Genomic DNA, 56,544 nt, shown 5'->3' on the forward strand with positions numbered 1-56,544 from the left:
AGCCCGATGACCGAGCTTTCCCCGCCCCCGGTGCTGCCCCGCGCGGCCCGCGTCGCCACCTGGATCGTGTTCGCCCTGTGCGGCTTCGCGGTCGGCATGTGGGTGGTGCACATCCCGGTGATCGAGCGCGCGACCGGCGTCTCGCACACCGCGCTCGGGGCGTTGCTGCTGGTGCTCGGCGGTTCGGCGCTGATCGGGATGCAGGTCACCGGGCCGCTCGCGGACCGGTTCGGGCATCCCCGGGTGGTGTCCGTCGCGGGGGTGCTGGTCGGGGTCGCGGTCGTGTTGCCGGGGCTCGCGGCGAACTGGTGGACGCTCGGGCTGGCGCTCGCGGCGTTCGGGTTTTTCAACGGGTCCCTCGACGTCGCGATGAACGCGCACGCGGTGGTCGTCGAACGCGCTTATCCGCGGCCGATCATGGCGGCATTTCACGCGATGTGGTCGATCGGCGGGGCGATCGCGGCGGTCGTCGGAGCGGCGGTGCTCGGTGCGGGCGTGCCGACGCTCGTGTCGCTCGGCGGCACCGGGGCGCTGTGCATCGTGGTTTCGCTGCTGGTCCGCCGGTACCTGCTCGACTCGTCCCACGAAGCTGCCAAGGCAACTGAGGAGGAAGCCAAACCGACTCGTACGCCGACGCGCGTGGTGTGGCTCCTGGGTCTGCTGGCGTTCGCGCTGATGCTGTCCGAAGGCGTCGCGAACGACTGGGCCGCGCTGTATCTCCGAGACGGGCTGGGGACGTCCGAAAGCACCGCCGCTTTGGCGTACGGCTCGTTCGCGGTGGCAATGACGGTCGGTCGATTCGCGACCGACCGGGTAGCCGCGCTGGCCGGTCCGGTCGCCGTGGTGCGTTACGGCAGCGGGTTGGCGGCGCTGGGGCTGGCGATCGCGTCGCTGGCGCCGTGGGTGCCGTTGTCGTTGTGCGGCTGGGCGTTGTTCGGGCTCGGGCTGTCCGGTGGCGTCCCGCAGTTGTTCACCGCGGCGGGCAACCTGGACAAACGCGCGTCGGGGGCGTTGATGGCGCGGGTGGTCGGCGTCGGGTACGTCGGGCTGCTGGCCGGTCCGGCGATCATCGGCGGCCTGGCGCACTGGGTGCCGTTGAACGTCGCGTTCCTGCTGCCGCTCGCGTTGTGCGTGGTGGCGGTGGTGTTCGCGCCCGCGATGAAGCCCCGCGGCTGAGTCAGCGGCCGCAAGCCTGGGGCCGCAACGTCTGGCCTCCGCCGGAAAGCGTGACCGTCCCGGACGCCCCGCCGCCGCCTGCCGCGATCACCGTGCAGACGATCTGCGAGACGGCATTGGGAGACAATTCCCGGACGTTGAACCCGATCGCCGCGTCGCTCACCCCGATCGCGATCGGTTCGAACGACGGCGGAAGCTCCGTCGTGTAACCGCCGGCCCGTTCGTCCTCGTCCGGTCCCTGCTCCAGCACCCGGACCCGATCCGCGGCCACGTCGCCGACCCCGCTGCGCGCCACCGGCACGACATTTCCGTTCAGCACGAAGTACACCGTCGCCGGGTAGCCGCTGTTTCCGTTCGGCGGCCCGCTCGGCGCGTTCTCGCCGGGGATCACGCCGCTGGGCCGCACCCCGCAACCGCTCGCCAGCACCAAGACCGCGACCAGCGTCAGCAACCGTTTCACTGCTGCACCTCCCGCGGCAGCCACAACGTGAACGCCGCACCGCCTCCGGGCCGGTTGCCCGCGGTCAGCTCCCCGTGATGCAACCGCGCGTTCTCCCACGCGATCGCGAGCCCGAGCCCGCTTCCTTCCGACCGGCTGCGAGCGGTGTCCGCCTTGTAGAACCGGGAAAACACGTGCGGAAGCACCTCATCGTCCAGCCCGAGGCCGGAGTCTTCGACGGAAAGCGTGATCCCCGCCTGGTCGCCCCGCAACCGGACCGTTACCGGCTCCGCGCCGTGCCGCAAGGCGTTCCCCACCAGGTTGGCCACGATCACGTCAAGCCGGCGCGGATCGAGGCGCGCCCGGATCCCGTCCGGCAGATCGGTCTCCACCTCGAATCCCCGCGCCCGCAGAGTCGCGCGAACCGCCTCGGCCACGTCGACGTCGTCCACCGCGAGCGACGCGGTGCCGGAGTCGAACCGGGTGACCTCGATCAGGTCGTTGACCAGCCGCGCCAGGTTGTGCGTCTCCTGGCTGACCAGCCGCACCGCCTCGCCCGCCGCGTCCGGCAGCCGCTTCGCCTCCGCGTCGAGCATGTCGGTGACGGCGGTCATCGCGGCGAGCGGCGTGCGCAGTTCGTGCGACACGTCAGCGACGAATCGCCGTGCGTCGGCTTCCATCCGGCGCAGCTCGCCGACGTGCCGTTGCAGCGAGTCGGCGGTCGAGTTGAACGTCTCGGCGACGCTGGCCAGCTCGTCGCTGCCGCGCACGGCGATCCGGGCGTCGAGGTCGCCCGCGCCGAGCCTGCGGGCCGCGCGCTGCAGCTCGCCGACCGGCCGCAACACGCTGCCGGCGGCCAGCACCGCGAGTATCAGGGCCACCACCAGCGCGGCCCCGCCGGCGAGCCACGCGTCCCGGGCGAGCCGGTTCACCGCCTCGATTTCCGCGTCGAGATTGCGCAGTTCGTAGACCTCGATGCCGGAGGGGATCGTCGGATTCCGCCGGTCGCCGGTCGAGATCAGCAACGGCGAGCCCAGCGCCAGCTGCGTCACGCCGCCGACGTCCACCCGCTGCCACGCGACGCGGCCGGATTGCACGACCCCCCGCAGTTCCGGCGTGATCACCGAGGCGGGCATGTTGCCCGCGCTGTGCCCGCCGCTCGTCACCAGCGCGGAGTTCTTCCGGCCGTTCAGCCGGTCGGCGGCCGACTGCAGCGCGCTCGTGTCCACCGGCCGCCGGGGGAGCGGGTACAGCTGCTTGAGCTGGTTCGTCATCTCGACGGCGGCGTTGTCCTGGGTGCGCTGCAGGATCCCGTCGCGGGCTTGCACGTACCCGATCCCGGCGACGGCCATCGCGGTGAACACGCTCAGCAGCGCGAACGCCACCAGCAGCCGGGTGCGCAGCCCCCGGAACAGCCAGCCGGTCACAGCGGCCCGAAGCGATAGCCGAAACCGCGCAGGGTCTGGACGTACACCGGTTTCGCGGCGTCGTCCTCGATCTTGGAACGCAACCGCTGCACACACGCGTCGACGAGCCGCGAATCGCCGAGATACCCCTGATCCCACACGGATTCGAGCAGCTGCTGGCGGCTGAGCACCCGGCCGGGCGACGCGGACAGCTCCAGCAGCAGCCGCAGTTCGGTCGGCGCGAGCCCGATCACCGTGCCGTGCTTGCTGACCACGAGACCCTCGCGGTCGATCGTCAGGTCGCCGTGCCGTTCCGGACCCGGTTTCGCGCCCGGACTGCGCGGCTCGCCGCCGGTGCGCCGCAGGACCGCGCGGATGCGCGCCTCCAGCACCCGGGCCTGTGCGGGCTTCACGACGTAGTCGTCGGCCCCGGCTTCGAGCCCGGCCACCACGTCGATGTCGTCGTTGCGCGCGGTGAGCATGATGATCGGCAGGTCGCCGGACGCGCGGATGCGCCGGCACACCTCGAAGCCGTCCATCCCGGGCAGCATGAGGTCGAGGACGACGACGTCGGCCGGGTCTCCGGCAAGCCGGGCGAGGCCTTCCTCGCCGGTCTCCACCGCGTCGACCGTGTGGCCCTGATACGTCAGGGCCAGCCGCAGGCCGTCGCGCACGGCCTGGTCGTCTTCGATCAGCAGCACCCTCGGCATGTCTCCCACTATCGCAGCCCGCCCGTCCGGCCGCCCGGACAGTCCACAGCGGACAATCGGGGCCCAGCCTGCCCGGCGCGGATCGCCGCCCGGTGCGTGCCGTGTCATCGTTCGGTAACAGCGCCGTCGCGGGGAACTGTTACAAAGCTGTCAAACTCCGTGCGCAGTGCGCGCACACTGGGGCCCGAAAGTGAACCTCATGATCGAGTCGCTTCGCCGGCCCCGGGTCCTCGCGGCCGTCACCCGCCTCCTGGCGGTGGCCCTGCTCCCGGCGGCGTCCCTGCGTTCGCCCGGCCGCGGCCGGTACCTGGCCTGCCAGTGGGCGCTCGCGATGCGATACCCGGCCGAGGACCTCGAGGGTCTCAGCGAACCGGCCCGCGCCGCCTTCACCGCGGCGCGCACCGAGGCGTTCTGGCAGCACCGCCAGCTCATCGGACTCACCTCCGGCCACCGCGACGCGGCGCATCAGCATCGGTTGTTCGCCGAAGAGGTGCATCGCACCGGCTCGGTCACCGCGGCTCGGCGCCGGGTGCTTCCGCCGCACGAGTCGGCGCACGTTCGCGGCACGGCGCTGGACGTGCGCCCGAGCGAGGGCGCGGCGTGGCTGGAGCGCCATGGGGCGGAGTATCGGCTGTATCGCCGTTATGACAACGAATGGTGGCACTTCGAGTACCACGCGCACACCGTGCCGATGCGGTTGCCGGACCCGGATGCGTTGCGTCCGGCGCGGATGGCCCGGATCGCCAGCTAGGGTGTTTTCCTTGGTGCGGCGCGGGATTAGAGATCCGGGCTTGCCCGCTAGGTCGAGCAGGTGTGCGTGCACGGTGTCGATGCGGTTGCCTTGCGTCCGTCGCGGATGGCGCGGGTCTAGGGTGATTTCTTTGGCGCGGCACGGGATTCTAGGTACTGCCGTTCGGGCACATTGAGTGTTTTCTGCGCTGCTGAACGGTAATAGGCCCGAGCTTGCTCGGCCTCGCCCGCAAGATCGAGCAGGTGCGCACGCACGACGTCGACGCGATGGTGCTCGTCCAGCCCGCCGATCTCGTCCAGCTGCCGCAACCCTTCTCGCGCGCCGTGGACCATCGCGACCGGAACGATCCGGTTCAGCGCCGCGACCGGACTCGGCGCGACGGCGAGCAGAAGGTCGTAGAGGGCGAGAATCTGCGGCCAGTCGGTGTCCTCGGCGCGGGCCGCCTCGTCGTGCACAGCGGCGATCGCGGCCTCGATCTGGTACGGCCCGAGTTGGGCGGTGTCCAGGGTCTTCTCGAGCAGGCCGACCCCTTCGGCGATCGCCGCCGAATCCCAGCGGGTCCGGTCCTGTTCGGCCAGCGGAACGGCGGTGCCGTCCGGCCGGGTCCGAGCGGGCCGACGGGCGTCGCTGAGCAGCATGAGCGCCAGCAATCCGGCGACCTCGCCGTCGTCAGGGACCTGCGCGTGCAGCTGCCGGGTGAGCCGGATGGCCTCGGCGGTCAGTTCGATTCGGTTGACGGCGGTCCCGGAGCTGGCGGTGTGCCCTTCGGTGAAGATCAGGTACAGCACCTGCCGCACCGCGGCCATCCGCTCGGCCCGCTCCTCCGGCGGCGGCATCCGGAACCGCGCGCCGCTGAGCCGTTTCTTCGCCCGGTTGATCCGCTGGCTCACGGTTTTCTCCGGCACCAGCAACGCCCGGCCGATTTCCGCGGTGGTCAGGCCGCCGACCGCTCGCAGCGTCAACGCGAGCTGGGACGAGTCGCCGAGTTCGGGGTGACAGCACAGCATCAGCAGGGTCAGCGTGTCGTCGTCGGCCGGTGCCAGTTCCGGCTGCGGCACCGCGAGTCCGGCGGCCGTGTGCTCGCGCTGCCGACGGGCGGATTCGCTGCGTTCGATGTCGATGCGCCTGCGCGCGGCGGCGGTGATCAGCCAGCTCTTGGGGTTGTCCGGCAGGCCCTGCTCCGGCCATTTCAGCGCGGCGGACAGCAGTGCTTCCTGCACCGCGTCCTCGCAGAGCGAGAAGTCGCCGAACCGGCGGCAGACGGCGTTGAGCACCTGCGGCGCGAGGTCGCGCAGGAGCTGCTCGAAACCGAGTGGGGGAGTCAGAGATTCAGCTCTTTCACGTTGCGGATCGGCCGTACCTCGATCTTGCCGTACAGCGCGTCCGGCACCCGGGCGGCGTGCTCCAGCGCCCGTTCCATGCTCTCGCATTCGACCAGGTAGAAGCCGACCAGATGCTCCTTGACCTCGGCGAACGGCCCGTCGCTCGCCACCGCCTTGCCGTCCCGCACGGTGACGCACTTGGCTTCGGCGGGATCGGCCAGCCCGTCGCTGAGCACCAGCTCGCCGGACTCTTCGAGCGCCCGGTTGAGCGCGAGGTGGCTGCGGCCGAACTCGGCTTTCTTCTCGTCCGGCAGCTCCTCCCAGAGCGCGCGGAATCGCGGGTTGCTGTGGATCATGATCAGGTACCGCACGACGGCCCCTTCCGAAATTTCTCCGCCGCCGGTGTCGCCTTCCGGATTCCGGCTCCGACGTCCCCGGTGAAAGTCGGCTGAGGAAGGAGCATAGTAGTGCGGAAGATCGCGGCGGGACTGTCGGTTTCGCTGGACGGGGTGAGCGAGTCGCCGCCGGACTGGATGATGCTGAACCACGAGGCGGACGAGGTGATCCGGGCCGGCATCGCCGAGTCCGACGCCGTCCTGCTCGGCCGGAACACCTACGCGGAGTTCGCCCGGATGTGGCCGGGGCTCGGGGATTCGTCGCCGATGGCCGCGTTCCTGAACAACACCCCGAAGTACGTCGTGTCGAGCACGCTCGCCGAACTGGGCTGGAGCGGCTCGACGCTGCTCGGCGGCGACCTGGCGGCCGAGCTGAGCGCGCTCAAGAGCAAGCCCGGCAAGAACATCCACCTTCCCGGCAGCCCTCGATTGGTACGGTCGTTGCTGCTGGCGGGTCTGCTGGACGAGCTGAATCTGCTGATCCACCCGATCGTGCTCGGTTCGGGTACGCGGCTGTTCGAGAACCCCTCCGACCGAGTCGACCTCGTACTCGCCGCTTCCCGGGCCTTCGGGAACGGCGTCCTTTCGGTGACGTACCGCCCGAAGCGGCATTGACAATTCTCAAGGAGCAAAAATGTTCGACACCAGCAAGGCATTCAGCGGTTTCTCCGTGGACGACATCCCGGTCGCGCGGAAGTTCTACGCCGAGACGCTCGGCATCGAGGTCACCGAAAACTGGGGCATGCTGCGCCTGCACCTCGCCGAAGGCCGCGAAGTGCTCGTCTACCCCAAGGGCGACAAGCACGTTCCGGCCGACTACACGATTCTCAACTTCCCGGTCGACGACATCGACCGGGCGGTCGCGGATCTCGGCGCGGCCGGGGTTTCTTTCGAACCGTTCGACGGGGTGGACGAGAAGGGCGTCTTCCGGCTGGGCGGTCCGCTGATCGCGTGGTTCAAGGATCCGGCGGGGAATATTCTTTCGGTCCTGCAGGAAAACTGAAGCGCAAGAGTGAAGATGCCGGAGCGGGCGCCGGGATGAGAAGTTGGAGGCATGACGACAGTTTCGGCGCCGGCTCGGACGAGCTGGCGGGGATTGCTCGCGCTGGCGGCGGCGGCAGTGGTGGTCGCGTCGGCGGTGGGCTTCTTCCGGGCTTTCCAGATGCCCGGAACGGACCCGGCGGACGCGATGGGTCCGATGGGTGCGACGGCCGACCGGCGGCTGCACGGCATGGCGCTGGCCGACATGCCGGAAATGTTCGTCGCCGGAGCGGCATTGCTGCTCGCGCTGGGAGCCGCGCTGGTGCTCGGCCGGACGCGGCGCAGTGTTGCCCAGGTTGCCCTGCCGCAGCCGAAAGTCCGGGGAAGGCGGACGATCGCGGCGGTCGCCACCGCCGCGTTGACGATCGACATCAGCAAGACGTCGACGCTGGGATTCGTCATGCCCGGCCTGCGCGCGGAATACGGCATCGACGCCTCGACCGCGTCGCTGCTGGCGGTGAGCGGGCTGTCCGGCACCGCGTTGGGCGCGTTGCTGTGCAGCCAGCTGGCCGAGCGCATCGGAAGGCGGGCCTGCTATCTGCTCGCCACGCTCGGGTTCACCGCGACGAGCATGTGCGGCACCATGCCGAATTTCGGCGGCAACGTCGTGATGTGCTTCCTGATGGGCATCGCCGTCGGCGGGCTCGCGCCGATGCTGATCACGGTGCTGAGCGACCTTTTCCCGGGACGCGGCAGGGGAGCGGTGGTGACCGGGCTGTCGATCGTCGCGACCGCGATCGGCTACCTCGTCGCGTCCGGTTCGGCGCTGTGGCTGGAGCCGGTGTTCGGATGGCGGGTGCTGTGGCTCGTCGGCGCGCCGACCGGGCTGCTGCTGGCTGCCGCCGCGGCGGTCATCCCGGATCAGCGAAGCGCCCCCGCACAACCCGCGCCGGAGACGAACTGGTTGGCCCGGAACACGCTCACGACCCGGCTGCAATGGGTGTTCGCGTTTTCGATCGGGCTGACCACGTTCGGCCTGACGACCTGGGTGCCGACACTGTCCCGCGTCGGCGGGCTTTCGCTGACCACGGCGAACGCCCTGCTCACCGGGTCCGCGGTGGCGATGGTGCTGTGCGCGGGACTGCTGGTGCTCGGCTACCGCCGTTTCGGCCCGACCGGCGTGACGGTGCGATTGGCCGTATGCACCGCGGTATTGCTGCTCGCGCTCGCGGTGTCCGGGTGGGCGGTCGCCGCGCCGTGGCTGTCGGCCGCCGTGCTGACGGTCGCCTTGCTGGGCGTCAACACGATGGCCGCGGTGTTCCTGCCGGTCGCCGCCGACGTCGCCGCCGACGGTCAGCGCGGAAGGGTCGCCGGATCGGTGTCGTTCTTCAACCGGCTCGGCGGATTGGCCGGGCCGCTGGTGCTGTCGCTGCTGGTCACGTCGGTGACGGACGTGCTGACGGCGGTCGCGATCCTCGCGCTGCTGTGCGGTTCGGTCGCCGCCTACACGAGCCGACGACAACGGGTGCTGCGGAAAGCCGTTGCGGAGGTGGGGTGACTGCGGGGTCTGTCGACAGTGGTCGCGTTGCTGGGCGTCGGCACGATGGCGGCGGTGTTCCTGCCGGTTGCCGCTGATGCGGCCGACGACGGCCAGCGCCGCCGATCGCCGGACCGGCCCGGTTCGCTGGTCCGCAGGAGCTTTCGCTGCTGGTGATCCTCCGGTCGCCGCTGACGTGACTGACGAAGGTCAGCGTGGGAGGGTCGCCGGATCGGTGTCGTCCTTCAAGCGGCTCGGCGGCCGACTGGCCCGCAGGTGCTTTCGCTGCTGGTCACGTCCGTGCCCGGAGACGCCGACCTCGGTGGCCGCCGGGCCCTGCCCAGGTCTGTCCACAGTGGTCAGAACCGCCGGGCGAACGGCAACGGACGGCGCATCCGCACCAGCAGCAGCAACGGAATCAGCACGTAGGGCAGGTTGAACGCGAGGAACTTGCCCGGGTTGCCGGTGCGGGTCACCGGGTCGCCGAAGAACTCGACGCCGAACACGACGATCCCGGTGAGCGTGCCGATCATCGTCGCGTAGATCACCGCGAACAGCTGGATCCCGTTGCGGCCCGTGACGAGACACCAGACCAGCACGACGTAGAAAGGCAGGTAGACGAACGCGGACAGCCCGGTGACGATCCGCATCCAGTCCGGCGGATGCATGAAAAGCGGGTCGGCGTCGTGGGCGTACCAGTAGTTGGAGTCGACGAAGAAGTTGCCGGTCGGCCGCGAGAAATCGACGCCGATCGTCGGCAGCAGATCGCTGATCAGCGACGTCACCGTGAAAACGGAGAAGATCACCGCGAAGAAAATGTCGATCTTGCGCTCGCGCAGGGGCAGGTTCGCCGTCGTGGTGCCCATCGGCGGATCCTACGGCGTCGCGGCGACGATTCCGGCAGTAAAGTCGCGGTCATGAACGCGTTCCAGGTGTGCCTCTGGGTTTTCGCGGGCGGGTGCGCCGGCTGCTGGCTGCTGTCGGTGCTCACCAGGGAGTACTCCTGGGTGGACCGGATCTGGTCGGTCGTCCCGGTGGTCTACACCGGGATCTTCGCCGGTCACGCGGGGTTCTCGGACGCCAGGCTGAACCTGCTGTTCGCGCTCGTGTTCCTGTGGGGCGCGCGGCTGACGTTCAACTACGGCCGCAAGGGCGGCTACGCGCCCGGCGGCGAGGACTACCGCTGGGCCGTGCTGCGCGGCCGGATGGCTCCGTGGCAGTTCCAGCTGTTCAACCTCTTCTTCATCACGCTCTACCAGAACGTGATCCTGCTGCTCATCACGCTGCCGGCGTGGACCGCGCTGGACCACCAGACGCCGCTGGGCGCTGTCGACATCGTGCTGGCCGTCGCGTTCGTGGCCTGCCTCGCCGGAGAAACGATCGCCGATCAGCAGCAATGGAACTTCCACCAGTGGAAGAAGCGCGAGACGGCCGCCGGGCGCACCCCCGACCCGCGGTTCGCGCAGACCGGGCTCTTCCGGTTTTCCCGCCACCCCAACTTCTTTTTCGAGCAAGCGCAGTGGTGGCTGGTGTTCCTGCTCGGCGTGTCCGCGGCGGGTGCGGTCACCTGGACGATCGCCGGCGCGGTCCTGCTGACAGCGCTGTTCGTCGGCTCGACGGTCTTCACCGAGAGCATCACCCTCGGCCGCTATCCGGAGTACGCGGACTACCAGCGGCGCGTTTCGCCGATCGTGCCGTGGTTTCCGCGCCGCGCGGCTCCCGCGTCCGCGCACGAGGGGTAGCCGGTTCGTCCGGAATGTGGCAGCGGTCACGTAGCTGCCGTGAACCGACATCGTGTCCGATGAGTCGGAAGGATACCGTTCGCTCAGCAGAGTGACGGTTCATACGACTGGGGGTGGACTCATGATCGGCTTCGAAACCGACGTGAAGGATCTGCGGAAGGCGAGCGGGTTCGTCGAGGACGCCGCGCACGCGGCGGAAACCGCGCGCCGCGGCGTGGACGGGCTGGACATGCCCGAGGCCACCGGGCCACAGGCCATCATCGGCGGGTTCAACCCGTTCGGCGGCGGCCCGACGACGGCGTTCGGCGGTTCGCTCGGCATGCGCCAGGTCGCGGCGGCGTACGAGTACCACCGCTCGAAGGTCGAGGAAGCGCTGGCGAAGCTCGCTTTCACCACGCAGCAGGCGAGCCACGCGCTCGCCCGCGTGGCCGACCTGTACGAGAGCGCGGACGCGGAAGCGCGGATGGGCGTACGCAACGCGGCAGGGGAGGGGCTCTGACGTGAGCGACCAGGAAAACTATTTCGGGCTGAGCGGCGGTTCGGACGAACGCCCGCGCGAGCAGCTGATCGAGGGCATCTGCGAGGACCTGCAGCAAGGCGCGAACGACGCTCTCGACGGCGTGCTGGCGTTGCGCTACGCGGAGTTCATGCTGTTCCAGATGATGGACGGCCTGTACGAGTCCTATCAGGACGAGGTCACGAGGATCTTCCGCGAGTTCTCCGAGGCCGACCTCAAGGACACCGGCTCCGGCCTGCAGTCGCTGATCAACTCCTACGAGCACATCTGGCAGAACCTCGGCCGCGGTTCGATGACGGAACTGCGCCGGGCCAAGGAACTGATGGGCTCGTGGCGCGGCGAGGCGGCCGAGGACGTGAAGACGTATCTCGACCGGTTGTCGGAGACCTACGACCAGATGGCGACTGAGATCTCGGTGCTGGAGAGCGGTGTCGTCGCGGGCCGGGACAGCGTGTGGGGCGCGCGGGACGACCTCAACACGCTGGGCAAATCGCTCAAGGACGCCGCGGAGAAGTACCAGAAGGACAAGGCCAAGGAGGGCGAGATCTCGCTGTCCAAGGTGTTGACCACGGCCTTCACCGCGGCACTGGTCGGGATGCTCGCCGCGGTCGCGACCCCGGCAGCCGCGGGCGCCGGGCTGAGCCTCGCCGCCGCGGGCACGCAGGCCGCGGTGGCCGGTGCGGGCGCGGGGCTGTCCGAGGTCGTGGCGGAGGCTTCGGCGCGCGTCGAAGGGGAGTCCTCGAAGGAGATCTTCGAGAGCTTCCTCGACGGCGTCGAGAAGATCCGCTCGGCAATGGACCAGTCGACCGGACGGCTCGCGGACAAGATCCGCGAGAAGGCCGACGGCCTGCCCGACATCCCGAAGCCCGCCGACGTGAGCCCCGGCGATTCGTTCGACCCGTCCAACTTCGAGACCTCGAACACCCCGAAGGACACCGAAAAGAAGGTCCGGGACCGGGGCGTCGACATCGCGCCGGACGGCTCGGTCTCGCAGCCGCTGTCGCCGTCCACGCTGAGCTGACGTGGCCGGTCCGGAAGAACTGATCCAGGAGTTGTCCGCGTTGTCGGTCGAGGCGTCCTCGCCCGACAACGCGGTCACCGCCACCGTCAACACCGACGGTGTCCTCACTGGACTGAAATTGTCCGGCGCAGTACGGAATTTGCCGCCGGAAGAGCTGGCCGCGCTGGTGCTGCACACCTATGCCGAAGCACAGCGGGAATCCGCGCACCGGACGGCGTCGTTGCTGGCTCCGCTCGGCACCCGCGGGTATGTGATGGACCGGCTGAAGTGGCGAGCCGGGTTCACCCCGGAAGTTGCTCCGGCGGCCCCGGCTGCTGCTCCTCGGCGGCCTGTTCCTTCGGTCGAAGCGAAGCCGGCCGATGCGCCAGGCCAGCCGAAACCTGTTGCTGCGTCGGGGAATTCCGTCGCGTCACGACCGCCCGCTGAGTCTCGGAAAGCGACGGGTGGTGCTTCGGTGGCGCCGGGCGAGGGCGATTACCTCCGCAACCGTACTGCCGATCCTGAGCAACCGGTGGAACCGGAACGCCCGGTGAGCGACGAGGACTGGTACGAGGCCGGGGTGCGATTCGACGAGGCCTGGTAGCCGCTCAGCCGAGCGTGCCCTCGTCGCCGAGCAGCTTGCGCAACCCCGGCAGGACCGCGGAAAGGTCTTTGCCAGTACGGAAAGCGACGACCGTCGTCTCGGTCTCGCCGGTGTTGCCGAACAGCGCGACCGTGTCCGCCATCGCGCCGTCGAACGCGGCTTCCGGGTCGGTCGTCTGCCCGCGCAGCCATCGGCGGAGGACATGGTTGTGCGCCGTCACCACGGCCGCCGCCATGAGTTCGGCGCGCAGTGCGGTCTCCTCGCCGCCGCCCATCCAGCGGTGGACGAATTCCTGGAACAGCCGTTGATACTGCCGTGTCCCCGAGATTTCCCGAGCGCGCAGGGCGGGCACGCTGCGAGTGAGCCGATACCGCGCCAGCGCCAGATCGCCCTCGGCGACGTAGTGCCGCAGCACCAGTCGCGCGGCCTCGGTAACCGCGACGGTCGCGGTGCGCGGGTCGGAACCGGCCAGCCGGGCCTCGATCGCGCTCAGCAGCACCTCGTGATCCGGGAAAATCACGTCCTCTTTGGACCGGAAGGCACGGAAGAACGTGCTGCGCCCGACGCGGGCGCGGTCGGTGATGTCGTCCACCGTCGTCTGGTCGTAGCCGCGCTCCTCGAACAGCGCGAACGCGGCCTCGGTCAGCCGTTGCTTGGCCGGTTTGTCGGGCATCGGGCCACCTTTCGCACGCACGCTACGGCCAGCCTAATCGGACCCGGCTGCCGGGGAGCAGGGTGAGGTGGGCCACCCCGCTCTCGCCTACTCGTCGGTACTGAGTACCGTTATCGTGAAACCAAGTACCGGAGGGATGGGTGAGGCACGTGGAGCTCGTCGGCGTGGTCGGCTGCGGCCAGATGGGGGCGGGGATCGCCGAGGTGTGCGCCCGGGCCGGACTGGACGTCGTGGCGGTCGAGTCGAACCAGGCGGCCGCCGACGCCGCGCGGGCGCGGCTGGAGGCCTCGCTGGGCCGGGCCGAGCGCAAGGGGAAGATCGAGTCCGCGGCCGACGTGCTGGGGCGGATCCGGATCACCGAGGACCTCGACGACCTGGCCGACCGCACGCTCGTCGTCGAGGCGATCGTGGAGAACGAGGCGGTCAAGGCGGAGCTGTTCGGGAAACTGGACAAGATCGTCGCCGCGCCGGACGCGGTGCTGGCGTCCAACACGTCCTCGATCCCGATCATGAAGCTCGGCACCGCGACCCAGCGTCCGGCGCAGGTGCTCGGCATCCACTTCTTCAACCCGGTGCCGGTGCTGCCGCTGGTCGAACTGGTCCCGAGCCTGCTCACCGGCGACGAGACCACCGGCCGCGCGCGGAAGTTCGCCGAGGAGACCCTCGGCAAGCACGCCATCCTGTGCCAGGACCGGGCCGGGTTCGTGGTGAACGCACTGCTGATCCCGTTCATCCTCGCCGCCGTGCGCATGCTGGAGTCGGGCTTCGCCACGAAGGAAGCGATCGACGAGGGCCTCGTGCGTGGTGCCGCGCACCCGCAGGGCCCGCTCGCGCTGGCCGACCTGATCGGGCTCGACACCACGAAGGCGGTCGCGGAATCGCTGTACGAGGAGTTCAAGGAGCCGCTGTACGCGCCGCCGCCGCTGCTGGCCCGGATGGTCGACGCCGGCCTGCTGGGCCGCAAAACCGGCCGCGGCTTCTACACCTACTGAGTTCCGGCAGACTTTCGACCAGGAGATCCCGATGAGCTTCGACCTGTTCAAAATCAACGAAGACCACGAAGCGATCCGCGAGGCCGTCCGCGCGGTCGCCGAAGAGCAGATCGCCCCGCACGCCGCGGAGGCCGACGAGCGCGAAGAATTCCCCAAGGCGTCGTATGACGCACTGGTCGCGTCGGACTTCCACGCCCCGCACGTGCCGGAGCAGTACGGCGGCGCCGGTGCCGACGCGCTGGCGACCTGCATCGTGATCGAGGAAGTGGCGCGGGTGTGCGCGTCGTCCTCGCTCATTCCCGCGGTGAACAAGCTCGGCAGCCTGCCGCTGATCCTGGCCGCGAACGAGGAGGTCAAAGCGAAATACCTGCCCCCGCTGGCTTCGGGCGCGGCCGGATTCTCGTATGGACTGTCCGAACGCGACGCGGGCTCGGACACCGCCTCGATGCGTTGCCGCGCCACCCCTTCCGGCGACGACTGGATCCTCAATGGACAGAAGTCGTGGATCACCAACGCCGGCGTGTCCGAGTACTACACGGTGCTGGCCGTAACCGACCCGGACGGCCGCCGCGGCGCCAACGTGAGCGCTTTCGTGGTCGAAAAGTCCGACGCTGGATTCTCCTTTGGCGCCAAGGAAAAGAAACTGGGCGTCAAGGGCTCGCCGACGCGTGAGCTGCTGTTCGACCAGGTCCGCATCCCCGGCGACCGGATGGTCGGCGAGCCGGGTCAGGGCCTGAAGATCGCCCTGCGGACGCTCGACCACACCCGCGTGACGATCGCCGCGCAGGCCGTCGGGATTGCGCAGGGCGCGCTGGACCACGCGCTGGCGTATGTCAAGGAGCGCAAGCAGTTCGGCAAGCACATCGCTGATTTCCAGGGAATCCAGTTCATGCTGGCAGACATGGCGATGGCGGTCGAAACGGCTCGGCAGATAGTGTACACCGCAGCCGCGAAGTCGGAACGAGGCGACGACGACCTGTCGTTCTTCGGCGCGGCGGCCAAGTGCCACGCGTCGGATGTGGCGATGAGCGTGACCACGGACGCGGTCCAGTTGCTTGGCGGGTACGGGTACACGCGGGACTTCCCGCTGGAGCGGATGATGCGTGACGCGAAGATTACGCAGATCTACGAAGGAACGAACCAGATCCAGCGGCTGGTGATGGCTCGGCAGCTTTTGAAGGGCTGAGGTTTTTCCGGTTTGGGAAGCGGCACCGTCGAGATCGGCGGTGCCGTTTTCGCGTTGGACTGCAAGGTGGCGGTCTTGCTCGTGTCTGGGCTCGCGGACGAGGATCAAGAATGCCAGAAACGTTCGCCGCAGCCCGGGCAGCCGGACGCCGTCGGTGTCGCTTCGGCGCGGCATTTCTTGCAGGTGAAGCGGATCCGGACCACTGGCCGGGGTGGAGCTGGGCGGGCGAACCCCGGAGCGCGGTTGAGCCAATCGGCGAACAGGCGCAGGGGATTGATGCCGCATTCGTCGTCGGCGTAGTAGCGGCGCTGGTAAGCATGCTTCCGGTGGCGAGGAGTCTCCGCTGCCCTGACGTCGGCCTCCGCCGTCGGCGGCGTGGCTGCTTGGCCGAAGCTGTACTTCTGAGTTCGGCGGCCGTGTCCGGTCAGCGGTCGGTTGCACATGGTCAAAGACCGTACGAAGGCGCAGGTCATCGAAGTTTCCCAGAAGGAAACCCAGATCTGTACTCTGACGGCATGGACTCGATCGGTATCACCATCCGGCGTTTGCGCCGTTGGCGAGGCCTGACGCTGGACCAGCTCGCTGGCCTGGCCGGGATCAGCAAGGGATACCTGTCGAAGATCGAGAACGAGGTGAAGCCGGTCGACCGCAGGTCGACGCTGGTGGCGATCGCCGGCGCGTTGCGGGTCAGCCTGGTCGACATCACCGGCGACGGGCTGGAGATCCGTGACCCGCAAGCCGACGCGGCCATTCCTGCTATCCGGGACGCGCTGCTGTCGACCGACCTGGACGGTGCCACGCCGCCGGTCGGCGACCTGGCCGAACTGCAGTCGGAAACGCAACTTCTCGCGGCGCTGCGCCAGGCGAATCAAGATGCGGAGGTCGGCACACGGCTACCGGATTTGCTGCTCTCGCTGCACACTCACGTAAACAAGCCGGAAGCGCTGAGGGCGCTCGTCACTGCCACCCACACGACGACCTTGCTGACCAAGGGGCTCGGCGCCTTCGAGCTGGCGTGGATCGCCGCCGACCGCGGGTACGACGCCGCGAAGAAGCTCGGCGAGCCAGCGTGGATCGCGCTTGCCGAATTCGCGCGCACCCAAGCACTTTCCGGACTTGGTGCACACAAGCGGGCCGGAAAACTTGCCGAACGCGCACTCGATACCGTCCCGGCTGACGCCTACGACGTGCGCGGAGCACTCACGCTCACTACCGGATATACCGAGTCGGTTCTCGGCGGAGACTCGGGAGCCGCGCTCGAAGAAGCCGCTGGTCTCGCCCGGCAGGTCGAGGCGGGAAACCGGAACTTTCTGTTGTTCACCCCGGCGAATGTCGTCCTGTGGCGGATCTCGGTCGCGCTGGAAAAGGGCGAGCACGCTGAGGCAGCGGCACTCGCAGCGAGTGTCGACCCAGCCGAACTCACGATTGACTCACGCCGCACCACATTCCTCATCGAGTACGCTCGCGCCCTTTACGGCATTCGCCGCCCGGACGAGGAAGTGGTGTCGCTCCTGCTGCAAGCCGAGAAACTCGGGCGCATCCGAACTCATAAGAATCCGTTTGCCCGGGAGATCATCTCGACCATGCTGGCCAGCGCTCGAAAGGAAGCTGTCGCGCGCAACGTCCGCGGCATGGCTTCCCGGATGGGGCTGCTCAAGTCTGCGTAGCGGCCTTGGCTTTCGGTTGAATTTCGGGTCAGGACGCAGGCTTGTGCTGCCGTTCATGCGCTTCTGCGCCTTGACCACATCCATAGTCCGCGCACCCACCCAATCCAGCAGACCCTGCAGCGGCGTAGCCAACTCCTGCCCAGCTCGGTGAGCGAGTACGTCACCTTAGGCGGCGTAGCAGGCTCTACCTCGCGAACTGCGGGAGATCGCGCAGCAGAACGACGTCGACCTCGTCGAGTCAGGCCGACGAGTTGGGCGCACCCTGAGCTGGCGATAGTCGGGGACGACGTGTCGGCCGGGGTGTCGCAACTGCAGGAGGACGCGCGACCCGGCGGAGCTGTCGGCCGCCTTGTGCTCGTTGCCGGACGAGGTCGCGGTGGTGTGCCGGACCGGGGCGGAACCGCCGAAATCCATTGCTGCACAACGAGAACTGGCCTCGACTATCCCAGTCGTCACCGAGGGAGTCGCGACGGCTGCACGTCGCGCCGTTCGACGCGAAAGTCGTGGTGGCCGGTTCGGACACGATGCCGCTGCCGGTGACCTCTGGAGTAGGCGAGGTGGTGGCCTGACGACGCGGCCGGGTTCCCGCTGAAGGAAATCCCCGGAGCGCGACCGCGGTGGTCGATGCGGTGGGGGAGTACGGGGGTGCCGCCCGGAGCGGAGCGCGGGTTCGCTGCCACTGCCGGGACTGTTCGCGGCGCTGCGGCGGGGGGCTGGCCGTGTCTGACCAGCTAGAGGTGCACCGGGCTTGCGCGCACGCATTGATGACGCTCGCGCCGGTGGATCAGCCGCTGCCGGAACTGTCGGATCCGGATCGGGCCAGCCGGGTGCTGGACGCGATCACGGAGGCGGTGCGGCCGCCTCGGGAGCGTTAGCTCAACGGTCGTAATACGTAGTCGGCCCCTCCGGCCACTGCCGCGTAGGCGGCGGAGGAGGCGGCTGCTGCTCCGCCCGACTGTTCCGCTTCCTCCGGTGCAACGTCCGCGCACTAGCCGCCATGCTGCTCACCAGCGAGGCGATCACCAACCCGATCACCAGGTTGATCGCCGCCGTGGCGATCTTCGCCTCCAAGCCCACCGTGAGGGTGAGCGGCAAGACCACCGCGATGGCTGTGACCAGCACCATGATCCACCCGAAGAACTGCCCCGGCGAGGGCGTCGCCACGCTCAGCAGGTGCATCAAGCCGGTCGCCAGCAGTGCGACAGCGGCGGCGGAGATCGCGTACGTCGGCGTGCTCGCTTTGCCCCACAAGCCGTCGCCTTTGGGGGCCAGGACGGGCACGTCGAAGATGCCTCGCGCGATCAGCAGGCCCACCACCGCCACCAGCGCCGCGACTACCGCGGTCGCCACTCCGCCCGCCCATAGCCTTGCCGCGTCGATGCCTGGCCGGGTGTCTTCCCCGTAATTGCCGGGGTACTGCTGCACCATCGGGAGGTCCCTCCGTCGCAAAACCGGTCGCTGTCGATTGTCGCCCTACTGAGGCTGTTCCGCCGGGTCGGCGGTTTTCGCCAGCGAACGCAGCCGGAACGACAGGACTACGAGGGTTACCCCGTAAATGACCGCGTAAATCCCGATCAGCAGCGCGACGCCGAACGCGCCGGCGATCGGGTGGAACAGCACGAGCACCCCGGCGATCACCGAAAGCGCGCCCGCCGCGATCAGGAACGCCTCGCCGGTGATCTGTTTGCGCAGCCGGATCGCGGCGACGATTTCCATGATCCCGGTGACCACCGCCCACGCCCCGACGAGCGTCGCCAGCACCAGCACGGTCACCCCGGGCCACACGAGCGTCATGATCCCGGCGATCAGGCCCAGCACGCCGAGCAGCGCGTACGCGATCCGGTGCCCGCCGTCGCCCGGGCGGAACGCCTGCATCAGCGCGCCCACCGCGTCGATCAGCACGTAGATCCCGAACAGGAAAGCCAGCGCCAGCACGGTGATCCCCGGCCACACCAGCGCCAGCACGCCGAACAGGACGCCCAGGATCCCGCGCGTGAGCACGAGCGGCCACGCGCGCCGCGGGTCGAGCACCGCGAAGCCGAGGACGGGCGGAATGGGCGTGGACATGGACTGCCTCCCGGGGTGTCGTGCTGACCTGGCGAAACGGTAGCCGGGCCGGGACGGCAGCGCGGGGACCTCACCCGATCGAGGGCGTTACCGATCGACGGTCAGTCCGGCCAGCCGCCAGGTGCCGGGGTCGGGTACCCGCTTCGCTTCGAGGACCCGCAGCCCGGGGAACCGGTCCAGCAACGCGGTCAGCGCCACCTCCGCCTGAACCCGCGCGAACGACGCGCCGAGGCAGAAATGCGGACCGTGCGCGAAACCGAGGTGCGCGCCCGCCGTGCGGCGGACGTCGAACCGGTCCGGGTCGGCGAAGACGCGCGGGTCCCGGTTCGCCGCCGCGATCGACACGGTCACCGGCTCGCCCTCGCGGATCTGCGCGCCGTGCAGTTCGAGGTCTTCGGTGGCCCGCCGGGGAATCGTCAGCAGCTGCGAACCGCACCAGCGCATCAATTCCTCGACCGCGCCCGGCCACAGTTCCGGTTCCGCGCGCAGCAGTTCGAGCTGATCCGGGTGCGACAGCAGGGTTTCCACGGAATTGGCGATGAAATTCGCCGGAGTCTGCCCGGCCAGCACGAGCTGCCAGACGAGCGCGACGGCTTCCGTTTCCGTCAGGCCCGCGTTCGTCAGGTGCGCCAGCAGCGCGCTGTCCGGATGCGCGACCAGCGTCCGCGAGCTGTCGATGATCCCGGGCACGGCGGTGGCGAACTCGTCGCCGGACACCTGCACGACCGCCGCGCCGTATTCGTGCCAGCGCGGCCGTTCGGCCTCCGGCACGCCGACGAGCGCGCAGACGACCTCCATCGGCAGCGGCCGAGCGAACTCGGCCAGCAGGTCGACCGGGCCGACCGCGGGCAGCGCGTCCAGGTACCGGGCGACGATTTTCTCGATCTCCGGCCGGAAATCCAGCGCCCGGCGGGCGGCGAACGCGGGCGTGGCCAGCCGGCGCAGCCGGGCGTGCTCGGCCCCCTCCATTTCCTGCATGGTCCGCAGGTACGGGCGGCAGTGCTCGGGCACCTCCGGACGCTGGTAACTGGCCTCGCTCAACGCGAACCGCTGGTCGGTGAGCATCGCGCGCGCTTCGGCGTGCCGCGTCAGCACCCACATCGGCGGGAAGCCGGGACCGGTCAGCTTGGCCAGTGGGCCCTGCTCGCGGGCCGCGCCGTAGGCGGTGAACGGGTCGCTCGTGACGGCCGGATCGGTCAGGGCGAGTTCGGGAACGGGGGACACCAGCAACCTCCAGATGTTCGATTCAGATGATATCATCATATGAATGGTGACGGTATCTTGGCAAGGAAGCGGACCGGAAGGACTCACGATGGCGCGGCTGACCAGGGCGCAGACGCAGGAGCGCAACCGGGCGAAGGTGCTGGCCGCCGCTCGCGCCGAGTTCACCGAGCGCGGGTTCCGCGAGGCCAAGATCGACGTGATCGCCGAGCGCGCCGAGCTGACCCGGGGCGCGGTCTACTCCAACTTCCCCGGCAAACGCGCGCTCTACTTCGCCGTGCTCGCGGCCGAGGCGGAGCGGTTCGCCGCCCAGCCGCCCGAGCCGGACCCCGGCCTGACGCCCGCCGAAGCGCTCGGCGCGTTCGCCCGCGCCTGGGTCGCCCGGCTGCCGCTGGCCACCGACCCGGACGCGCGCCTCGGCGTCGACCTGCTGCCGGAAATCCTCGCCGACGAACTGACTCACCGGCCGTACGCGCAATTGCTGCGGTTCGACGCGATCGTGCTCGGCCTTGTCCTGGAACGACTTTCACCGTCGTCCGGACGTTTAGTGCGGGTGGCGGAAGCGGCGCTGACGATGCTGCACGGAGCGAGCCAGCTCGCCGCCGCGGCACCCGGTTTTGGCGAGCCGTTCAACGTCGTGCGCGCGTGCGAGGCGTTGCCCGCGCTGGAACTGGCGGACACCTGGCCGGAGCCGCCGATCGTGCCGCAAGCGAGGGCGGCCGGGGAAATCTGGTCTCCGCCAGAGGTTTTCGACGCCCTGCGCGAGCGTCCGGTGCGCATCGACGGCGACGGAGTGGTCGCGGTGATCGGGCTGCACCGGCTGTCCGCGGTGGAGGAAGCCTTGCGCGCGGCCAAGGACGTCACGCTCGTCGTGGTGACGGGTCAGCCGGGGGAACTGGTGCCGTTGACCAATCTGGTGCTGGCGGATCTGCGCGGCCTGCTGAAACGGTCGTGCCCGGACTCTGCGTGGCCGGACGTGCGCGTGATCGTGGACGAGACCGGTGCGGTTGCTGCCGCGGCAGGGATTTCGGCGGTGAGCGACGCGACCGAGACCGCGATCCGAGTCCACAATGGACATATCCTGCTGCGCGCCGAGGGCTTCGGCGCTTGTCACGCCGCCGCGACGAGCACCGTGCCCGCCGAATCCCGGGAGGCGCGGTAACAGCCCGCCCCGCCGCGGCGATCGGCGGAATCCGCTGCCGGATCGCCCAAACCCGTCCGACGTCGGTGGACAGGGCCGGCGTCGCGGCAGATAGTGGAGCGAAGATCGGCCGAAGGGGGCGGCAATGGCCGAGATCGCTCCGGTGGCGCCGATGGACCGGCAGTTGCGCAGCCTGCTGCGGCACGGCACGTTCGCGCAGGTCCTCGACCACGCGCTGAACACCCGGGGACTGAGCCTCGAACAGGTCCGGCAGCGGCTCGCCGGGCAGGGGGTGCGGGTCAGCCGGGCGGCGCTGAGCTACTGGCGCCACGGCCGCAGCCGTCCGGAACGGGCCGAATCGCTGCGCGCGGTGCGCGTCTTGGAGAAGGTGCTCGGCCTGCCGCCGGAAGCGCTGGTCGCGCTGCTCGGCCCGCCCCGGCCGCGGGGCAGGGGAGCGGCGGCGGAACCGGAGGCCATCGACCGCAAACGGCTCTGGCCGGGCCACCGGCCGCTGCTGGCGGAGCTGGACCTGCCGCCGGACAACCTGGTGCGGCGGCTCGACGTGCACGAACACCTGCGGGTGGACGAGCACCGGCGGCTGACCCGGGTGCACACCCGGCTGGTCGTGGAGGCCACCGCCGACCGGGTCGACCGGTGCGTGGTGTTCCTGTGGGCCGAACGGTCCGCCCCGGCGCTGCCCGCCGAGGTCCGGTACTGCCGTCCCGGCCGGGTGCGGGTCGATCCGGAAGCCGGGGCGACGGTCTGCGAACTGCTGCTGGACCAGCGGCTCGCGATGGGCGAGCGCAGCGTGCTCGAATACACTGCGGTCTACCCGCCCGGCCCGGAACTGACCTTCTACCACCACCGGTTCACCCGCCCGGTGCGGCAATACCTGCTGCAGGCGGAGTTCGCCGGGGCCCCGCCCGCCACCTGCGTGCCGTTCCGCCAGACCGGCGTGCAGGCGCCTCGGCACCCCGGCCCTCCGCTGTGGATCGGGGCCTCCCGCACCGCGCACCTGGTGCTGACCGACGTCCGCCCGGGCATCGTGGGCCTGGCCTGGGAATGGGCTTGACCGGCGGTTCCCGCGCGCCCGGGAACCGCCGGTCAAGCCCCTCCTCATCCGGTCAGTAGACGAACCAGGAGACCTGCACCTTTCCCGCAGTGCCGGAGGTGTCGGTGGCGGTGATTGTCGAGTTCAGCAGGCCCGAGGTGGTCTGCGGATTTCCGGAAATCACCCCGCTGACGCGGTCGATGGACAGCCCCGAGGGCAGACCGGCGGCGCTCCAGGAGTAGCTGCCGGTGCCGCCGGAGGCGCGCATCGCCAAGTGCACCGGCGTGCCGTGCGGCACGACCTGGAAGCCCGGGTCGGCCACGGTGACCGGGCCGGACGAACCGCCCTGGACGGTGAGCGTGAACGTGGTGTCGTGGCTCGCCGTGGCGTTCTTGCCGGTGACCGTCACCTGGTAGGTGCCCTGCGGGGTCGAGGCACTGGTGGCGATCGTCAGCTTCGCCGAACCGCCCGCGTTGACCGACGCCGGATCGAACGTGGCGCTCGCCCCGGAAGGCAATCCGCTCGCCGACAACGCGATGTCCCCGTTCGAAGGCGTGCCGCCGATCTGCTGGTTGGCCCAGTCGCCCATCGAGCCCCACAGCTTGCCGTGCGCGTTGTAGGACGCACAGTCGGTGCGCAGCCAGGAGAAGACGCCGTAGATCTTGCCGTTGTAGTAGTACGGGCCGCCCGAATCGCCTTGGCACAGGCCCTTGCTGCCGTCGCCGTAGCCGTCGCAGAACATGTACTCCGGCTTGAACACCGACGAGTCGATGGTGCTGCAGTTCGAACCGTCCACTGTGGGCAGTACGACCTCGCGCAGCTTGGTGTTCTTGCTGGCGTCGTTGGCGTCGGTCTTGCCGTAGCCGATGGCTCTGCCCTGGGTGCCCAGCGGCAGGTCGTCGGCCGAGGAAGCGATCTTCGGGTAGGTCATGCCCGCCGGGACGGGGATGTCGGTCTTGGTGAAGATGATCGCCACGTCGTTGCCGTTGCGCCAGCCCTGGTCGCTCTGCGGGCTGTAGTCCGGGTGGATCCGGAACTCCTCGATCTCGATCCGGGTGCCCTTGCTCGTGTCGTTCAGGTCGTCCTGCCCGTAGATCAGGTACTTCGGATCGCCGTCGGCGAACTTGCAGTGCGCCGCGATCAGCACGGCCCGTTTGGCGACCACGCTGCCGGTGCAGGACTGCTCCTGCGGGCGCACCCCGCCGGTGCGGTGCTCGGAGATGATGAACGGGTACTTGGCGACGGTGGTCGTCTGCCCGTTGATCACGCTCGGGCTCGCCGACGGAGCGGCGCCGTTCACCGCGGCCGTCGAGACGGTGGTGGTGGCAGATTGCCCGGCGTTGACCGACGTCGACGTCGGGTTGACGCCGATGGAGAAGTCGCCCTGGCCGGAACCGTTGACGGTCAACGTGACCGGGGTCGTGTGCGTGGCGTCAGCGGCTTTTCCGGTCACCGTCACGGTGGTTTGCCCCGGCGAGGCGGAGGACGACGCCGCGAGAGTGAGGGTGGACGTGCCGCCCGCGGTGACCGAGGACGGGTCGAATGTCGCCGTGACGCCCGCCGGGAGCCCGCTCGCCGACAGCGCGACGCTCTGCGCGCTGCCCTTGACGACCTTGGTGGTGATCTTCGCGGTCGCCGACTTGCCCGGGTCGACGCTGACCGACGCCGGGTCCGCGGCGAGGGAGAAGTCGTTGGCCGCGGGCGGCGCCGTGCCGTTGATCAACGGGTCCGCCAGGTTGTCGCCCTGCATGGAACCCCAGCCGGTGCACAGGTCGTAGCCGGTGCCCGCGTCGTAGGTGCCGTTGTTGCCGGAGACGACGTCGTGGAAGGCCGAGGAGTACTGCGAGGACTGGGCGATCGAGTACACCGTCGGGTTGATGGCGCCGAGATTGCTCTTGCCCGAGCTTTTCGCCTTCTGGTTGACCATCGCGAGATAACCGGCCCACAGCGGGGAGGACAGGCTGGTCCCGCCGACGTCCTGCCAGCCGCCGTTCATGTACACCGAAAGCGCGCCCGCCCCGTAGTCGGCGTCGAGCGCGACGTCGGGCACCGAGCGGTACTTATTGCTGCCCGGCTGCCAATCCGGCTTGCTGTAGACCGCCGAGTACCCGCCGCCGGAACGCGTGTTGCCGGTGCCGCCCTGGTTCCAGCACGACTCCGACTGGTAAGTGCCCGCGCTGTCGCTCGTCCGCAGCTGCGTGCCGCCGACCCCGGTGAACAGCGGGTCGCTGGCCGGGTAATCGGCCTGCACGGTGGAGTTGTCGCCGTTGTACCCGCAGCCGGTGGCTCCCCAGTCGCCGGAGGCCGACAGCAAGGTCACGCCCTGGGCGACCATCTGGGAGTAGGAGTCGTGCGACGCGGCGATCGGGTCGGATTCGCACTTCTCGCCGAGCAGCCACGAGCCCGACAGGATCGTGATCGCGTTGTCTCCGGCGATTTTCGCCATCTCGTCGACCCAGGCTTTGTCGCTGTTGGGTGCCTCGTAGACGATCTGGCTCGCCCCGGGCGCGGTGGCCGCGACCGCCTGGACGTCCAGCGTCACCTCGAGCTGCCCGCTGCCCGGTTGGGAAACCCCGCCGTCCACCGGCACCACCCGCGGCTTGACCGAGGGCTGTTTGAAGTAGCTGGTCCAGGCGTCGAGGTCGGACTGCTTGAACGAGTCGAACTCGATCAGCCCGACCGTCTGTCCGGAACCGTCGTAGGAACCGGAAAGCTGCTTCATGCTGTAGGCGGTGCGGAACTGCGCCGGGGTGTAGCCGCCGCCAGGGCCGCCGGGGCCCGCCGGAGCAGAGGCACGGTGCGCGATCGGCCGGTTCGTCAGGCCGGTCACCGTGCGCACGATCTTCGCGAGCGAGGACGGCACGCTGGGAGCGGATTCCCTGGCGTAGAAATGCTTTCCGCTCGAGTCGGCGTAGTCGCCGAGCCGGGTGCCGAACGCCGTCTCGACCTGCCCGACGGTCCCGACCGCGTCGACCACCTGGCGGTTGGTCGAGACGTCGGTGACCCGCAGACTCTGCTTCTCCAGGTACGCCTTCGCAGCGTCCACATCGGACACTCGTGGCGCGTAGCGGGCCGTGTAGTCCGCGCTGGACAGGAAATGCCGGTAGTCCGGCGAACGCGGATCGCTGACCGAGGCGACGAACTGGGCGAGTCCCGCTTCGTCGTGGGGCCGCAGCGACAGCGCGATCGGGATCTCCCGGCCGGGGTCGGTGGCGCCGAGACGCTGCGCGCCCGCGGGGGCGGAGCCGGTGGACGCCAACGGCGTCCGCGACTCCTGTGCGGCGGCCGAGCCCGGTATCGCCAGGGCGGCCGTCAGGGCGAGACCGGCAGCCGCGGCGGCCGGTCTCGCCCACAGGGAACGAGGGAGCACGATTCCTCCAAACTGAAGCGGAGAAGAAACAGCCGGCCAAGGCTAGCCGCGGCGGCGGTATCCGAATCGTGTTCGCTGAACGTTCGACGATGTTCGACCGTAATTCTGAACGAAGACGTTTTCCCTGCTCAGTGCGGGTGAGCTGAAACAGTTTTCCACAGAATGGCGGGCTGTTTCACTGTGCCCGGAGAATGAAACGGGAAAGGAAAACCGGCACGACCATCAGTGCGATAGCCGTCCAAGGCAGCGCGCCGGGTGCCGTGCCGGGCAGGACGCCGCCGATCAGCGCACCACCGGCAACAGCGCCGTTCCAGCTGGCGATGGTCAGCGACTGCGCAATGTCGGCACGGCGTCCGGCCAGGACTGCGGTGACCGCCTGGAACGACGTCGGCGCGCCGCCGAAAGCCAAGCCCCACAACGCACACGCGGCCAGCAGCAGCACCGGTTCGCGGCCGCCGAAGACCAGTATCCCGAAACAGCAGGCGATGACGGCGGCGCAGCACGTGAGCACGGCGCGGGGATGCCGGTCGAGGGCGAGCCCCACCAGCCACAGCCCGGCCACCGTGGCGGCACCGAACAGCAACAGGCCGGCGCTCAACAGCGCGAGATGCCCGCGACCGGCGTAGAACGGCCCGAGGTAGGTGTAGAACATATTGTGCGCCAGGGAAAAGGCGATCACCAGGAGCAGCAGCGGGCGCAATCCCGGCGTATGCAGCACCGCGCGGAGACTCGTTCGGGTGCCCGGTTCCTCGCCGGACAGCGGCGGAACCACCGCCACGATCCACCACAGCAGCGGTGCCGCGACGAGGGCCATTCCGGCGAACACCCAGCGCCAGCCGACGAGTTCGCCGAGGGCGGCACCGGCCGGGACGCCGAGCGCGAAACCGACCGGGGTGCCCGCCATCGCGACGGCGAGCGCGCGGCCAGCACGCTCCGCAGGCACGAGCCGCATGGCGTAGTTCGCCACGAGGGACCACAGAATCCCGGTGAGTGCCCCGGAAGCCACCCGCGCCGCGAGCACCAGCGCGAACCACGGGGACAGCGCGATCGCCAGGTTGGTCGCCACGAATCCGGCGACCAACAGGAGGAGGAGTTTGCGGCGGGGCATCCGGGCCGACGCCGCGGTCAGCGGCAGCGCTGTGAGCGCGGTGGTGATCGCGTACACCGTCACCAGCTGTCCCGCGGCGGCCGGGGACACCCCGAGATCGGCCGCGGCCGGGAGCAGGATCCCGGCCGGGACGATCTCGGTCAGGCAGCCGAGGAACACCGAGGCGGCCAAGGCCAGCAGGGCGGGGAGGGGGAGGGCGGTGCGGCCGGGCGGCGCCGTGACGTCCATGGTCGGGGTCCTTGGGGTCGTGGCGGCCCGGCCGCGCGGGTTATGTGGTGTGCGGTAGCGGGTTGGGTGGTGGTTTTGGCGGCCCGCGTTGGTCATGGTGTCGCGGAGTGCGACCGGGCCGTGACATCCGTGGCGGGAGCACTGGCGTCGTGGCGGCCCGGCCGCGCCGGTTACGCGGTGTGCAGCAGCAGGTTGTGCGATCCGTCGCCGGGATCGACGACCTTGTCCTTCGTGGCCGCGTCGGTCATGCCCTTGAGCACCTGGTCCGGCGTGGCGTCCGGGTGCGCGGACAGGAACATCGCGGCCACCCCGGCGGCTTCCGCCGAAGCGATCGACGTCCCGGAAACGACGCTGGACGCGCAGTCGCCGGTGTTGTCCGCCGTCCGGATGTCCTTGCCTGGCGCGTAAAGGTCCACGCAGCTGCCGAAATTCGACGACGGCACCCGGTGGTCGGCCTGGTCGGTCGCGCCCACGGTGATCCCGGTGGTCTGCCGGGCGGGCGTGATGTCGCAGGCGTTCACCCCGGTGCTGCCGTCGCCGTTGCCCGCGGCGACGGTGTAGGCGAGGCCGTTCTGGGTCATCTTGTAGAGCTGGATGTCGAGGACCGTGCCGCTGGGTCCGGCGAAGCTGAGGTTCAGCACGGCCGGGCGCTGCGCGTTGAGGTTCACCCAGTCCAAAGCGGACAGAATCTCCTCGGACGTGCCCGTGCCGTCGCAGCCGAGAGTGCGCACCGACTCGACCGAAGCCTCTTTCGCGACGCCGTAGCGGCGGCCCGCGATGGCGGCCGCGACTTGCGTGCCGTGGCCGTTGCAGTCCGACCCGCTCTGGTCGTTGTCGGGATCGACCGCGTCGTACGCGGCGTGCGCGCGGCCGCCGAAGTCGTGGTGGCTGGTGCGCACCCCGGTGTCGAGCACGTACACATGCACGTTCTCCGCGGTGTTCGGGTAGGTGTAGCTGCCGTCGAGCGGGAGGTCCGCTTGATCGATCCGGTCCTGGCCCCACGAAGGCGGGTCTTCCTGGGTCCCGGCCGCGGTGTAGACCTGGTTGTCCCCGACCGTGGTGACCGCGGAGTCGGTCAGGTACTTGTCGTGCTGCTCCCGGGTCAGCGAAAGGGAAAACGCCTGCGAGACCGAGTAGTAGACCCGGCGCAGCGTGCCGCCGTACTTGGCGATCAGCGCGTTCGCGGCGGCGGTGACCTTGTCCTTGTCTTTGTCCATCGGCTTGAGCCGCACGATGTACACCGCGGTGTCGCCCGGCGAAGCCGAGGCCGCCACCGGCAGCACGCTGGCGGCGACGGTGAGAAGCGCCGCCAGCACGACGGCTTTCGGAGTGCGTTTCATGGTTGTCCCTTCGGGGGACCGCCGCCGGGACCTCGGGGAGTCCCGGCGGCGGTCGGCGATGTCAGAGCCCGTTCAGCCAGGTGCGCAGGTCGTCCGGGCCGCTGCCCTCGTCGAATCCGACCACCCGGCTGCCCTTCTCCTGGCCGCTGGAGACGTCGATCAGCGTCGGGATGTACTCGATGCCGTACTTGTCGGCGATGTCCTTGTTCTGGCCCTGCTCGCTCAGGTCCACCTTCGCCCAGATCCACTTGCCGTTGTCGGCGGCGTGGTATTTCTCCAGGTAGGGAGCCATCTTCTGACAGGGGCCGCACCAGCTGGCGTAGAAGTCCAGCACCACCGGCTTGGTCTTGGACATCTCCATCACCTGGTCGTAGTTGGCCGAGGTGACGTCGATGACGGTCTCGTCCTGCGGCGCCAGCGAAACGTAGGACGCCGGGGCCGGGGCGGCGCTCGCCGGCGACGCCGCGGCACCGCCGAGGACTCCCGCCGTGATCGCCGCGACGGCCGCGAACATCCGGATTCTGGTTCCCATGTTCTCTCCTCTATTCGGGGTGGTTGACCGGCACCGGCGCCGGACGCGCCGGGGCTTCGGGGGCGGGGCCGGTTTCGGTGGGATGGCCGGCCTCGACCCAGTCTTCGATTCCTTCGCGGTACTTGCGGACGTCGGCGTACCCGAGTTCCAGCAGCCGGGCGCCGACGAATTCGCTGTTGCGGCAAGGGGTGTTGGCGCAGTAGACGACGATCGCCGCGGTCTTGTCCGGGACCACCCGCGGGGCGTGCTCGTCGGTGAACCGCGCGGCCTGCTCGTAGGGGAAGCCCGGGATGTTGCGGGCGCCGGGAAGGTGTTCGCGCGCGTAGTAGTCGGGCGGCATGGTGTCGACGACGATCACCGTGCCCTCGTCCATCGCGGTTTTCAGCTCTTCGCGGCCGATCAGCGGAAGCATGCCGGTTCCTCCCGGGTTCCGGCGGCGGGCCAGCAGGCCCGCCGCGAGGTGACAGACGAACGCCACGACCACCGAGTTGATCGTGGGAATCCCGAAGTCGAAGACGAGCGCGAAAGCGGTCCCGAGCGTCCAGCTGACGAGCGCGGCCGGTTCCCAGTCGCGGCCGGCGACCGCCTGTCCGCGGCGCAGGGCGGCGAAAACGGGACGGCACCGGCGAAGCACGAAATACTCCGCGATGAGCACCCCAGCGACCGGCGGCGCGAGCACGCCGACCGCGGTCAGGAACCCGGCGAAGTCGTCGGCGATCCCGAGCGCGGACGCGGCCGTGCCGAACACTCCGAGCACCAGGACCACGTGCACCCGGCTGACTTTTCGGTCGAACAGCACGTCCACGACGTTGACCACGCCGAGCGAGGAGGAGTACAGGTTCCAGTCGTTGATCTTGAGGATCGCGGTGGCCAGCACCAAAGTGCCGAGCAGTCCCGAGGAGGTGGTGACGATGCCGACGACGTCCGAGGTCGCGGCGGCGTGCGCGAGCAGCACGCCGATCAGCCCGATCAGGTACTCGCCGAGCGTCACGCTGAGCACGGTCTGCTTGACCACGTCGCCGCGGGTGCGGTTGAACCGCGTCATGTCCGGGGTCATCAGCGCGCCGAGGATGAACGCCCCGGACACCAGCGTGGTCGCCGCGCCGAGCGACAGCGGCGGCCCCGGCGGGGGAGCGGCGACCAGGTCCGCCAGCGAGTGCGTGTGCAGCGCGTCCAGCACCGAATACCCTGCCAGCACCAGGAAAGCGGGCACGGTCAGGTAAGCGGTCCAGGCCATCAGGCGGAAGCCGTAGACGGTGATCACGGTGATCGCCAGTCCGCCGACCAGCGCCCAGCCCCATTCCGGCAGCGCGCCGCCGAGCGCGCGCATCCCGTGCGCGAACACCCCGTTCTGCACGCCGAACCAACCCGCGAGGCTGATCGCCACCAGCAGGCCGACCAGCGCGGAGCCCTTCCGGCCGAACCCGGCCCAGCGCGCCAGCACCGAGGTGGACAGTCCCTCGCGCACCCCGGTGATGCCGAGCAGCACGGTGATGAACTCCAGCAGCACCGAACCGATCGTGATGGCCAGCACCGCGTGCCAGAACGTCATGCCGTAGCCCAGCAGCGCGCCGACGATGAACTGCTGGAACGACGAGACCTGCCCGAACCGCTGCACCGCGACCGACGGCCAGGACCGGCGGGCGGCGTCCGGGACGCGGGTCAGCGAATAGTCGTCGTGGCGGTCGCTCATCGGCCCGTCGCTTCCAGCGCGGCTTCGGCGACGACCAGGAAACCCTGGCCGGCTTCGGGCCGGAACGCGAATTCCCGGTCGAAGAACTTCTCCAGAAACGGCACCCGCTGGTGGTAGACGAACATCGACCGCGGATTTCCGGTGATCAGCCCGGAACCGGCGAACAACGGGAGTTCGGCGAGGAAGTAGCGCACCGCGAGCCGCAGCGCCCGCTCGTCCGGCACGTTTCCGGTCCGGCCCTGCAGCACCCAGGTGGAAGCGCCGTAGCAGGCGGAACGGAATGCGCCGTCGGTTTCGAAGAGGCTTTCCGCCGAGGCCAGCAGCCGCCGATAGGACGGCAGTTCGCGCAGCCGGGCCATGCCGAGGATCCGGCTCTCCGGGTCGGACACGTCCAGCGCGCGCAGCGCGGCGGCGATCTTGTTGTGCACGTGGCAGGACTGCCGATGCGCTTTCTGTTTCGCCCTGGCCGGCGGATATCCGAGCGCTTCGAGCGTGTAGGCGGTGACCTCGTCCGGGACGAAAAAGCAGAACTCGGCGAAGTGTTCCGCGGTCCACGCGGCGAGCCGGGTGAGCCGTTCCGCGGTGAAATAGCCGTTGAACGGGCTCACCCCGACGCAGGCGTGCCGGACGTCCGGATACAGGCGGGCGCAGCCGGAAGACAGCGGAGTCGCGTCGAACATGGGAAACCTCCACCTTTTCTCGTCTCGATTCCGCGTTTTCTCCCGGCGGGGCGGGACTGGTGCGGCTCACTGTGCCGGGATCCGGGCGGCGCGGGTAATGCCTGCCGGTTATGCCGTCGCGGGACGGCGACCGCGGCAGTTCGGAAAGAGGATTTCCTACTTTGGTCGGGCGATTGCCACACTTTCGCCGGTGCACTCGTCCCGGCGGGAGTCATATCGTGGACTTTCGTGGAGTTGGAACTCAAACATTTGCGCCACCTCCAGGCGATCGCCAAAGCGGGCAGCCTCAACCGCGCGGCCACCGAACTGGTGCTGCCGCAGCCCGCCCTCAGCCGCGAACTGCGCAGGATCGAGGAACTCCTCGGCCGGGCGCTGTTCGAACGCGCCCGCGCCGGGGTGCGGCCCACGCCGTTCGGGCAGTTGATCCTCGACTACGCGGACGGGATCCTCGCGCGCACCGCCCGGATCGGGCCCGCTCTCGCGCAGCACCGCGCCCAGCGGGACAGCGCGTTGCGGGTCGGCTGGTCGGAAACCGTGCTGTCCGGCCCGTTGCTCCGCGCGCTGGAGACGACCGGGCTCGGCGACCGGGCGGAAGTCCGGACCGCCGAGTCGACCGCGGAGATGCTCGTCTGGTTCGGCCGCGGCGAACTCGACCTCGCCGTGCTGTCCGAACAGTGCGAGGTGCCGCTTCCCGCGAACACCGGCCGGATCGACCTCGCCGAGGACCCGCTGCTGATGATGCTCCCGGACTGGCATCCGCTCGCCGCCCGCCGCGAGGTGGACCTGGCCGAACTGGAACACGAGCGGTGGATCTCCTCGACCGGGCCGGACCGCTGCCGCGAGTTCCTGGCCCGGGTGTGCGGCCCGTACGGATTCGCCCCGGCGATCGCCCACTACGTGCCGGTCTCCGGCCCGCGTGACGAGATCGTCCGCTACCAGGGCGACGTCACGCTGGTCCAGGCCTCCCGCCCGCTGGCGCCCGGGGTGGTGCACCGGCCGGTGCCCGGTCTGCGGGCGCGGACCAGCCATTTCCTGCTGTATCGCGAGGACAGCCCGGTCGCCGGGCGGGCGGTCCTGCTGGCCGGGCTGATCCTCGACTCCTATCACGACGAACGGGGCGGTTTCGCCGGCCCGCGCGCGATTCCGGGGGAACTGCCGTGGCTGACCGCCCGGACCAGCTGATCCGCACCGGCGCGGACCTCGAGCTGCGGCAGCTGAAGCTGCTGGTCGCGGTCGCCGAGGCGGGCAGCGTGGCCGCCGCGGCGACCGCGCTCGGCACCACCCCGGCCAAACTCGCGCTGCGGATCCGGCGGCTGGAACGGATGATCGGCGCCCCGCTGCTGGCCGCCGGACCGGACGGGAAGCTGTTCACCGAAACCGGCGAGCTTCTGCTTGAACACGCCTCGGCGGTGGTGCCGCAATTCGACCGGATGCTGACCGCCGCCCGCGCCGGCCTGGAGCGCCCGGCCGCGCAGATCCGGATCGGTTCGGTGCTGACTCCCGTGCTGCCGCGGCTGATTCGCGAGCTGGGCCGGTGCAATCCTGGCACCGGACTGGCGATCCGGGCCGGCGAATCGGCCGCGGAGCTGGCCGAAGCGCTGCTTCGCGACGAACTGGACCTCGGCCTGCTGCGTCAGGACGCAGTGCGGGAACGCGCCCTCGAATGGGTTTCAGTAGCCACGGAACCGCTGGTGGTCGGCATTCCTTCCGGACACCCGCTCGGCGTTCCGGACTCGCTCACCCCGGCCGCGCTGTCCGGTCAGCGCTGCGTTCTTCTCGATCAGGCAGTGCAGCCCCGGACACGCGCACTGCTCGCTGCCTTCGCCGACGCCGGTGCCGATCCGCGGCTTTGCTACGCCGGCAGCGAATGGGCGGTGTTGTGCCTCGGTTACGGGGCGGGAATCCTGACCGTGACAGCGCCGCCGACGAGACCGATGCCGGACACGTCTTACCGGCCGCTGCATTGCGCGGCCACGAATTCGACCATCGTGCTCGCCTGGACTGACGGGTCGCTCACCGGCTGCGTCCCCCGCGTCCGCGCGGCGATGACACGCGCGCACGCCGAGCACCTCCGCGCGCTGGTCCGTTCCTGTCCGTGAAGGACTCCTTGAGGGAATCAGATTCCCTCAAGGAGTCCTTCACGGACCTCTGGGATACGGGCGCCTGCTCGTCAGCCGATGCGGTAGCTGTACGGCAGGGTCGCCAGCACCTCACCGGTTCCGACCTGCGGCAGACCGGTCACGCCGGTCGGCAGCGAAGGCACGGTCACGATGTTCAGGTGCCCGGCCACCTTGGCACCGCGATTGCCCGACGGCGTGATCGTCACCAGCACGGTCGCTGTCTCGCCCGGCTTCACCAGCTGCGGCGTGCCGCCGGTGCCGTTCGGGTCCACCGACTGGCCGTACGGGTCGCCGGTCGACGACGTCACCGAACCGTCGAAGCCCGCCGTCTGGATCGACGCTGTGTAGCTGGAGTGCCCGGCGGGAGCGCCTTCCGGACCGAACGGGCCGATCTCCTGCACGTCGGCGAACCAGACGCCCTTGGTGACGTACCCGGTCTTCTCGCCGATCGTCGCGACCGACACCGTGCTGCCGTTCTGCGCGGACTTCAGGTCGCCGAGCACGTCGATGCCCGCCGCCGAACCCTGGATTTCCGCCTGCGCGGGCACGGTCGAGGACGTCGCGACGGTGAACTTGCTCGTCTCCGGCGGAATCGAGTACACCGGCGCGTCCGAGTTCAGTTCCGGCAGGTTGACCTCGGTCGAACCCTGGATCGGCTGCGGCTGCAGCGTTTGCCGGGAGTTCGTGCGCGCGTCGACGCCGATCGCGATCGGCTCCACTCCGGTGTTGCGCACCGTCACCGGCACGGTCACCGCCTTGCCCGCGGCGAGCGACGCGGACTGCGGCAGCGCGGGCGCGCTGGCCGAGACCTGGTCGAAGCCGACGGTTCCGGTGAACGGCTGGTCGATCTGCTTGCCCGTCACCGGGTTCTGCACGACGAGCACGAGGTGCCAGCGGCCCGGCAGCGGGTTCGCGTCGGCGAGCTGCAGCCCGGTGCCCTGCCCCAGCGTCGTGGCCGAGGTGAGGAACGCGTTGCTGTTCACGTCGGCGAGTTCGCCGTTCGGGTCGACCAGGACGCCGTCGAGCAGCGTGCCCGGATCCTGCAGCTTCACCGCGACGTCGAGGTCCCGCTTGCCGCGCGGCACGTCGAATTCGTAGGAGAAGGTCTGCGCGGGCGACACCGCACGGGCGTTGCCGCCGGTGATGGTGCCGCTGAAGGTTCCCGGGCCGTTCTTGGTCGGGATCAGCGCGCGCAGCACAGCCGACACGGAGGTCTGGTGGCCGTCGGAGCTGCCGAAGGTGATCGAGTAGTCCGTGTCGCCGCCGCTGCTCGGAGTCTGCAGCGAGACGTGCACCGGCTTGGTCTGCCCCGGCTTGAGTTCCAGGATCTGCGGCGACACCTGGCCGTACGGAACGGCGCGCTGCGCGGTGGTCGCCAACTGGACGTCACCGGTGTAGCCGGCCGGTCCGGACGCCGAGTACAGCACCGCGGTCCACGTGCCCGCGACCGGGCGCGTGACGTCGACGTTGGCGTAGTTCGCCGTCGCGGCCCCGCCCTGCGGGCGGCTGTTGGCGACGAAGGTGCCGTCCGGCGCGAGCAGCGTCAGCCGCACCACCGGGGTGACCGACTGGCCGTTGACCGCCTTCGGGCTGCCCTGCCAAGCCATCCGCGCCAGCAGCCGCTGCGCGCCGTTCGGCACGGAGAACGTGACCTTCTTGTACGCCCAGTTGGTGCCGTTGAAATACGGGAACGTCGGCAGCTTCGTGGCGTCGAACGCAGTGGTCTGCGTCTGCGTGCCCATCGGGGAGAACGTCCGCGTGCCGGTGCTGACCGTCAGCGGCTTGGTGCCCGAGTTGGTGACGTTCACCGCCGCCTGCTGCGTGCTGCCCGGCGCGCCTTCCAGCGTGAGCTGGTCGGTCGACAGCGAGATGTTCGACGAGACGCCCGCCGGTGCCCCGGTCGAGCCCGGAGCGGTGAGCGCGGCTTCGACCGCCGCGCGCGCGTCGAGAAGGCCAGCGCCCTGCTCGTCGGCCGGGAGGTTGAGGTCGCGTGCGGTGCTGGTGATGATCTGCTTCACCTGTGCGGGCGTCGGCGACGCGCCGTGGTGCGAATTGCGGTAACTCTGGATCACCAGCGCGGCGACACCCGCGGTCAGCGGGGCGGATTCACTGGTGCCGCCGAACGATTCGAGGTCGGTCGGCTGCGGGACGGTGTTGAAGTTGCGGCATTCCGAGTACGCCGGCGCGCAGTCGGCCCAGTTGCCCTCGCCGGGTGCGACGAGGTCGATGGTGCGGCCGTTCTGCGTGATGCCGGACGAGGACAGCGCGGAGATGTTGTCGCTCACCCATTTCCCGTTGGAGAACGGGAAAGCCGCGTAGCCGGTCTGCGCGTACAGCCGGTTGTCGGTCGTCGCACCGGCGGAGATCACCAGCGGGTCGGTCGCCGGGCTGCCGATCGTGGACGTGGTGCCCGCGTCGCCGCTGGACGCGGTGACCGTGACGCCCGCGGCCACTGCCTGGTCGTTGAAGACCTGGAACAGGTTGCGGGAGCTGGAATCCGGGTATTGGTTGAGGCCGAGCGACTCGTTGATCACGTCGACGTGGTCGACGGTCACCGCGTAGTCGATCGCCTGCAGCACCGCGGAGTTCGTGGCGGTCTTGCCGAAGACGTTCAGGCCGACCAGGCTCGCGCCCGGCGCGACGCCCTTGACGACGATGTTGCAGCCCGCCGGGAGCGGGTGCTTCTCGTTCACGAACTTCGACAGGTCGTGCACCACGACGCCCTGCGCGGCGATCGAGGAGGCGTCGCCGAAGGCCTCGGCCCCGGCGTCGGTCGTGTTCGGACCGTCCCCGGAGAAGTCCTGGTAGTCCGAGAACACATGGCTGCCGTCGGGACGGATGAAGTCCGCGTAGTTCGGGTCCATGTTGTCGGCGAGGAACGCGACCTTGACACCGGCTCCGTTGGCCAGGTCGGACGCGCTCTTCCCGCCGGTGGTGCTGTACGCGCGGATCGACGTCAGCGCTTCGGGCTCCAGCAGCGGTTTCGCCGGGTCAGCCGGACAGGTCGCGTTCGGCGTGGACTGCGCGGCCGGTCCGCCTGCCTTCGGCGCGGCGGCCGGTGCGCTCGGCTTGGCGTCCGGCAGCGTCACCTTGCTGTCCGGCAGCACCTGCGAGACAGCCGGGTCGTGCGCGAGCTGTGCGGCCTGCGCGGGCGTGACGGTGGCGGAGAAAGCGTTGCCCAGAGCGAAGTGCTTGACCTTCGCCGGTGCCGCGCCGACGAGCTTGGCGAGCACCGAGTCCTGTTCTTGGGTGGCTTTGGCGCGGCGAGTGTCCGAGGCCGCCTTGGTGGGCGGCGCGCTGGGCAGCTGGTCCGCGAGGACGACGATCACCGATTGCGGCGTCGTGTCGGCCGCCGCGGCTGGCGCGGCAGCCTGCGCCGGCTGGGTGATCCCGGCCAGCACCAGGCTGCCGGTCGCAGCCATGACCAGGGCGCGAACGGATCGCGAGGAACGCCCCATGTGCAGTTCCCACTTCCTGCTAGAAGGGTTCGTGAGTTACCGGCCCCGACGAAATCGGGCGCAATCGTGCCGCGCTCGTTTTCCCGATGGCAGAACTCTTTCCGACTCCTTCTCGATCCACAAGAGACAATAGTGGGAAACAAATCCGGCAAACGGGACCGAATTTCCGCGCGGTCGCGCATTCGGTCCCGTTTGCCGGAATCGGGTCAGTCCTGAGGCAGGTGCCGGCGCGAGTGCCGGGTCACCACAAGGGTTCCCGCGATCGCGACCAGTGCCACGCAGGCGAGCAGCACCGGGTAGCCCGCTACTCCGTTCAGGGCGGCTAAAATTGACGGCAGGAGGAATCCGATGTAGGCCAGCGCGTAGTACACGCCGGTGAGTTCCGCGATTTCGTCCGGCCGGGCGAGGCGTTGCAATTCCAGCAGTCCGGACACGACTACGATGCCGTAAGCGGCGCCCAGCACGACCGCCGCGCCGAGCGCGATCCACGGCGATTCCCGCGCCGCCGCGAAGACGCTCAAGACGAGGCCGACGCAGAGCACGGTCATCCCGGTGAGCACGGCCCGCGCGCTGGTGGCGCGGTCGACCCGCTTGGCGATCGGCTGAATCCCCACGCCCGCGCCGATCGCGCAGACGGTGAGCAGGGTGGAGTAGGCCAGCGCCCACGACCCGGTCTGATGCTCGACGAGCTGCGGCAGGATCGCGTACGCCACGCCGCAGGAGCCGAAAATCCACGGTGCTGCGGGCAGGATCACCCGGCGGAACCGCGGATGCCGCGTGGTGGCGGGAAGCGCGGCGCGGACCGAGTCGGTCCGGACAGTGAGCGTTTCCGGACTGCGTGTGACCGCAGCCAACGAGACCAGCGCGAGTCCGATGTGGACCAGGTAGGGGAGGACCATCGGCCACGGTCCCCATTGCGCGAGCACTCCGGCGACGCCGGGACCGATGCCGAGCCCGAGCGTGAGGCACAGCGCGGCGCGGCGAGTGCCGGTGTCGGCCGCGCTGTACGGGTCGGCGTCGGCGAGTTCCTTGATCCAGGCGGAACCGACGGCCATCGCGACCGCGACCGCGATGCCGGAGAGGAACCGGCCGCCGGCGATCCACGCGACGCCGAGCGGTCCGAGTGCCAGCAGCAGGCTCGCGACCAGCGACAGCACGGTGCCGGCGAACATCACCGGGCGGCGACCGTACCGATTGGACAGTCCGCCGGACAGCAACAGTCCGGGCACAAGGCCGACGACGTACGCGCCGAGCAGCGCGTCGACAGTGAACGCGGAATAGCCCGCGGCGTGGTACATCACGAGCAGCGGGGTGAACTGGTTGCCGCCCCAGCCGCACGCGAACACCGCGGCGGCGGCCGGGAACCAGGCCGGGCGGGCGGTCGTTTCGGGAGTTTCGGGCAGGGGAGCGCGGTCAGTGCTGTTGGTGGTAGTGGTCATCGACGGTGCACCGAATCCAAGTGTGCTCGCAGCGCCGGGGCGAAGGTGTCCGCCTTCGTCTCGGCCTCCGCGATGATGTTCAGGAGCTCTTCGTGTTCTTCGACGACTCGCGGCAGGCGAGCCGGGATCGGCGCGAGCGCGTGGACGTTCATCCGGCGCTGCCGGTCGGCGAGGGTGGTGTAAAAGCTGAGCAGCAGGGCATTGCCGCCCGCCTCGACGATCGTGCGGTGGAACAACTGGTCGGCTTCGGCGAACGCGGGCACGTCACCCGCTTCCGCGTGCCTGCGCTGGGTCTCCAGCACTGCGCGCAGCTGTTCGAGTGCGTCCGGGATCAACTCCGGACGACGGCCCAGCCGGTGTACCGCGGCGCTTTCGACTGCCTCGCGGGCTTCGAGTACGTCCTCGGCCTCGCCGGGGGTGATCGGCACGACGATCGCGCCGCGCTTCGGGATCAGGTTGAGCAGCCCCTCGACCTGCAGCCGCAGGAACGCCTCGCGCACCGGAGTCCGGCTCACCCCGAGGCGCTCGGCGATCTCGCCCTCGCTGAACAGGTGTCCGCCGGGCAGCTCGCCGGTGAGCACCAGTTCCTTGGTCAGCTCGTAGGCGCGGTCCGCGGCGGGTTTCAGAGCGTTCACGCCTGAGACGCTAACATGCATCCCAGCTTGTATCTAAGGCGTTGTGACCTGGGGCTCAACTGTTCTGTCGGTGCCCTGTGCGATGCTGCGGCGGTGCGATTGCTCCTCGATGCCCGGCCGACCGTTCAGCAAGCCATCGACGCCGTCCGCGGGGCTTTGACCGGCGGCCTCGACCCGGATCAGGACCCGCCGCGGTCCGTCGTGCCGGTGCCAACTGGGCAGTTCCTGCTCATGCCCGCCTTCTGGGACCGCTACGCCGGGGTCAAGGTCGCGTCCGTCGCGCCGGAGAACCCGGCACGGGGCCTGCCGCGGATCCAAGGCCACTACCTGCTGATGGACGGCCCGACACTCACCCCGATGGCGCTCCTGGACGGCGTCGCGCTGACGTCAGTGCGCACGGCGGCCGTCTCTGCGGTGGCCGCGGACCTGCTCGCCGTGCCGGACGCGGAACGCCTGGTGGTGTTCGGGACGGGCCCGCAGGCGGAGAGCCATATCGAAGCTTTCCGCGCGGTCCGGCCAGTGCGAGAGGTGATAGTGGTCGGCCGGAATCCGGAGCGGACGGAAGCCTTTGCCGCGCAGTATCCATTCGCGCGGGTAGGCACGCCGGACGACGTGGCTTCGGCGGATCTGATCGTGTGCTGCACCTCCTCGCGGACCCCGGTTTTCGACGGCGCGAAAGTCCCCGAACACGCCACAGTGGTAGCCGTCGGTTCGCATGAACCGGAGGCGCGGGAAGTTGATGATGTCCTCATTGGACGGTCCACAGTGGTCGTCGAAGGAATCGGCGCGGCTACCCGCGAGGCCGGAGATGTAATGCTGGCAATGGAATCCGGTTCCCTCGCGGCGGATGACCTTGTCTCGCTCGCGTCGCTGGCTCGGGGCCATGCGGTGCCTTCGGGGCCTCGGCTATTCAAGAGCGTCGGGATGGCCTGGGAAGATCTGGTGGTCGCCGCGGCCGCCTACGAAGCCGCCGAGTGACCGAAACTGTCGGTGGGGGCCGATAGCCTGGACTCCTTCGACGGCGAGGGAGACTGGGATGTCCGAGGAGCTGACCACCGCGGCGGAACTGTTCGACGCGATCGGCGCTGGTTACGAGGACGCGTTCGGCCGTCCGCCGATGGTGGACGCGGCGGTGCGGGAGTTGCTCGCAGTGCTGCCGCCGTCCGCGCGGGTGCTCGACATCGGCAGCGGGACCGGCCGTCCCGCCGCGGCGGATCTTGTCGCCGCCGGACACCGCGTGACCGGGATCGACGTGTCCGCGGAGATGGTGCGGATTGCCCGCGAGCAGGTGCCCGGGGCCGAGTTCGTGCAGGCTGACGTGCGGGAATGGGAGACGGAACCCGGGACATGGGACGCGGTGTGCGCGTTCTTCCCGTTCCTCCAGCTGTCCAGGGCCGACACGGAGCGGGCGCTAGACCGGATCGCGGGCTGGCTGGCGCCAGGCGGAAGGTTCGCGCTGGTGACAGTGCCCGCCGACATCGAGGACGTGCCGATCGAGTTCCTCGGCCACTCGATCCGGGTCACGAGCTTCTCCGCGGACGCCCTGGTCGCCCGGGTGCGCGCGGCAGGATTCGAAGTGACTGGGACCAGGACGGAGACGTTCGCCCCGGACAAGCCCGGAGCGGAGCCGGAGGAGCACCTGCTGATCTCAGCCCGCAAACCCGCCTGAGCGGTTTCGGAAAAAGCGCGGTGGACCAGGAGATCATGAAATAAATTCAGCAGCCCGCGCCCGGTGCGCAAACGGGGCGGCCTTTTCGCGCGGACCGGGTGAACACGCCGGAAACCACAAGAAAAATACCGCCCCGTCAGCCCGATGCGCCCGGGTTCTCTAGTCGGCTGAATGAATCCCGACTGAGGCCGGTCGATTGCCTGATCAGCGCGACTAACTCACAGCGCCGATTCGCCCGAAAGCCGAGGCAGCCGCTGCGCGCGGTCCGAGTGCCACGGCTGGTTGCCGCGGCACTCGAACTGCGCTGTTCGCTCGCCGCGCCTGATCCACGCAGCTTCCGACTTGCACGGCTTCCTCGCCTCGCCCGATTCGCGCGCCGACCGCAGCAGCCGACTCGCACAGCTCGCTCGCTGTGGCTGGTTGCCCAGCTGCCGACTCGCAGGGCTTGCCCGCCTCGGCCGATTCGAACGCTGGCCGCAGTAGCTGACTTGCACAGCTCGCTCGCCGCGCCTGATCCACGCAGGTCCCGACTCGCACAGCTCGCTCGCCGCGGTCGATTCGAACGCTGACCGCTGCACTTGAGTCGCACGGTTCGCTTGCTGTGGTTGGTTTCCCATCTGCCGACTCGTGCAGCTTGCTCGCTTCGGCCGATTTGTGTGCTGGTCACAGTAGCTGGGGCACACTGCTTGCTCGCCTCGGCCGATTCGAACGCTGACCGCTGTGCCTGAGTCGCATGCCTCGTTTGCTGTGGTTGGTTACCGCAGCAAACGACTGGCCTGGCTCGCCTGCCGCCACTGGTTCGGGCAGCCCCCGACTTGCTCGGTGAGCTTGCCGTGGACGGGTTTTCGCAGCTGGCTGCCGTGCCGACTTGCGCGGTTCGCTTGCTGCGGCCGACTTCCGCAAGTGACTGCGGTTGCTCGCGGCAGTCGATTCGCGCAGCTCGTTCGCCGCGGGTGGTTTCCGCGGCTCCTGACCTGTGCGGTTCGCTTGCCTCGGCAGACTTTCGCCGGTGACTCCGGTCGCTGTTTACCTTCCGCAGCCGACTTGCGTGCCGTCGTTGATCAGGGCAGCTGACTGCGACGGCCGACACGCGGTTTCGCCGCAGTCGACTCTTGAGGCTGCCCGAGACCGCGCTCGGCCCGGGAGTCAGGCCGGAGCAGCCTTTGCTACTGCTGGTTGCCCCACTGCTGCTCGCCCTGCTGGCCGCCCTGCTCGTAGCCGCCCTGCTGCTGACCGCCCTGTTCGAAACCCTGCTGCTGGCCGCCCTGCTGCTGGCCGCCTTGCTCAAAGCCACCCTGCTGGCCGCCCTGGTCGAAGCCGCCCTGCTGCTGTCCGCCGCCTTGTTCCTGGCCGCCCTGCTGGCCGCCGCCGAAGTTTTCCTTCAGCTTGTCCGCGCCCTGGCGGATCTGGTCGCCGTGCTTGCCGCCGGTTTTCTCGTCGGCGAATTGGGCGGCCTTGTCGACGCCGTCGCCGACCTTGTCCGGGTTGTTGCCCGCGAATTCCTGGATCTTGTCCTTGGCCTGGTCGAAAAAGCTCACGGAAAACCCTCCTTGATCCTTTCGTGACTCCTGGATACCAGCCGGGTACCCGGCTGACGCGGCGGCGAGACGCCAGTCCCCGGTTCGGGTGAGGCGCGGCGCCGGTTCTGCCCGGGTCGGGCCACGGGTGGGTTACCCCACACGCGCGGGTGCGGTCCGGACCGGCCGGTAGGGTCGCCGCGGCAGGGTGCACCGGAGCCGAGGAGGACATGTGGCGGGACCGTTGAGCGGGCTGAAAGTCGTCGAACTGGCCGGGATCGGGCCGGGGCCGCACGCTTGCATGGTGCTCGCCGACCTGGGCGCGGATGTCGTCCGGGTGGAACGGCCCTCCGGTTCGCTCGACCTCAGCGGCGGCAAACCGGACCCGCTCCTGCGCGGCCGCCGTTCGGTGGCGGCGGACCTCAAGACTCCCGAAGGCCGCGACCTCGTGCTGCGGCTCGCGGCGAAAGCGGACGTGCTGGTCGAGGGCCTGCGCCCGGGCGTCACCGAACGGCTCGGCGTCGGCCCGGACGACTGTTTCGCGGTCAATCCCCGCCTGGTCTACGGCCGGATGACCGGCTGGGGCCAGGAGGGCCCGCTCGCCCAGCGCGCCGGCCACGACATCAATTACCTCGGCCTCACCGGCGTCCTGCACGCGATCGGCCGCGCGGGCGAACGTCCGGTGCCGCCGCTCAACCTGGTCGGCGACTTCGGCGGCGGCTCGATGTTCCTGATCGCGGGCGTGCTCGCGGCACTGTGGGAATGCGGCCGGACCGGTCGCGGCCAGGTCGTGGACGCGGCGATGGTCGACGGCGCGAACGTCCTCTCCCAGATGATGTGGGCCCTGCGCGGCCTGGGTTCATGGTCGGACGAACGCGGCACGAACCTCCTGGACGGCGGCGCGCCGTTCTACGACACGTACGTCTGCGCGGACGGCCGTTACGTCGCCGTCGGTTCGCTCGAACCGCAGTTCTACGCGGCTCTCCTCAACGGGCTCGGCCTCGCCGCGGAAGACCTGCCGCCGCAGCTCGACCGCGACGGCTGGCCCACGCTCCGCGCCACCTTCACCCGTGCCTTCCTCAGCCGCACCCGCGACGAATGGGCCGAGGTCTTCGACGGCACCGACGCGTGCGTCACGCCGGTCCTCGCTCCCGACGAGGCGCCCAAGCACCCGCACATCGCCGCGCGCTCCGGCCTGATCACGGTGGACGGGATCGTCCAGCCCGCTCCGGCACCGCGGTTTTCGCGCAGCACAACGGATGCGCCGACGCCGCCGCCGGTTCCGGGCTCGCACACGGAAGAGGTGCTGGCCGAGTGGGAGTCGTGAGTGGCAATCCCGGTTAGAACCGGGATAGGCACTCACGAGCGCCTGCCCAGCTCCCGCCCCGCCTGTCCCGGGCGAGTCCGCGTCGCAGCCGGCCTCGTGAGTGGCGCTGCCGGTTAGAACCGGCAGCGCCACTCACGAGCGCTTAAGCCGCACCGGCAAAGTCACGTGCCCGTTGGTAATGAACGACGGCATCGGCTCCAGCTGGTCCCCGGGCAATGCCAGCGCCAGATCCGGAAAGCGCTCGAACAGCGCGGGCAGCCCGAGTTCCGCTTCCATCCGGGCGAGCTGTGCGCCGAGGCAATAATGCACCCCATGGCCGAACGCGAGCGCTGATTTGTCCTTCCGGGACAGGTCGAACTCGTCCGCGTCCGGTCCGTGGTGGCCCTCGTCGCGACCGGCGGGGCCGAACGACGCGAGGATCGGGTCGCCCGCTCGGATGGTCGTGCCCTCGACCTCGATGTCCTCCCGCGCGAACCGCAGCGGCAGGTGCGAAAGCGGTGACTGCCAGCGCAAAGTCTCGTCCACGACGTCGGACCAGGTGCGCGTTCCGTCGAGGACCGCCCGCAGTTGCGCGGGATGCGTCAGCAGCGCGGTCACGGCCTGGTCGAGGAGGTTGACCGTCGTCTCGTGACCGGCGGTGATCACCAAAATCAGCGTGTCCACCAGTTCCGCTTCGCTGAGCCGGGAACCGTCCGAATCGCGGGCGGTGATGAGCGCGGTGGCGAGGTCGTCGCCCGGCTCGGTGCGCCGTTGCGCGACCAGATCGGCGAGAATTCCGTACAGCCGCTCGACATTCGCGGTCGCCTCCTCCGCGGTCGCCGACGTCGCGAACATTCCGGCCACCGCGGTCCGCAGGCCGAGCCGCGCCGGTTCGGGGACCCCGACCAGCCGGCAGATCACCTCGATCGGCAGCCGGTAGCAATACCGGTCGCGCAGGTCGGTTTCCGCCGGTCCGGCGTCGAGATCGGCGAGCAGGCCGTCGACGATTTCGGCGACCACCGGGCGCAGCGCGGCGATCCGGCCGGGCGCGAAAGCCTTGGACACCAACGATCGCAGCCGGCGGTGCTCGTCGCCGTAGGCGGTGAACATGTTCTGCACCGAAACCCAGATGTGCAGCGACCAGTCGGAGGTGACCTCGCCGTCCCGGTAGGCGGGCCAATGCCGCCGGGCGTCCTTCGACACCCGCGGGTCGGCGAGCAGGCTGCGCAGCAGCGGAAGGCTCGTGACCGACCAGGCGAGCACGCCGCCGGGCAGCTCGACCACGGTCAGCGGTCCGTGTGCGCGCAGCCGCGCGCCCTCGCCGTGCACGTCCGGTGCCGCCGGGTCCAGCACGAAGGGGGTGACGGCGTGGTCCATGGGCGCTCCTCGCGGCCCGATGGTCCACAATGGACTGACGATGGGGGAGGTGTCCGTCGCGGCCACCGGGTCCACGGCCAGCGTAGCGCGGCAAACGATCGTTCTCTCCGGCTTGTGGGGTGGTCCGGACCAGACAGGAGAAGGGGTTGACGTCAGCCGTCGGCGCGCTTGCGGTGCAGGGAGAACCGTTCGAACACCGACAGCTCGCCGGTCGGCTTGTTCACGTTGTAATAGGTGACGTGCATGGTCGTGGTGCCGCCGGGACGGCGCCCGGGGTCCACCGTGAACGCGGCGAAACCGTAGGGGTGGTCGAGGTCGCGGACCGCGCTCCACACGGCTTTTTCGCGCACGTACGTCGGTTTCCGCTTGCCGGTAGCCGGATCCCGCTTGTCCGCCACGGCGGTCAGCACCTTTCCGGTGCCGTCCTTGAAGAAGCTGCCGTTGGTGGTGCCGGAGACGCCGCCTCCGCCGAGAATCATGTGCACGGTGCCGTGCGTGGCGTCGATGTTGTCGGTCGCGGCGGACACCGGGTTCGGCGTGAGCGTCTCGCTTTCCGCGACGACGCCGTGCACGGCCAGGGAACGCTCGTAGTCGTGCTCGTGCCCGCAGAGCACCAGGTCCACGCCGTAGCGGTCGAACAGCGGGCCGTACTTCTCGCGCAGGCCCAGGTCGGCGCCGTTCGCGTCGGACGTGCTGATCATGACCTGGTGCATCGCGACGACGATCCAGTCCACGTCGCGCGAGGCCCGCGCCGCGGCCAGTTCCTTCTCCAGCCAGGCGAGCTGCCGTCCGCCGGAGTAGCCGTTGACGTAGACGTCGCCGCCGTCCTGCAGGCAGTTGTCGTCGTTCTGCAGCACGATCACCCGCACCGCGCCGACGGTGAAGCCGTACCAGAGACCGGCGAGTTCCGGGTCGGTTTCGGTGGCGGGCAGCTGGAAATACGCCTGGTAGGCGTCCATGCCGATCGCGCCGTTCTTCTTCTCGATCTCGTGGTTGCCCGCGGCGGGCATCCACGGCCGGTACCGCGCCGAGCGGGTGTTGTTGGTGAAGAAGTTGTTCCAGGTGCGCACGCGGTCGACGTCGAGGTTGGCGTAGCAGAGGTCGCCGTTGAGCAGGTGGAACAGCGGCGCGACGGTCTCGATGCCGGTGACGATGTCCTTCGTGGCCGGGGTGGAGAAGAAGTCGAGCGCGGGCGCGCCCTTGAGATCCCAGGTGACCTGCGGCGCGGACTGGTCGCCGAAGCTGGTGAAGGTGAACGCGGACCGGCCGCCGGGCGCGGTGCGGAACGTGCCCGCGTCGGGCGTCGCGCCGTCGTGCTGGGCGACGTAGAGGTACTCGGTGTTCGGGCAGAGGCGGTTGATCTCGGCGTGGTGCACCCAGACCGTGCGGTTGGAAGCGCCGTCGAGGTAGGTCCGGGTGACCGCGGGAGCGTACGAGCCGAAGCCGTCGTCGAGCGTGCCGTAGAGGACGCGCGGACGGCGGACCGGGCCGTCGGTGAGCCATGAGACCACCATCTGCCGCGCAGGATCGCGGCCGAACGTGAGATGCAGACCCTGCACCGGTGTCGCGCCACCGCCCGAGGCTGGAGCAAGCGGAGCGGCACTCGCCGTACCAGTGCCGAGCAGTGGTACGGCAGCGCTTGCGCCCATTAGGCCTAATGCTCCTCGACGGCTGACGGTGTTGGACATGACGGCCTCCTCCGGCTCCCAGGCGGAAGCGAAGCTATGCTGGTCGCGCGGCCCGCTGATGAACGCGGGTTGTCCGGCGCGTGAAGTGTCTTCGTGCGAAGTTCCGGTTCGTTCCCTTTGCCGGGAAACGGTTCCGGAATGTCCTAAGTGGAGAGTCCCGGCTTTCCCGGATCGATTCAGAAAAGTTCTGCTAGCCTCCGTGGTGACGTGCGGCTCGCCGTGGTGCCGCGTTGCTGCCGGAGCGCTTCACGGAGCGTGCGCGAGTGCTTCGGCTCGAACCTCCGAGGAGCGTTATGACAGGCATCGTCCGGGTCCGGGGCCGTGAGGTGCTCGACAGCCGGGGCAACCCGACGGTCGAGGTCGACGTGGTGCTGGCGGACGGGTCGGCGGGCAGGGCGGCGGTGCCGTCCGGGGCCTCCACCGGCACGCGCGAGGCCGTCGAGCTGCGGGACGGCGACGCGAAGCGGTTCCACGGCAAGGGCGTGCGCAAGGCGATCGACGCGGTGAACGGCGAGATCGCCGACGCCGTGATCGGGATGGAAGCCGAGGCGCAGGCCGACGTGGACCGTGCCCTGATCGCCCTCGACGGCACCGAGAACAAGGCGCGCCTCGGCGCGAACGCGACGCTCGGGGTTTCGCTGGCGGTAGCGAAGGCGGCTGCCGCGGCGAACACGCTGCCGCTGTACCGGTACGTCGGCGGCGTGTACGCGCACCTGCTGCCGATGCCGATGATGAACATCATCAACGGCGGCGCGCACGCGGACAACCCGATCGACTTCCAGGAGTTCATGATCGGCCCGGTCGGCGCTTCGACGTTCGCCGAGGCCGTGCGGATGGGCTCGGAGGTGTTCCACACGCTGCGGAAGTCGCTGCACGAGGCGGGACACAACACGAATGTCGGCGACGAGGGCGGGTTCGCGCCGCAGCTGGGGTCGGCCGACGAGGCGCTCGAGTTCGTGGTCCGCGCGATCGAGAAGACCGGGTACGAACCGGGCAAGGACATCGCGCTGCTGCTGGACCCGGCGGCGTCGGAGTTCTACCGCGACGGCGTCTACGACTACACCGGCGAGGGCCGCAAGCGCAGCATCGAGGAACACGTCGCGTACCTCACCGAGCTGACCGAGCGCTTCCCGATCGTGTCGATCGAGGACGGCCTGGCCCAGGACGACTACGCCGGCTGGAAGCAGCTGACCGACGGCATCGGCGACCGCGTCCAGCTCGTCGGCGACGACCTGTTCTGCACGAACGTCGAGATCCTGCGCGACGGCATCAAGCGAGGCATCGCCAACTCGATCCTCATCAAGGTCAACCAGATCGGCACCCTGACCGAGACGCTGTCCGCGGTCGACACCGCGCACAAGGCGGGCTACTCGGCGGTCATGTCGCACCGTTCGGGCGAGACCGAGGACACCACCATCGCCGACCTCGCGGTGGCGACCGGATGCGGCCAGATCAAGACGGGTTCCCTGTCGCGGTCCGACCGCACGGCGAAGTACAACCAACTGATCCGCATCGAAGAGGAGTTGGGCACCGAGGCTCGCTACGCGGGCTGGGACACGCTCCGCTGAGCCTTGACGATCGAGGCGGCCCGGGCTTTCGCTTGCCCGGGCCGCCTTTTTCTACTTCTTCACCCGCAGGAACGTCGCCGCCGCCGTGAAGGCCGCGCTGACCCAGAACGCCGCGCGCGCATGCGCCGCGTCCATGACGAAGGCCCCCGCCATGGCAGGCCCGACCACCGCGCCGAGATTGAACGCCGTAGTCGCGATCGCCCCGGCCACCCGCGGCGCTTCCTCGTTGGCCGTCGTGACAATTTTGGCGATGAGGGCGGACCCGACGCCGAACGCCGCCGCCCCGGTGAGCAATGCGGCCGTGAGGAGCCCCGGAAGGCTTTGCGCCGCGAAGAACGCCGCCACCCACACTCCGGTCAACACTGCCGTACCCGCTTTGAGGATCTTCGGACCTGCCTTGCCCGCGACCGTGACGCCGACGAACGAGCCCACTCCGAACACCGCCAGCACGACCGGAACCCAGCCGGTTAATTGGGTCATCGTGCCGAGGTAGGTGAAGGCCGCGAACGTCCCGCCGTTGACGAGAATCCCCTTGACCACGGTCGTTGCGACGCGGGTTTGGGTCAGCACGCGCCACTCGCGATACACCGGGCTTGTCGCTGGCGGATCGTCGAACGAGGCCGTGGCAAGTGCCGCGGCGGCCACCGCGGTGATCGCGGCGATCGCCCAAAACGCGGCCTGCCACCCGGCATATTGCCCGAGCACTGTCCCCGCCGGAACGCCGACGATGCACGCGAGCGTGACACCCGACAGGAGCACGGAAGTCGCCCGCCCGACAGCGTCCGGTGGGACGAGCGCGGGCAGGGCGGCGAGTGCTACGGCGAGGAACCCAGCGTTGGCAAATGCCGCGACGGCTCGGGTGGCGAGCAGGAGAGGGAAATCGGTGGTGAGGGCGGCCGTGACGTGTGCTGCGCAGAAGAGCCCGAGGAAGGCTAGGAGCGCCGTTTTGCGCGGCAACCTGCTGCCGAGCATCGCGAGCAGTGGCGCCCCGATGACCATTCCGGCGGCGAAGAGGGACGTCAGCAGCCCGGCAGTGCCGAGGGAAACGCCGGTGTCGGCGGCGATTTGGGGGAGCAGGCCGGAGAGGACGAACTCGGAGGTGCCTTGCGCGAAGACCGCGCTGGCGAGGATGAAGAGGATGGGAGGCAAGACTCGACTCCGGATGAGTGGCGGCGTCGGAGGGACGCCGGGGATGAGGACGGTTTGGGTCGGGGTCTGGGCGCGGAGTGGGGTGGCTTGGGCCTTTGGGCGGGGCTTCACGCGATCGGCTTCCAGGCTGTCGGCCTTCGCGAGGTGAGCCTTCGGGCGGCGCGGGCTGAGCCCGGGGGCATTGGCTGGGTGGGACGCTCTTCCGTGCCGCCGTGCCGCCGTGCCGCCGTGCCGCCGTGCCGCCGTGCCGCCGTGCCGCCGTGCCGCCGTGCCGCCGTGCCGCCGTGCCGCCGTGCCGCCGTGCCGCCGTGCCGCCGTGCCGCCGTGCCGTTGAGGTGGCAGGCAGGCATGGCCAGGTCAGGCAGGCATAGCCAGCGGTGCCGCTGTTGCGAACAGGCTTTGCTGGCTACGAAGGCGGGCTTCGCCATGGCGCGTCTGCGGCCGGTGTGCTTGCCGGTGGCGTCAGACTTCGCCGTGATGCGGCCGCCGTACGCAGGCCTCGCGGTTGGCTGTGACCAGACCTTGCCGTTGGCGCGGCTGCCTGGGCGCGGTGGAGCCGACGGCTGAGCGTGGCTGTGCCGATGACGACAGCGTTGACTGTCGTGAGTGTTTGTCCCGGTTCTAACCGGGACAAACACTCACGAGAACCTGCCCGAAGCACAGTCGGCTCAACCGCGCGGCGCTCGTAGCTTCCGCCGGTCAGCTCAACCCGGGAGCAAACCCCCAGCGCCCGTCGCTCCGCCGCCCAGCTTGAAGCTGGGCGGCTACCGTCTGTTGGCCTCCGGCGACGTCATACCCCGGACTTTACCTTGCCGCGCAGCGGAGGTCGCGCGCGATGCGGCCCCGCGCGTTCGACGGTTCGTCCGCGCGATGCGGGAAACCGGTTCAGCCGAGTTCGGCCTGCGGGCAGGGGGATGCGGTCGTCGTCGAACGCTGGACCGCCAGCGTCAGGGTCGGCTGAGTTCGGCGTACGGCAGCGTGCTGCGCGGTGTCGATCGCGCGAGCGCGAGTGCCAGGGCCAGGGCCAACCGAGTTCGGCGCGCGAGCAGGGGATGCGGTCGTCGTCGAGCGCTGGGGCGCGAGTGTCAGGGTCAGTTGGGTTCGGTGTGCGGCAGGGTGTTGCGGGCGGTGTCGAGCGCTGGGGCGCGAGTGTCAGGGTCGGCTGAGTTCGGTGGGGCAGGGTGCTGCGGGCGGTGTCGACCGCTGGAGCACGAGTGCCAGAGGTCAACTGAGCCCGGCGTGGGCGGCGATCTCGTCGGCGAAGGACGTCACCCTCGTGTACATCCCGGGCTTGCCGGGCTTCCCGCAGCCGTCGCCGTAGGAGACGATGCCGATCACCGTGTCGCCGACCAGCAGCGGGCCGCCGGAATCTCCTTTGCAGGCGTCGATGCCGCCGTTGGGGTAGCCGGCGCAGAGCATGCTCGTTGGGGAGTATTCCGGGTAGGCGGTGTGGCAGGTGGCGTCGTCGGCCAGGGGGACGGTGGCTTGGCGCAGGTAGTCCGAACGGTCGCCGCCGTCGGCGAGTCGGCCCCAGCCCAGGACGGTGGCATTGGTGCCGGCGGGGTATTGGCTTGGATCGCGGGCCAGGTCGGCGGGACGGTAGGGGAGCGAGCCGCGGACGGTCAGGACGGCGACGTCCGAACCTTGTTGCGGTGTATGGAAATCGGGGTGTTGCCAGGCGGCGGACACTGCGCGGACGACGCCGTCTTGGCTGCGTTTGTCTTCTCGGCCGGCTACTACGCTGAGTTCGCCGACCGGGACGATGGCGGCGCAGTGCGCGGCGGTCGCGACCGCGGTGCGGCTGACGATGACGCCGCCGCAGAACTGGGTTCCGTGACTGTCCACTAAGTACACCGCGTACGGATGTTGGGCCAGGGAAGCTTTTTCGCCGCCGATGATGGACGGTGTGGCGTCGGCGGGTGTGGTCAGGGTGATGGCGAGCAGGACGATGGCGGCGATGAGTGCGAATCGGCGTGGCATGGCGGACCCCCTCGGCTGCGGCAGCGCACGTTAGCCACTTTAACCGGCGGTTGAGGGGAAAACCGTCGCTGAACCGGGTGGAAACCGCGGAGGCCCGGATCCGGACCCCCGCGGCGGCTGCGGGGGAGAAGCTTCAGAAACCCGGCTTGGACAAAGGGATTTCGGGTGTCGCGGCGCGGACACGCTCACCCTGATGGAGCAGTGGAGAAGCCAGAACCGGTGCGGAATCCGGAAGCGAGACTTATTGGCGACGGGTTCGGCGGCGAGGAAACGACTCGGGCGCAGGTTTTCCGGTGAAACCGGGAGTAAGGCATCGGAATCGGCTGGCGGAGGAGCGGTTTCCGAAGGGGCTTCTGGGCAAACCTGGGCAGTGTGGGTTGCGAAAGTCAGGGCCATGCGGCGCGGCAGAAACTCCGAGCCGAACCCGGTGGCGAAACGGAACGAAGGGAAGTCGGCGAGGAGCCAGTCCAAAGCACTGCACCGGCATCCCCGACCCGCCTCGCCAGCGCGGCCAAACAAGGGGGAGTCGCCGGTGAGAACCCCCAGGGCCCCACCGGCAACTCTCCTCGCAGCAGCCTCAGCAGAGCGGTGCCACCGGACCGTCCGAACCCGTCTTCACATACGTGTCCGAGATGTAGTGCCCGGGCCCGATCCGGTCCCAGATCTTGCTCGTCCCGAACTTCCCGGTCACGCTGTCCCCGTTGACGTAGCATTCGATGTTCACCTTGGCGTAGTTCGCCGCCAGGCCCTTCACCGACGACGACGTGTGCGCACCCGACCGGACGTTCACCGGGTCGCCCGCCGTCTGCACCAGGCCGCTCGCCGCGGCGGAGCCCGTCCACAGGTAGGTGACCTTGACGTTCCCGTTGTCGCCGAGGCCGACGCCCGAAGCGAACGTGCCGTCGGCCAGGTCGATGCCCGCGGGGTTGCCCACTTTGTACCCGAGATCGTCGCGGCCGCCGTTGTAGCCGTTGTGGTAGGCGGCGTAGGCCTCGGGCTGGCCTTGCGGCAGGTCTTTGTACTCGGCGCGCACCGAGGACGGGTTCCAGTAGTCGTCCTTCGTGTTCCACGGTCCGACGTCCCAGACCGGCGCGTATTCGCAGCGGCTGTTGTCCGTCTTGCACACCCGCACGCTGTAGTTGCCGGTTCCCTTGGGCGACAGGGCTTTCCCGGACGGCAGCGCGACGAAGTGGTCGTTGCTCGCGATGACGTGGCCGTTCGCGGTGGTGTGGCCGGCGAGGCCTTCGCGGGTGGCGTAGACGGTGTACGTGAGCGGGGTGGCGGCGGCGATGGCGTTCGCCTGCGGGGCCAGGGAGCTGGTCAGTTCGACGTCGCGCACGGTGGGGCGGGCGGTGGTCGTGCTGGACAGCGTGATCCTGGTCTGCACGACGCTCACCGCACGGGGGAGCGCGGTGCCGGCGGGGGTCCATTCCGTCCAGTCGTCGGCACCGGAGCGGCCGCGGACGTCGACGTCGACCGAGGTGCCTGGTGGCGCGTCGGCGGAGATTTCGGCGGCTACGCGGTTCGCCGGCGCGGGCAGGCGTCGTTCGGCGGAGAGAAGGTAGCCCTCGCTGCCCGCGGCCTGGTCGGCGGGTCTCCACGCGGAGTCTCGCAGCGTGAGCGTGCCGCTGGACGCGGCGACGTTGACGTCGTCACTGTCCACTGAGGACAGATCGGCTCGCCAGGCGCCGGCCGTCTCGGCGGCGCTCACGGGCGTCGCGACTGCGGTGACCGCCCCCGCGGCGAGCAGCGCGGCGACCGCGCGCCGGACCATCACATTCCCGACCACGACGGATCTCCCTTCACTCGTCCGAATCGAACTGCCTGAGTGTCGGAGGGATCCGTACACGATCCATACAACGATCTCGCCCGGTCGTGTACCGGATGCCGGAAGTTGACAGCGGCGAGTGAGCACAGTTAGCTTTATAAACAAAGTTAATTTAAGGGCAAAGGGAGTGTGGGATGACCATCCTGGTGACGGGGGCGCGCGGGAACGTCGGGAGCGAGGTCGTCCGTGCGCTGCGCGAGGGCGGGCACGAGGTGCGTGGATCGGCCCGCGATGCGACCGGGCTGGATCTGCTCGACGCGGTGTCGTTGGATCTCACGGCTGAGGGCGGGTTCGAGGACGCGCTGCGCGGCGTCGACGCGATTTTCCTCTATCCGACGCGACCGAACGGCGCGGAGTATTTCCTTGCTGCAGCCCATAAAGCCGGCGTGTCTTACGTCGTGCTGCTGTCGTCGCCGGACGTCTACGAGGGTGCGGCGGACAATCCGATCCGGCGGGCGCATCTGCCCGCGGAGGAGGCATTAGCGGAGTCCGGGCTGCCGTTCACGGTGCTGTATCCGGGCTGGCTGGCGGGCAACACCCGGCGCGACTGGGGCGCGGCGATCCGGGCCGGGAAGCCGGTGCGGCTCTTCTCGCCGGAGTCGCAGTGCACGCCGACGGCTGAGGCGGACGTGGCGGCGGTCGCGGCAAAGCTGCTCACGGAGCGTAGCTATCCGGGGCAGAGGCTGGCGCTGACTGGGCCGGAGTCGATGACGCAGCGTGCGGTCGTCGAAATCCTTGCGGAGGAATTGGGTCGCTCGATCGAAGTGGTGACCGAAACGCGGAGCGAGGCGCTGGCGCGGCGTCCGGAGTGGATGCCGGAGGCGGTGCTGGAGCATCTGATGGACGTGGAGGAGGCGGCGGCGGGCCGGGCAGCGCCGGTGAACAACACGGTGGAACGGTTCGTCGGAAGAGCGACGTCATTCCGCGAATGGGCCCAGGCGCACAAAGACGACTTCGCGCGGCAACGACTGTCCGATGTGGACAAAGGCTAGGCGGGCTTCCAGCAAACTCCGGCGGGCCGCGACCGGGACTCGCACAGTTCCCGCACCGCGCGCAGCACTTCCTCGGCGGAAATCTCGCTCCCGGAGGGCTGCGGGAAGTGCGCGCCCTGAAGGCTGAAGTAGTCGACCGGCTCCTCGCCCGCGCCGTCCGCGGGCAGCAAGACCTCGCCGTTTTCGTGCCACACCAGGCTTCCCCGCGTGCCGCGCAGACCGGCGACCAGGTACGGCGTCCGCGGCTTCCGGCCTGCGTACAGCCACCAGACGACCCCGGCGTCCGGCATGGGCGGTGCGGCGGCGCGCAGGGCGGAGAGCACGTCGTCGGCGGCCGTTTCGGTGACGTCGTACCCGGTCCGGCGACGGGCGTCTTCGATGCTCGCCATGCTGCGCTCCGCTCGTGAAGTGTCCTGATACTACTCGGTGCCGATCGGCGAGCGACTTGTGGAATGGCTGGCTCGGAGCCGGGCCGCGCGCAGGGTCAGATAGCGCTGCTCGGCGGTGTTTCCGGTGCGGGCGGCGGCCGCGGCGTAGTGGCGGATGGCCTCCTCTCGTTCGCCGGCCAGTTCCAGCAGGTGCGCGCGGGCGGCGGCGAGGCGGTGGTGGCCGGGGAGCCGGTCGTCGAGCCCGGCCAGCATCGTGAGCCCGGCGTCCGGCCCGTGCACCATCGCAGTCGCGATCGCGCGGTTGAGCGTTACGACGGGGTTGCCGGTCAGCGCCTCGAGCCGCGTGTACAGCGTGAGCACGCGCGGCCAATCGGTGTCTTCGGCCCGCAACGCGATGTCGTGCGTCGCGGCGATCGCGGCCTGCAGCCGGTATTCGCCGATGCCGTCGCGGGCCAAAGCGGCGGTGATCAGCGCGACGCCTTCCCGGATCAGCGAACGGTCCCACCGCGCCCGGTCCTGGTCGACGAGCGGGACGAGGTCGCCGTCCGGTCCGGTGCGGGCCGGCCGCCGGGCGTCGGTGAGCAGCATCAGCGCGAGCAATCCGGCCGCTTCGCCGTCGTCCGGCAGCGCGGCGTGCAGCAGCCGCGCGAGCCGGATCGCTTCGGCGGACAGTTCCGTGCGGTGCAGGCGGCGGCCCCCGCTGCTCGTGTATCCCTCGTTGAACACTAGGTACAGCACGTGCAGCACGGACCGCAGCGACGCCTGCCGCTCGTCGGCGGAGGGCATCCGGAACGGCAGGCCGGACTTCGTGATTTTCGCCTTCGCCCGGCTGATCCGTTGCGCCATCGTGGTTTCCGGCACGAGGAACGCGCTCGCGATCTCCGCGGTCGTCAGGCCGCCGACCGCTCGCAAGGTCAGCGCGATCGCCGACGCCGAGGTCAGCGACGGGTGCGCGCACAGGAACAACAGCGTCAGGGTGTCGTCCTCGTCCGGCGCCTCGGCACCCGCGGGCTCGGCGGCGACGGTGTCCTCGCGCCGCCGCCGGGCCTGGTCGCTGCGGAAACTGTCGATGATCCGGCGGCTGGCGGTCTGCAGCAGCCAGCCGCGCGGATTCTCCGGGATTCCTTCGGAAGGCCAGTGCTGCACCGCGGCGAGCAAGGCTTCCTGCGTCGCGTCCTCGGCCGCGCCGAAATCGCCGGACCGGCGCACGAGGACGGCGAGGACCTGGGGCGCGAGCGTGCGCACCAGGTCCTCCACCTCGCGCTCCGACATCAGACGACCGGCGCGCTCATCACCTGGCGCACCTCGATCGGCACCCGCAGCGGCGCGCCTTCCGGGCCCGGCGCGGCCGAAACCCGGGTCGCGATCTCCAGCGCCCGCGCCTCCGATTCGACGTCCACCACGCGGTATCCGGCCAGCAGTTCCTTGCCCTCCGGGAACGGCCCGTCGGTGACGACCGCGCCGCCCTTGCCGTCCGCGACCACGGTCTTCGCCGCTTCCGGCCCGGCCAGGCCTTCCGCCTCGACGAGTTCCCCGGCCTCGGTCAGCTCGGCGTTGAGCACGTGCTGGAACTGGATGTGCGCGCGGATGTCCTCCGGAGCCCACTCCGGCAACGGAATGTCGCAGTCCTCGCCCTGGGCGTAGGTCTGCAGCAGCATGTACTTCGGCATAGCGTTTCCTCCAGTGTCCGGCCCGCCGCTTCCGGGCGGGCTCACCAAGGGAACGGAACCCGCGCGCCGTCCTCGACACGCACCGGGAACATCTTGCCGGGAGAATCTCCGGAACGCGGGCAAACGGGGTGGGGTGAGTCTCAGTGCCCGGGACGCCCGGACGGCCTAGCAGGTAGGTTGCGGGAAGCAACTCACCTGGAGGGAACCGTGAGCACGACGACCTTCGCCGC

The 56,544-nt window shown here is 69.6% G+C and carries 53 protein-coding genes and 1 pseudogene (1 of these 54 only partly in view); 24 read left to right on the forward strand and 30 right to left on the reverse strand.

From position 1 onward, the window contains the following. Positions 1-6: 6 nt before the first annotated feature. Positions 7-1,176: an MFS transporter gene (locus D0D37_RS16490; protein ID WP_116201433.1), complete on the forward strand. Its 1,170-nt coding sequence runs from the start codon at positions 7-9 to the stop codon at positions 1,174-1,176. Between the two features lies 1 nt (position 1,177). Here the strand turns inward: D0D37_RS16490 and D0D37_RS16495 are convergent, their stop codons facing one another. From D0D37_RS16495 to D0D37_RS16505, 3 genes are read right to left on the reverse strand one after another with little or no spacing between them, the layout of a single operon-like run. Further along, the gene (locus D0D37_RS16495; RefSeq protein WP_244223535.1) at positions 1,178-1,636 is read right to left on the reverse strand and encodes a hypothetical protein; all 459 of its coding nucleotides are present in this window, start codon (positions 1,634-1,636) and stop codon (positions 1,178-1,180) included. Continuing rightward, the gene (locus D0D37_RS16500; RefSeq protein WP_116201435.1) at positions 1,633-3,042 is read right to left on the reverse strand and encodes a sensor histidine kinase; all 1,410 of its coding nucleotides are present in this window, start codon (positions 3,040-3,042) and stop codon (positions 1,633-1,635) included. The genes D0D37_RS16495 and D0D37_RS16500 overlap by 4 nt, the downstream gene beginning before the upstream one ends. Then, a complete protein-coding gene (locus D0D37_RS16505) occupies positions 3,039-3,731 on the reverse strand; it encodes a response regulator transcription factor (RefSeq protein ID WP_116201436.1) in 693 nt (230 codons plus the stop codon). The genes D0D37_RS16500 and D0D37_RS16505 overlap by 4 nt, the downstream gene beginning before the upstream one ends. A gap of 199 nt (positions 3,732-3,930) precedes the next feature. On the opposite strand from D0D37_RS16505, the gene D0D37_RS16510 reads away from it, so the two are divergent. After that, entirely contained in the window at positions 3,931-4,482 is a 552-nt protein-coding gene (locus D0D37_RS16510) for a M15 family metallopeptidase domain-containing protein (RefSeq protein WP_116201490.1), read from the forward strand. A gap of 116 nt (positions 4,483-4,598) precedes the next feature. Here D0D37_RS16510 and D0D37_RS16515 read toward each other — a convergent pair whose 3' ends face one another. Together D0D37_RS16515 and D0D37_RS16520 are read right to left on the reverse strand one after the other, a co-directional pair. Then, positions 4,599-5,807 (reverse strand): RNA polymerase sigma factor, encoded by a 1,209-nt coding sequence (locus D0D37_RS16515; protein WP_116201491.1) that lies wholly within the window; start codon positions 5,805-5,807, stop codon positions 4,599-4,601. Further along, a complete protein-coding gene (locus D0D37_RS16520; protein ID WP_116201437.1) occupies positions 5,804-6,175 on the reverse strand; it encodes a YciI family protein in 372 nt (123 codons plus the stop codon). The genes D0D37_RS16515 and D0D37_RS16520 overlap by 4 nt, the downstream gene beginning before the upstream one ends. Positions 6,176-6,271: 96 nt before the next feature. On the opposite strand from D0D37_RS16520, the gene D0D37_RS16525 reads away from it, so the two are divergent. Genes D0D37_RS16525 through D0D37_RS46635 form a run of 4 tightly spaced genes read left to right on the forward strand, consistent with a single transcriptional unit; the run spans position 6,272 to position 8,894 of the window. Continuing rightward, on the forward strand, positions 6,272-6,814 hold the full coding sequence (locus D0D37_RS16525; protein ID WP_116201438.1) for a dihydrofolate reductase family protein: 543 nt from the start codon (positions 6,272-6,274) through the stop codon (positions 6,812-6,814). A 19-nt stretch (positions 6,815-6,833) separates the two neighbouring features. Next, complete coding sequence (locus D0D37_RS16530) at positions 6,834-7,202, forward strand: VOC family protein (RefSeq protein ID WP_116201439.1); 369 nt, start codon at positions 6,834-6,836, stop codon at positions 7,200-7,202. Positions 7,203-7,253: 51 nt separating this feature from the next. Beyond that, on the forward strand, positions 7,254-8,738 hold the full coding sequence (locus tag D0D37_RS16535) for an MFS transporter (protein ID WP_116201440.1): 1,485 nt from the start codon (positions 7,254-7,256) through the stop codon (positions 8,736-8,738). 18 nt (positions 8,739-8,756) lie between these two features. Next, a complete protein-coding gene (locus D0D37_RS46635; RefSeq protein ID WP_162834272.1) occupies positions 8,757-8,894 on the forward strand; it encodes a hypothetical protein in 138 nt (45 codons plus the stop codon). Between the two features lie 182 nt (positions 8,895-9,076). Here the strand turns inward: D0D37_RS46635 and D0D37_RS16540 are convergent, their stop codons facing one another. Then, positions 9,077-9,583 carry an EXPERA domain-containing protein gene (locus D0D37_RS16540; protein ID WP_116201441.1) on the reverse strand — a complete coding sequence of 169 codons (507 nt, stop codon included), beginning with the start codon at positions 9,581-9,583 and terminating at the stop codon, positions 9,077-9,079. A gap of 51 nt (positions 9,584-9,634) precedes the next feature. On the opposite strand from D0D37_RS16540, the gene D0D37_RS16545 reads away from it, so the two are divergent. The 4 genes from D0D37_RS16545 to D0D37_RS16560 all read left to right on the forward strand — a co-directional run bounded on the left by D0D37_RS16545 (position 9,635) and on the right by D0D37_RS16560 (position 12,580). Continuing rightward, on the forward strand, positions 9,635-10,459 hold the full coding sequence (locus D0D37_RS16545; protein WP_116201442.1) for a DUF1295 domain-containing protein: 825 nt from the start codon (positions 9,635-9,637) through the stop codon (positions 10,457-10,459). Positions 10,460-10,580: 121 nt separating this feature from the next. Then, positions 10,581-10,958 carry a hypothetical protein gene (locus D0D37_RS16550; RefSeq protein WP_167493538.1) on the forward strand — a complete coding sequence of 126 codons (378 nt, stop codon included), beginning with the start codon at positions 10,581-10,583 and terminating at the stop codon, positions 10,956-10,958. A gap of 1 nt (position 10,959) precedes the next feature. Beyond that, complete coding sequence (locus tag D0D37_RS16555) at positions 10,960-11,997, forward strand: hypothetical protein (RefSeq protein ID WP_116201444.1); 1,038 nt, start codon at positions 10,960-10,962, stop codon at positions 11,995-11,997. Between the two features lies 1 nt (position 11,998). Continuing rightward, entirely contained in the window at positions 11,999-12,580 is a 582-nt protein-coding gene (locus D0D37_RS16560; protein ID WP_116201445.1) for a YbaB/EbfC family nucleoid-associated protein, read from the forward strand. A 4-nt stretch (positions 12,581-12,584) separates the two neighbouring features. On the opposite strand, the gene D0D37_RS16565 is transcribed toward D0D37_RS16560, so the two are convergent. Further along, positions 12,585-13,253 (reverse strand): TetR/AcrR family transcriptional regulator, encoded by a 669-nt coding sequence (locus D0D37_RS16565; RefSeq protein ID WP_116201446.1) that lies wholly within the window; start codon positions 13,251-13,253, stop codon positions 12,585-12,587. 140 nt (positions 13,254-13,393) lie between these two features. Here D0D37_RS16565 and D0D37_RS16570 point away from each other — a divergent pair, with 140 nt between their 5' ends. Both D0D37_RS16570 and D0D37_RS16575 read left to right on the forward strand, forming a co-directional pair. Continuing rightward, positions 13,394-14,245: a 3-hydroxybutyryl-CoA dehydrogenase gene (locus D0D37_RS16570; RefSeq protein ID WP_208719987.1), complete on the forward strand. Its 852-nt coding sequence runs from the start codon at positions 13,394-13,396 to the stop codon at positions 14,243-14,245. Positions 14,246-14,276: 31 nt separating this feature from the next. Next, positions 14,277-15,431, forward strand: coding sequence for an acyl-CoA dehydrogenase family protein (locus D0D37_RS16575; protein ID WP_116201448.1), 1,155 nt, complete (start codon positions 14,277-14,279; stop codon positions 15,429-15,431). A gap of 104 nt (positions 15,432-15,535) precedes the next feature. Here the strand turns inward: D0D37_RS16575 and D0D37_RS16580 are convergent, their stop codons facing one another. Next, on the reverse strand, positions 15,536-15,874 hold the full coding sequence (locus D0D37_RS16580; RefSeq protein WP_208719988.1) for a hypothetical protein: 339 nt from the start codon (positions 15,872-15,874) through the stop codon (positions 15,536-15,538). 72 nt (positions 15,875-15,946) lie between these two features. Here D0D37_RS16580 and D0D37_RS16585 point away from each other — a divergent pair, with 72 nt between their 5' ends. Together D0D37_RS16585 and D0D37_RS46640 are read left to right on the forward strand one after the other, a co-directional pair. After that, on the forward strand, positions 15,947-17,098 hold the full coding sequence (locus tag D0D37_RS16585; RefSeq protein ID WP_116201449.1) for a helix-turn-helix domain-containing protein: 1,152 nt from the start codon (positions 15,947-15,949) through the stop codon (positions 17,096-17,098). A gap of 719 nt (positions 17,099-17,817) precedes the next feature. Beyond that, positions 17,818-17,973, forward strand: a complete 156-nt coding sequence (locus D0D37_RS46640) for a hypothetical protein (RefSeq protein ID WP_162834273.1) — start codon at positions 17,818-17,820, stop codon at positions 17,971-17,973. A 1-nt stretch (position 17,974) separates the two neighbouring features. Here D0D37_RS46640 and D0D37_RS16595 read toward each other — a convergent pair whose 3' ends face one another. The 3 genes from D0D37_RS16595 to D0D37_RS16605 form a co-directional block, all read right to left on the reverse strand. Continuing rightward, positions 17,975-18,523 carry a DUF6069 family protein gene (locus tag D0D37_RS16595; protein ID WP_425266946.1) on the reverse strand — a complete coding sequence of 183 codons (549 nt, stop codon included), beginning with the start codon at positions 18,521-18,523 and terminating at the stop codon, positions 17,975-17,977. Positions 18,524-18,571: 48 nt separating this feature from the next. Then, positions 18,572-19,165: an HdeD family acid-resistance protein gene (locus tag D0D37_RS16600; RefSeq protein WP_116201451.1), complete on the reverse strand. Its 594-nt coding sequence runs from the start codon at positions 19,163-19,165 to the stop codon at positions 18,572-18,574. Between the two features lie 87 nt (positions 19,166-19,252). After that, positions 19,253-20,389: a cytochrome P450 gene (locus D0D37_RS16605; protein ID WP_116201452.1), complete on the reverse strand. Its 1,137-nt coding sequence runs from the start codon at positions 20,387-20,389 to the stop codon at positions 19,253-19,255. 88 nt (positions 20,390-20,477) lie between these two features. Here D0D37_RS16605 and D0D37_RS16610 point away from each other — a divergent pair, with 88 nt between their 5' ends. Together D0D37_RS16610 and D0D37_RS16615 are read left to right on the forward strand one after the other, a co-directional pair. Next, positions 20,478-21,548: a TetR/AcrR family transcriptional regulator gene (locus tag D0D37_RS16610; RefSeq protein ID WP_116201453.1), complete on the forward strand. Its 1,071-nt coding sequence runs from the start codon at positions 20,478-20,480 to the stop codon at positions 21,546-21,548. Positions 21,549-21,672: 124 nt separating this feature from the next. Then, the gene (locus D0D37_RS16615) at positions 21,673-22,599 is read left to right on the forward strand and encodes an XRE family transcriptional regulator (protein WP_116201454.1); all 927 of its coding nucleotides are present in this window, start codon (positions 21,673-21,675) and stop codon (positions 22,597-22,599) included. 52 nt (positions 22,600-22,651) lie between these two features. On the opposite strand, the gene D0D37_RS16620 is transcribed toward D0D37_RS16615, so the two are convergent. From D0D37_RS16620 to D0D37_RS16645, 7 genes and pseudogenes are all read right to left on the reverse strand, one after another. Beyond that, positions 22,652-25,948: a protease pro-enzyme activation domain-containing protein gene (locus D0D37_RS16620; RefSeq protein ID WP_116201455.1), complete on the reverse strand. Its 3,297-nt coding sequence runs from the start codon at positions 25,946-25,948 to the stop codon at positions 22,652-22,654. Positions 25,949-26,123: 175 nt separating this feature from the next. Beyond that, a complete protein-coding gene (locus D0D37_RS16625) occupies positions 26,124-27,284 on the reverse strand; it encodes an MFS transporter (protein ID WP_116201456.1) in 1,161 nt (386 codons plus the stop codon). A gap of 170 nt (positions 27,285-27,454) precedes the next feature. Then, complete coding sequence (locus D0D37_RS16630) at positions 27,455-28,624, reverse strand: S8 family peptidase (RefSeq protein ID WP_116201457.1); 1,170 nt, start codon at positions 28,622-28,624, stop codon at positions 27,455-27,457. Between the two features lie 61 nt (positions 28,625-28,685). Next, complete coding sequence (locus D0D37_RS16635; RefSeq protein WP_116201458.1) at positions 28,686-29,156, reverse strand: thioredoxin family protein; 471 nt, start codon at positions 29,154-29,156, stop codon at positions 28,686-28,688. A 10-nt stretch (positions 29,157-29,166) separates the two neighbouring features. After that, positions 29,167-29,568: a rhodanese-like domain-containing protein gene (locus D0D37_RS47935; RefSeq protein WP_244223542.1), complete on the reverse strand. Its 402-nt coding sequence runs from the start codon at positions 29,566-29,568 to the stop codon at positions 29,167-29,169. Between the two features lie 144 nt (positions 29,569-29,712). Next, positions 29,713-30,849 (reverse strand): annotated as a pseudogene (locus tag D0D37_RS47940) (purine-cytosine permease family protein); the annotation flags it as partial. After that, positions 30,846-31,529 carry a tRNA-dependent cyclodipeptide synthase gene (locus tag D0D37_RS16645; RefSeq protein WP_116201460.1) on the reverse strand — a complete coding sequence of 228 codons (684 nt, stop codon included), beginning with the start codon at positions 31,527-31,529 and terminating at the stop codon, positions 30,846-30,848. The gene D0D37_RS16645 and the pseudogene D0D37_RS47940, both read right to left, overlap by 4 nt. Positions 31,530-31,757: 228 nt before the next feature. Between D0D37_RS16645 and D0D37_RS16650 the strand changes: the two genes are divergently transcribed. Next, on the forward strand, positions 31,758-32,711 hold the full coding sequence (locus tag D0D37_RS16650) for a LysR family transcriptional regulator (protein WP_162834274.1): 954 nt from the start codon (positions 31,758-31,760) through the stop codon (positions 32,709-32,711). Next, positions 32,687-33,628: a LysR substrate-binding domain-containing protein gene (locus D0D37_RS16655; RefSeq protein ID WP_116201461.1), complete on the forward strand. Its 942-nt coding sequence runs from the start codon at positions 32,687-32,689 to the stop codon at positions 33,626-33,628. Before D0D37_RS16650 ends, D0D37_RS16655 begins: the two co-directional genes overlap by 25 nt. Positions 33,629-33,699: 71 nt before the next feature. Here the strand turns inward: D0D37_RS16655 and D0D37_RS16660 are convergent, their stop codons facing one another. From D0D37_RS16660 to D0D37_RS16670, 3 genes are all read right to left on the reverse strand, one after another. Further along, the gene (locus D0D37_RS16660; protein WP_244223537.1) at positions 33,700-37,071 is read right to left on the reverse strand and encodes a S8 family serine peptidase; all 3,372 of its coding nucleotides are present in this window, start codon (positions 37,069-37,071) and stop codon (positions 33,700-33,702) included. 242 nt (positions 37,072-37,313) lie between these two features. After that, entirely contained in the window at positions 37,314-38,546 is a 1,233-nt protein-coding gene (locus D0D37_RS16665) for an MFS transporter (protein ID WP_116201463.1), read from the reverse strand. Beyond that, the gene (locus D0D37_RS16670) at positions 38,543-39,181 is read right to left on the reverse strand and encodes a GntR family transcriptional regulator (RefSeq protein ID WP_116201464.1); all 639 of its coding nucleotides are present in this window, start codon (positions 39,179-39,181) and stop codon (positions 38,543-38,545) included. Before D0D37_RS16670 ends, D0D37_RS16665 begins: the two co-directional genes overlap by 4 nt. A gap of 93 nt (positions 39,182-39,274) precedes the next feature. Between D0D37_RS16670 and D0D37_RS16675 the strand changes: the two genes are divergently transcribed. Continuing rightward, positions 39,275-40,159: an ornithine cyclodeaminase family protein gene (locus tag D0D37_RS16675; protein ID WP_244223538.1), complete on the forward strand. Its 885-nt coding sequence runs from the start codon at positions 39,275-39,277 to the stop codon at positions 40,157-40,159. Between the two features lie 58 nt (positions 40,160-40,217). Next, positions 40,218-40,850 (forward strand): class I SAM-dependent DNA methyltransferase, encoded by a 633-nt coding sequence (locus D0D37_RS16680; RefSeq protein WP_116201466.1) that lies wholly within the window; start codon positions 40,218-40,220, stop codon positions 40,848-40,850. Positions 40,851-42,016: 1,166 nt separating this feature from the next. Here D0D37_RS16680 and D0D37_RS16685 read toward each other — a convergent pair. Beyond that, positions 42,017-42,388, reverse strand: a complete 372-nt coding sequence (locus D0D37_RS16685) for an antitoxin (protein ID WP_116201467.1) — start codon at positions 42,386-42,388, stop codon at positions 42,017-42,019. A 211-nt stretch (positions 42,389-42,599) separates the two neighbouring features. Between D0D37_RS16685 and D0D37_RS16690 the strand changes: the two genes are divergently transcribed. Next, on the forward strand, positions 42,600-43,694 hold the full coding sequence (locus D0D37_RS16690) for a CaiB/BaiF CoA transferase family protein (RefSeq protein WP_116201468.1): 1,095 nt from the start codon (positions 42,600-42,602) through the stop codon (positions 43,692-43,694). 132 nt (positions 43,695-43,826) lie between these two features. On the opposite strand, the gene D0D37_RS16695 is transcribed toward D0D37_RS16690, so the two are convergent. Together D0D37_RS16695 and D0D37_RS16700 are read right to left on the reverse strand one after the other, a co-directional pair. Next, a complete protein-coding gene (locus tag D0D37_RS16695) occupies positions 43,827-45,050 on the reverse strand; it encodes a cytochrome P450 family protein (RefSeq protein ID WP_208719989.1) in 1,224 nt (407 codons plus the stop codon). A gap of 152 nt (positions 45,051-45,202) precedes the next feature. Beyond that, positions 45,203-46,738: a purple acid phosphatase family protein gene (locus tag D0D37_RS16700; RefSeq protein WP_116201469.1), complete on the reverse strand. Its 1,536-nt coding sequence runs from the start codon at positions 46,736-46,738 to the stop codon at positions 45,203-45,205. 293 nt (positions 46,739-47,031) lie between these two features. Between D0D37_RS16700 and eno the strand changes: the two genes are divergently transcribed. Next, positions 47,032-48,306, forward strand: coding sequence for a phosphopyruvate hydratase (eno, locus tag D0D37_RS16705; RefSeq protein ID WP_116201470.1), 1,275 nt, complete (start codon positions 47,032-47,034; stop codon positions 48,304-48,306). A gap of 51 nt (positions 48,307-48,357) precedes the next feature. Here eno and D0D37_RS16710 read toward each other — a convergent pair whose 3' ends face one another. The 3 genes from D0D37_RS16710 to D0D37_RS16720 form a co-directional block, all read right to left on the reverse strand. Beyond that, positions 48,358-49,455, reverse strand: a complete 1,098-nt coding sequence (locus D0D37_RS16710; protein ID WP_116201471.1) for an MFS transporter — start codon at positions 49,453-49,455, stop codon at positions 48,358-48,360. A gap of 1,224 nt (positions 49,456-50,679) precedes the next feature. Then, entirely contained in the window at positions 50,680-51,435 is a 756-nt protein-coding gene (locus tag D0D37_RS16715; protein WP_116201472.1) for a S1 family peptidase, read from the reverse strand. A gap of 577 nt (positions 51,436-52,012) precedes the next feature. After that, positions 52,013-53,224, reverse strand: a complete 1,212-nt coding sequence (locus tag D0D37_RS16720; protein WP_425266945.1) for a hypothetical protein — start codon at positions 53,222-53,224, stop codon at positions 52,013-52,015. Between the two features lie 173 nt (positions 53,225-53,397). Between D0D37_RS16720 and D0D37_RS16725 the strand changes: the two genes are divergently transcribed. Then, positions 53,398-54,255: an SDR family oxidoreductase gene (locus tag D0D37_RS16725; protein ID WP_116201473.1), complete on the forward strand. Its 858-nt coding sequence runs from the start codon at positions 53,398-53,400 to the stop codon at positions 54,253-54,255. On the opposite strand, the gene D0D37_RS16730 is transcribed toward D0D37_RS16725, so the two are convergent. The 3 genes from D0D37_RS16730 to D0D37_RS16740 are packed head-to-tail and all read right to left on the reverse strand — an operon-like array spanning position 54,252 to position 56,314. Further along, positions 54,252-54,644: an Imm1 family immunity protein gene (locus D0D37_RS16730; protein ID WP_116201474.1), complete on the reverse strand. Its 393-nt coding sequence runs from the start codon at positions 54,642-54,644 to the stop codon at positions 54,252-54,254. The two genes, D0D37_RS16725 and D0D37_RS16730, sit on opposite strands and share 4 nt — an antisense overlap. A 30-nt stretch (positions 54,645-54,674) precedes the next feature. Beyond that, entirely contained in the window at positions 54,675-55,916 is a 1,242-nt protein-coding gene (locus D0D37_RS16735) for an RNA polymerase sigma factor (protein WP_244223540.1), read from the reverse strand. Then, entirely contained in the window at positions 55,916-56,314 is a 399-nt protein-coding gene (locus tag D0D37_RS16740) for a YciI family protein (RefSeq protein ID WP_116201496.1), read from the reverse strand. Before D0D37_RS16740 ends, D0D37_RS16735 begins: the two co-directional genes overlap by 1 nt. A gap of 207 nt (positions 56,315-56,521) precedes the next feature. On the opposite strand from D0D37_RS16740, the gene D0D37_RS16745 reads away from it, so the two are divergent. Next, positions 56,522-56,544: the start of a thioesterase family protein gene (locus tag D0D37_RS16745; RefSeq protein WP_116201475.1), read on the forward strand. 769 nt of this gene lie beyond the right edge of the window; only the first 23 of its 792 coding nucleotides appear in the window; its start codon is at positions 56,522-56,524; its stop codon lies off the right edge, out of view.

This window comes from Amycolatopsis circi (assembly GCF_003385235.1).
Taxonomy (GTDB): Bacteria; Actinomycetota; Actinomycetes; order Mycobacteriales; family Pseudonocardiaceae; genus Amycolatopsis; species Amycolatopsis circi.

Bases quoted from the DNA above. Each gene is read 5' to 3' on its own strand.
- D0D37_RS16490 (WP_116201433.1), top strand. From the start codon at position 7: ATGACCGAGCTTTCCCCGCCCCCGGTGCTGCCCCGCGCGGCCCGCGTC.
- D0D37_RS16505 (WP_116201436.1), bottom strand. From the start codon at position 3,731: ATGCCGAGGGTGCTGCTGATCGAAGACGACCAGGCCGTGCGCGACGGC.
- D0D37_RS16510 (WP_116201490.1), top strand. From the start codon at position 3,931: ATGATCGAGTCGCTTCGCCGGCCCCGGGTCCTCGCGGCCGTCACCCGC.
- D0D37_RS16530 (WP_116201439.1), top strand. From the start codon at position 6,834: ATGTTCGACACCAGCAAGGCATTCAGCGGTTTCTCCGTGGACGACATC.
- D0D37_RS16535 (WP_116201440.1), top strand. From the start codon at position 7,254: ATGACGACAGTTTCGGCGCCGGCTCGGACGAGCTGGCGGGGATTGCTC.
- D0D37_RS16540 (WP_116201441.1), bottom strand. From the start codon at position 9,583: ATGGGCACCACGACGGCGAACCTGCCCCTGCGCGAGCGCAAGATCGAC.
- D0D37_RS16545 (WP_116201442.1), top strand. From the start codon at position 9,635: ATGAACGCGTTCCAGGTGTGCCTCTGGGTTTTCGCGGGCGGGTGCGCC.
- D0D37_RS16550 (WP_167493538.1), top strand. From the start codon at position 10,581: ATGATCGGCTTCGAAACCGACGTGAAGGATCTGCGGAAGGCGAGCGGG.
- D0D37_RS16565 (WP_116201446.1), bottom strand. From the start codon at position 13,253: ATGCCCGACAAACCGGCCAAGCAACGGCTGACCGAGGCCGCGTTCGCG.
- D0D37_RS16575 (WP_116201448.1), top strand. From the start codon at position 14,277: ATGAGCTTCGACCTGTTCAAAATCAACGAAGACCACGAAGCGATCCGC.
- D0D37_RS16580 (WP_208719988.1), bottom strand. From the start codon at position 15,874: ATGTGCAACCGACCGCTGACCGGACACGGCCGCCGAACTCAGAAGTAC.
- D0D37_RS16585 (WP_116201449.1), top strand. From the start codon at position 15,947: ATGGACTCGATCGGTATCACCATCCGGCGTTTGCGCCGTTGGCGAGGC.
- D0D37_RS16600 (WP_116201451.1), bottom strand. From the start codon at position 19,165: ATGTCCACGCCCATTCCGCCCGTCCTCGGCTTCGCGGTGCTCGACCCG.
- D0D37_RS16610 (WP_116201453.1), top strand. From the start codon at position 20,478: ATGGCGCGGCTGACCAGGGCGCAGACGCAGGAGCGCAACCGGGCGAAG.
- D0D37_RS16615 (WP_116201454.1), top strand. From the start codon at position 21,673: ATGGCCGAGATCGCTCCGGTGGCGCCGATGGACCGGCAGTTGCGCAGC.
- D0D37_RS16625 (WP_116201456.1), bottom strand. From the start codon at position 27,284: ATGGACGTCACGGCGCCGCCCGGCCGCACCGCCCTCCCCCTCCCCGCC.
- D0D37_RS16630 (WP_116201457.1), bottom strand. From the start codon at position 28,624: ATGAAACGCACTCCGAAAGCCGTCGTGCTGGCGGCGCTTCTCACCGTC.
- D0D37_RS16635 (WP_116201458.1), bottom strand. From the start codon at position 29,156: ATGGGAACCAGAATCCGGATGTTCGCGGCCGTCGCGGCGATCACGGCG.
- D0D37_RS47935 (WP_244223542.1), bottom strand. From the start codon at position 29,568: ATGCTTCCGCTGATCGGCCGCGAAGAGCTGAAAACCGCGATGGACGAG.
- D0D37_RS16645 (WP_116201460.1), bottom strand. From the start codon at position 31,529: ATGTTCGACGCGACTCCGCTGTCTTCCGGCTGCGCCCGCCTGTATCCG.
- D0D37_RS16660 (WP_244223537.1), bottom strand. From the start codon at position 37,071: ATGGCTGCGACCGGCAGCCTGGTGCTGGCCGGGATCACCCAGCCGGCG.
- D0D37_RS16665 (WP_116201463.1), bottom strand. From the start codon at position 38,546: ATGACCACTACCACCAACAGCACTGACCGCGCTCCCCTGCCCGAAACT.
- D0D37_RS16680 (WP_116201466.1), top strand. From the start codon at position 40,218: ATGTCCGAGGAGCTGACCACCGCGGCGGAACTGTTCGACGCGATCGGC.
- D0D37_RS16695 (WP_208719989.1), bottom strand. From the start codon at position 45,050: ATGGACCACGCCGTCACCCCCTTCGTGCTGGACCCGGCGGCACCGGAC.
- D0D37_RS16700 (WP_116201469.1), bottom strand. From the start codon at position 46,738: ATGTCCAACACCGTCAGCCGTCGAGGAGCATTAGGCCTAATGGGCGCA.
- eno (WP_116201470.1), top strand. From the start codon at position 47,032: ATGACAGGCATCGTCCGGGTCCGGGGCCGTGAGGTGCTCGACAGCCGG.
- D0D37_RS16715 (WP_116201472.1), bottom strand. From the start codon at position 51,435: ATGCCACGCCGATTCGCACTCATCGCCGCCATCGTCCTGCTCGCCATC.
- D0D37_RS16725 (WP_116201473.1), top strand. From the start codon at position 53,398: ATGACCATCCTGGTGACGGGGGCGCGCGGGAACGTCGGGAGCGAGGTC.
- D0D37_RS16730 (WP_116201474.1), bottom strand. From the start codon at position 54,644: ATGGCGAGCATCGAAGACGCCCGTCGCCGGACCGGGTACGACGTCACC.
- D0D37_RS16735 (WP_244223540.1), bottom strand. From the start codon at position 55,916: ATGTCGGAGCGCGAGGTGGAGGACCTGGTGCGCACGCTCGCGCCCCAG.
- D0D37_RS16740 (WP_116201496.1), bottom strand. From the start codon at position 56,314: ATGCCGAAGTACATGCTGCTGCAGACCTACGCCCAGGGCGAGGACTGC.